Below are 57,185 nucleotides of genomic sequence, written 5' to 3'. Positions count from 1 at the left end.
TGATAAAATACAAATATAGGTTTTAAAAAGCGCGATAAGGCCGCGAGTGATTGACTTAACGGCCTTTTCAAAAATTGGAGTTGCCAATGGGGAACACCCCCCTTGTTTTTTCTGGCCGTAATGTCATGGCAGTGTTGGGGCCAACCAATACAGGAAAGACGCATCTTGCGATAGAGCGGATGTTGGCGCATGATAGCGGCATTATTGGCTTGCCGTTACGTTTGTTGGCGCGTGAAGTTTATACACGAATTTGCGAAAAAATTGGTGCAGACAAAGTTTCACTGGTAACTGGTGAAGAAAAAATTCAGCCACCTAAAGCTCGCTATTCTGTATGCACGGTGGAAGCAATGCCGCGCGAGACCAATGCCGCCTTTGTTGCCATTGATGAAGTGCAGCTTGCCAATGATTTAGAGCGTGGCCATATTTTTACCGATAGGATTTTGCACTTACGTGGACGGCAAGAAACTTTGCTTCTTGGCGCCTTAACCATGCGTGGTGTTTTGGAAAAGCTGTTGCGCGGGCTTAGCGTTGCATCGCGGCCAAGGCTGTCGCAACTAACCTATAGTGGCTCGAAAAAAATTGCACGGCTGCCAAGACGTTCTGCCGTTGTGGCTTTTACCGCTGATGAGGTCTATGCTATTGCAGAATTTATTCGCCGGCAAAGAGGTGGTGCTGCGGTTGTTATGGGCGCTTTGTCGCCGCGCACGCGCAATGCACAGGTAGAGCTGTATCAATCTGGCGATGTAGATTATTTGGTCGCAACTGATGCCATTGGCATGGGGCTTAATCTTGATGTCGATCATGTGGCTTTTGCTCAAACTCGAAAATTTGACGGTTTTCAATATCGTGATTTAAATCCAAGCGAACTTGCACAAATTGCAGGGCGCGCAGGCCGCCATTTACGTGATGGCACTTTTGGCGTTACTGGACGTGTTGCTCCGCTTGAAGCAGAACTCGTTGAAAAAATTGAAGGTAGCTATTTCGATCCTGTTAAAGTCATGCAATGGCGTACTGCCAATATGGATTTTAGCTCAATTGGAAACTTAATTCGCTCCCTTGATACTCCATCCCCAATTGACGGTCTGGTTAAGGCAATGCCAGCTGTTGATGCTCGTGCGCTTAGCTATTTGGCTAAAGACGATTCGATTGCTCGACGTATAAAGGGTAGCGATGAAGTCAAATTGCTATGGGATATCTGCGCGCTTCCCGACTATCGTAAGATTGCCCCCGCCCAACATGCCGACATTATTGCCACATTGTTCCGTGATGTGGTAGAATTTGGTGTAGTTGATGAAAATTATGTTGCATCTCAGGTAGCACTTGCTAATCGTACAGATGGCGATATTGATACTTTATCACACCGCATTGCGCAGATTCGGACCTGGACTTATGTCTCTCATCGACCTAATTGGTTGGCAGATCCGCAACATTGGCAAGAAAAAACGCGGGAAATTGAAGATAAATTGTCTGATGCGCTGCATGAGAGGTTGACGAAACGATTTGTAGACCGCAGAACAAGCGTTCTGATGAAACGGCTGAGAGAGAATACAATGATAGATGCCGAAATTTCGCAAACCGGTGATGTTCTAGTAGAAGGTCACCATGTTGGACATTTGGAAGGCTTCCGTTTCACCATGGACAAAGCTGCCGAAGGCAGTGATGCCAAAGCGGTGAGAGCGGCAGCGCAAAAAGCATTAGCACCTGAATATGATGCACGGGCTGAAAGGCTTAGTGCATGTGCTAATGGTGATTTAGCGCTGGCATCGGACGGCATCGTCCGTTGGGTTGGTCAACCTATTGCAACTCTGGTGAGTGGTGATGAGTTTTTAAAGCCACGCATTATCTTGCTGGCTGATGAGCAATTGCAGGGTGCACAGCGTGACAAGGTCAATGACCGCGTTGGTCGCTTTGTTGCTTTCCATTTTGAAACAGCATTAAAGCCACTTTTCGATCTTATCAATGCTGATGCCTTAATTGGTATCACTCGCGGTATTGCTTTCCAGTTGGTTGAGCAGCTTGGCGTATTGCCTCGGCGCGACATTGCTAATGATGTAAAAAGCTTGGATCAAGATTCGCGTGCTGCACTTCGCCGTCTTGGTGTGCGTTTTGGTGCCTATCACATTTTTATTCCAGCACTTTTAAAGCCAGCGCCAGCACAAGCAATTACATTGCTTTGGGCTTTGCAAAATGATGCAAAAGACCAACCCGGTTATGGCGATATTATCCAAACCATGGCTGCTGGTCGTACATCTATTGAAGTAAATGGCGAATTTAACCCAGAATTTTATCGCCTTGCTGGATATCGTATTCTTGGTAAGCGTGCGGTGCGCGTTGATATCCTTGAGCGTTTGGCTGATCTTATTCGTCCTGCTTTAGCTTGGCGTGAGGGTACTGGTCCAAGACCAGAAGGCGCATTTGATGGCCGCCAGTTCATTGTAACACCTGCTATGATGTCGATTTTGGGTGCAAGCCATGCTGATATGGAAGATGTACTTAAAAATCTTGGCTATCGTTCTCACTCCATTAGTGTTGCAGAAGTTGAAGCTAAGCTTAATGAAGGTGCAGAGGCAGCAGCCGTTGCGCCAGCATTAGACGCGGAACCAGTTGGTCCAATGTGGGCAAATCTTGAAAGCCAACCAATTGTTGCTGAAACTACTGCAGAAGTTGCAGATACTGAAGCGGAAAAGCCGGTTGAAAATGTCAAGATGATGTTGCTTTGGCGCTATCAGGGCCGTCAGGAAAATCGTCCGCACAAGCCGCGCGATAACAATAACCGCAATGATGGTAAAAAGAAATTTGACCGCAAACCACACGCAGCTACGGTTGAAACAAGTGGTGAGCAACAGGCTCGTTCCGATAAGCCACGTTATGATAAAAATCGCCAAGATAAGTCAAATCAAGATAGATCTGGCGAAAAGCGTGAGTTTAATAAAGACGGTCGTAATCATGATCGTCGCAACAATAATGAACGCCGCGCTAATAATAAGCCAAAAGATTTCAACAAAGCCCGCAATAATGAGCCTGCAAAAGCCATGGATCCAGATTCACCTTTTGCAAAATTAGCAGCATTGCGTGACCAGTTGAAAAAATGAGTGAGCAGCTGCCAGATAGATTGAGAATTGATAAATGGCTGTTTTTCAGCCGTTTATTAAAATCGCGTAGTCTGGCAGCGGAGCTTGCTAATAGCGGTAAAATCCGAGTAAACAAACAAAAAATCGACAAGGCATCATATTTAGTGAAAGCTGATGATGTCTTGACGATTAGCTATAATCAAAGAATTAGAACTATAAAAATTGTTGCCCTTGGCGAGCGTCGAGGTCCGGCTGTAGAAGCGCAAAAATTATATCAAGATTTAACGCCGGTTGAAACTGCGGAAGAAAAACTAGCACGCCAAGCATTGGAAGCGCAAACGCAAACAGGGCCGCGCCCAACCAAGCGCGATCGCCGCCAGCTTGATAATTTGCAAAACAAGTTTGATCATTAAGGTGTTTTATTTACCGTAACATTTTAAAAATATTGGTATTTAAAACTATGTAATTCCAAGTAGGGCAATGCCTTTAACTTGCGCAAAAATTTTCATCCCAATTTTTAAATTCAAGTTTTGCCAAGAATAGCGCGATAGGCGACAAAGGATATGTGCGCCTTGATCATCATCACCAAGACTAAGCGAAACCAAAATTTCATGATTATTAATTGACGTCTTTGACAAAATAACCGCATTAACAACATTAAGAATTGAGGTTTTTTGAGGATTTTCAAGGCTAAGACTAACGTCATTGGCGGCAATACGGATGCGCATGTCTTGGCTTTGCGGTGCTTTTTCTAATGGTGCTAAAAAGCGTGCGCCCTTCACCGAAAACGCACATATGCCACTATCTTCGTCCCAATGATCAATGTGGGCGTTGAGATTAACCGCAGCATTGCGTTGCTGGGCAAGTGGAAGGTTCATATCCGCTTGTAGGTCTTGTAGTTTGCCTGCACCTAATAATTTCCCTTGCTCCATCAAAATAAGTGTATCAGCAAGGCGCTCCACTTCATTAATGTCATGGGTAATATAGAATATTGGTAGTTTTAATTGGTCGCGCAATCGCTCAATAAACGGCATAATCTCGGTGCGTGTTGCCATGTCAAGGGCGGATAGTGGCTCATCCATTAACAATACTTGCGGCGATGATAGGAGTGCGCGTCCAATTGCAACGCGTTGACGTTCGCCGCCAGAAAGATTTTTGGGTGAGCGGTCAATTAAATGCCCAATATTGAGCATATCGACTACTTCATCAAAATATTGCTTTGCACCAGTTAGCGACTTATCAAAGGCGTAGCATAGATTTTTGCGTACATTTAAGTGAGGAAAAAGACTGGCTTCTTGAAAGACATAGCCAATTTTTCGCTTATAAATTGGTACAAATTGCTTATCATCTTGCCATATATCATCACCAATGCGTATTTTGCCGTTTAAATGGTTAAGCCCAGCAATGGCGCGAAGAACGCTGGTTTTGCCGCAGCCAGATGGTCCAAAAAGTGCAGTGATACCAGTTATCGGTGCCTGAAAGGCGACATCAAGATCAAATGTGCCAAGCTTGCCATGAACGCAAACTTCTATGGTTTTTTGCTCTGTATTCATTGGCTTGCTTTTTTCTTTTCAATAAGCATAATGGTTAAAATAACCAAAAAGGCAAAGGCAACCATAAGGCCAGCCAAAATATAAGCTTCATCAAATTGTTGGTTTTCATTTAAATGTACGATGGTGGTGGAAATTACCCGCGTTTGTTGAGTATTACCGCCAATCATCGATACGACGCCATATTCCCCCACCGTATGGGCAAAACCTAATACCGCACCGGTTAAAATGCCGGGTCTTGCTAGGGGTAGGGCAACGCTCCAAAATGCGACCCACGGCGAGCGGCGTAAAGTTGCAGCAACTTCCATTGGCCTATCGCCAATGGCGGCAAAGGCATTGCGTACAGGCTGAACAACAAAGGGCAGTGAATAGACGACTGAACCAATGACAAGGCCGGTAAAACTAAAAGCAAATGTGCGTAAACCAAAAAGCGGCGCAAACCATCCAATTGGACCATTGGGACCAAGAGCCACCAACAGATAAAATCCTAATACCGTTGGCGGTAACACCAATGGCACTGAGACAATGGTGGCAATAACTTCTGTCCAAAGGCTTTTCGAGCGCGCTAACCACCATGCCAAGGGTATGCCCAATATAAGCAATATAAGGGTGGTTATAATGGCAAGGCGTAAGGTAAGACCGATCGCGGTTAATGTTTGTGCGGAGAGAAGCTCCATCCATCACCCAATGTTTTAAGCCCATAGCAAACTATTTGCTTATTACTAGAAAAGATTAATTTCTAATATTATGAATATGAAAGAGCGGACGTTCCTTTTAAAATATAGAAACGCCCGCACCATGATTACCAATTTGGGTGACTAGTCGAGTTGATAGCCATATTTTTTGATGATTTCATGGGCTTCAGGAGTTTTTAAAAATTCGATAAAGGCTTTCGCCGCTTCGTTTTTTTCACCATTTTTCAATAAAACTGCATCTTGGCGGATTGGGTTATAATATTCTTGTGGCACAATCCATTGCGAGCCGCCCTTTTCATTAATAACCTGTGAAAGAGCAACAAAGCCAGCTTCCGCATTGCCCGTTTTGGCAAATTGGAAAGTTTGCGAAATATTTTGTCCTTCCACCAATTTTGGCTTTAAGCTGTCATAAACGCCGAGCTTTTCCATGGCTTCAATAGCCGCTTTTCCGTAAGGGGCAGCTTTAGCATTGGCAAAAGCAATGTGGTTGATTGAGGCATCTTTTAAGCTATCGGCATCTTTGATAAGGTCTGGCTTGCTGCTCCATAATACTAAGGTGCCAATGGCATAGGTGAAAACGCTATTTTCTACGCCATAGCCTTCTTTGACAGCAAGCGCTGGGCGATTGTCATCAGCTGCAAGAAAAACGTCAAAAGGCGCGCCTTGGGTGATTTGATTGTAAAAATTGCCGGTAGCACCAAAAGCAAGCTCTGCTTCATGGCCCGTTTTTTCTTTAAACAAAGCCGAAATTTCAGTAGCGGGATCGGTAAAGTTAGCGGCTACTGCCACCGACGTTTTTTCAGCATTGGCAAGGGCGGTTGAACCAAGAAGGAGAGCCGCAATGAGTGCTAATTTAAAACGCATGTTAAAAAATCCTTTTTAGGAGTTAGGAGAAATTGAATTTGTTTAATGGGTTGCGATAATCACGTGACAAGGGTCAAACCCGACTGTCACATTCATACCATCTTGAAGGTTAAGCGCCCTTACTTCAGCTGTGCTTTTTGTGGCAACAATAGTCTTATCAGCGCCAAGATTAATGGTAATTTCAACAGCATCACCCTCGGTCAACATTTCACGAATGACGCCTTGCATTGAATTTAGGTGAGCAACGTCATCCTTGGCAGGGTTAATCATCACAAAGGGGGCTTTAACTAAAGCTGCTACGTGGCGACCAGTGACCAACCCCAAGGTTTCAACACTTTTACGGGTTATTTGGGCGGTGATAAAGATATCAGGTGAAACGCGTACTCCAATATCTGCAAAGACTGAGCGCAAGTTAACGGTTTCAAGAACGCCGGCAAAAATATTGCGCGCCGAGGTGCGCATCATAAAGCCTTGAATAAGACTACTTGATGTTAGTCCAATGGCATCAAGATCTTTGGCAGAATCCTCAAGCATTTTGGCAAGGCCGGATTGTAGGCGATAAAAAGTTTCAATCAAAGCAATACCAGCTGGCGTTAATTTGGTGCCACCGCCACCCTTGCCACCACTGGTCTTTTCAAGTAGTGGTTTTTCAACCAAGTTTTGCATGGTATCAAGAGCATCCCAAGCGGCCTTATAGCTTAAATTTACCGCGCGTGCAGCTGCCGAAATAGAGCCTTCACGGCCAACGGCTTCTAATAATGCAATACGTGTTTGTCCAATGGGTGAAATATTTTTACTTGAAAAAGCAAGATCGGCTTGAATCGGCATGTCTATCCTCGTTATGATGCAATACTATATAACGAAAATAATAAACAGCAAGTTCTTTATCACATTTGCCTAACATCTGTTGTTTAAAACTATTCAAAATTAAGCTTAAAGGTCCTGACACTAAGCTATAGCATTATAAAAAAGTTAATCCTGCCGGCACAGCTAGCATAGCACCCGATGCAAATAACAGTAAAAATACGAGTCGCCTTATTGCCTCTGGCCCCAGAGGTGGAGGGAAGCGATGTGCTAGATAGCTGGTAACAATAACGAAGGGCAGGGCGATTAATGTCCACCAGATAATATTGCTATGCCATGATCCACTGATGACTACGGTGGTAAGGCGTAGAATGCCAGTGCAGGCAAAAAGTGCAAGTAGGGTATCGCGAATAATTTTGTAATCTATCGCCTGGCGGTAAAAATGGTGGACAATTGGTGGTGCCGCTGCTGAAAACAAGCCGCTTAATAAACCGCCTAATGCGCCCGAAATAACAAAGCTATAATTGGGTGCAATTTGGCTGCCAGTTTTAGGTCTTTGTAAAAGTTGAAAGCTTGATAAAATAATAACGAGGCCAAGAATAAGCTGCAAAAGAGTTAAGGAGGTTGATGCTAACCAATCAAGTAAAAAAACACCAATGATAACAAAAGGAAATGCACCTGCCAAGGTTAAGGATAAATGCTTTATATCCACCATCCGCCAAGCTTTTAATAAAATAACCGCCGCATTGGTTAGCGTTAAAATACTAACAATAATAGCAGTATCGGCAAGTGGAAGAAAATGTGAAAGACCAATCAACCCCATTAAAACAAGGCCAAAGGCAAAACCAGTAACCGTTTGCACATAGGTGGCTAGAATGATAAAACTCAAAAACATTAATATAGTGGTCATGATCGGCTCCCATTTGTTTTATGCGTCTTTGCAGCGTAAACGGCAAGGGGAGGGGATATCACTTTTTATCTATATTGCAGACATTCCAAAACTTTAAGTAGCAAAGCCTTTAGGTAGTGATCCCAATTACATGTTATTGTTTGTTTCGATCATTTGATTTTTACGGACAAATCAAATGCTTTGTCTATATGTTTAAAATATCTACTGATAAAAAAGGAGCGCTTTTATAAAACGCTCCATATTTTATAAATATTGAGTTGCACGACTAATCAAAGCGAATGACGTAGCTTGTCCAGTCACCTCGCAAGGCAATTTGCTCATAAAGCTTTTTGCCATCTTCAGGAAGGCGAGGGGCATTGAGTACTAATTTTGCCCAACTGCGGTCTTCAGCCTTTTCACATAAAACATCAATCATTGCTTTGGCAACGCCTTTGCCTTGATGGGCATGGTGGACGTGAATATGGTCAACTTGGCCCGCCCTTAGACCCGACACTGGCTCTGGTAAATCGTAAAAAATAGTAAAGCCGATAAGCTCAGTGCCTATCCATGCCCCCACCACTTCAGCGGAACGGTCCTGCAAAAGTTGCTCGGCATAAAAATCATCGGGGCGGCGCGGCGCACCACGCTTTAAGGCTTGAGCGTAGCTTGCAAGCAAAGGCGCAAGCACATGCGCGTCCTTAAGGTGCAAAAGAGAAATGTCGACATTGGAACCCATATCGGTCTGAACGGTCATTTTAGTCTCCTTTATGACTAAATGCAGTACTTTAAACTCGCATAGCCTTTTTATTTTTTAATCGCATTTTGATTTTTAGCAAAAATTACAATAAAAATTGAATGCTAATTAAACACATATATTTGCAATATTTATCACTTATTAGCTTGTTTTATTTGCTCTTCTATGGGTGCAAATTGTCGCACAACACCCTCATAGACAGATTTTTTAAACGGTACAACAAGATCAAGCATATCTGCAAGATCAACCCATTGCCAACTATCAAATTCTGCCGTATTGCCAGCTGGCGGTGGGTTGATTGCAACATCGCTATCTGTGCCTTCAAAAGCAAAGGCAAACCATTTTTGTTTTTGGCCGCGATATTTACCCTTCCAAGTAATTCCAATGAGATGTTCAGGTAAATCATAATTAAGCCAATCATCAGCCTCTTTTAAAAGGCTAACTTTTTTAATGCCTGTTTCTTCCCATAATTCGCGCAAAGCTGCGTCATAAGGATCTTCACCCTTATCAATACCCCCTTGGGGAAATTGCCAAAAATTATGGGCGCCACTTAATTCGCTACCTTCAATCGGTAAGCGTCTGCCTGCCCAAACCTTGCCAAGTCTATTGAAAACAACAATGCCAACACAAGGGCGGTAGGGTAGATCCTTAGCATTTAAGGGAAGGTCTTTTTTTTCCTTTTTGCTCATCAGGCAAATTCCAATCATAGCTTAGCTGCAAATGTCTATTCATTGGTAATTTATAATAGCTTTTTGATGCTTGCCAATTACAAAGATTATAAAAATTTCAAATGCGGCACTATGCCCACAATAAATTTGTGGCGATTATTTAAAAGTGGTATATCCAATTTTTAAAAATTCTTTAATAGATGCAAAAATAAAATTTATGGCTAAGAAATCAAACCTTGCCATTTTTTAGTTATAATATTTAATAATAAAGTATAAATAGGTTTCAGAATTATATTGAACTTAGAATAATATATAGGGGGATAGATGAGAAAAATATCCTATTTGATGAGTATAATTGGTTCGTTATTTTTTCTCATTGTCTTTTTAGCTTCCTTTACTATGCCTTTTTTAATTGAGAACTGGGGCAAGGTACTTATTGTTGGTGAAGTGCAATCACGCGTTGAAAAAACGGTGAAGCGTGCTTTTGATAGTAAAGTTGGCAATTATGTCGCCCGCAGGACTAATTTAAATGAAGCCCGCATTGCAGCCATTGATAAGCTATTAAAAACGACACTTCCCACCAAAGTCAAAGAAATTTCTGCCCGCATGCGTGATCCAGATTGCACATGCCGGGCTATTTTTAATGCACTAAAAACAAAGAGCCTTATTACCGAGCGTTTTAATTTACAAAACATCAACGAAAAACTTACCAATCTTATTGAAGTCAAATATGCAGAAGTGACCTCAGGATTAATTAAAGAAACACGTATTTTTAGTAGTGCGAATTTACTGGTATTTCTAGCTCTTGGTCTTATTACGTGGTTGCGACCACGAGCAAATATCCACCTTGTTTTGCCGATGATTATTTTGCTTGGCTCTGCTTTATTGGTTGGCTATTTTTATCTTTTTCAGCAGGACTGGATGCATACAATCATTTTTAATGATTTTGTTGGTTTTGCGTATTACGCCTATTTATCTGTAGCGATATTCTGGCTTATCGATATTTTATGCTGGCATGGTTTTATAACACGCATTGTACTTGAGTTTATAAGTTCTTTATTCAGTCTCGCTGTATCGATTCTTCCTTGCTAATAGAATATGTGTCTTGATTTTTAGCCTAAGTAAACTTCAGAATTATGGCGATAAAACATAAGCTTATTTGGGCGGCTTTAAACCTAGCTGTTTTTTGTGTGAAGGTGTTGGAAAAAAATTGGACTAATGATAAAAAAGCTATAAATATGCAAAATATGAGGGTATTTAGCGCAATTAATAATTGGCTAATATATGCTTTTAGTTTAATACCGCCCCACGCTAGTAATATTGTTTTACAGACCAAGATTGAGGTTTCATCATTTTTCGATTCATTGCCAATATTTGCGCCCGCTTTTCGCTGATTATGGCGGCTGCAATGCTGTTGCCGGCTCTTGCCGACATTCGGCAAGGCAATGATGATTGGCAGGTTTTTATCTATGCTAGCCTCTTAACCTTTATGGTCGCCACTTTGGTATTAGTATCAACCCATGGGGCAACCGCACGATTTTCAACACGGCTTGGCTTTTTATTAACCGCAAGTCTTTGGGTGACCGCTTGTTTTTTAGGTTCATTACCTATTTTCTTTTCCCATTTGCCGATAAGTTTTGCCCAAGCCATTTTTGAATCCGTATCAGGGGTAACAACAACAGGCGCAACGGTGCTTGTCGATCTTGATGATAAACCGGCTGGGATTTTGCTTTGGCGCTCACTCTTATGTTGGATTGGTGGTATCGGCTTTATCGGTCTTGCGCTTTTGCTGCTGCCCTCGCTACGCGTTGGAGGTGTCCAGCTTTTTCATATGGAGTCATCGGATCGATCAGAAAAGATTTTGCCGCGGGTTAATCAAATCGCCAATGCAATTATCATTGCCTATTTGTCGCTAACTGTTTTATGCACGCTTTGCTATTTTGCTGCTGGCATGAATATGTTTGATGCGCTTAACCATTCGATGACAACCGTTGCAACAGCAGGCTTTTCAACCCATGATGATTCACTAGGGTTTTATGCCGATCAGCCGATGATTATTATTATTGCTACAATTTTTATGCTAGCATCGGCTATGCCCTTTGTGTTTTATGTCAAAATGGTTATCGGGCATAGCAAACAACGTTTTTATGATCCGCAGGTTAAGCTGTTTTTGTCAATCGTCGCAATTGCCAGTTTTGTATTGGCTTTATCTTTAAGTATCACCCGTCAAGAGTCATTTTTTGAAGCATTTTTAACGGCGCTTTTCCACTTTGTATCGGTTATAACCACCACGGGCTACGCAACTGAAGACTATGCAAATTGGGGGCCTTTAGCGCTTGGTATATTCTTTCTAGCCTCGCTTATTGGTGGTTGCTCTGGTTCAACCTCTGGCGGCATCAAGATTAACCGGATCATTATTTTATGGCGCTTGACTTCTGCCAATCTTGCCCGTTTATTGTCGCCAAATGTCGTTGTCAAAGTGCGTTATGGTGGTTCAGAAGTTTCTGGCGATATTGCCCAAACCGTATTATTGTTTTTATGCCTTTATATGACAACACTTATTATTGGTGCTATGTTACTGGTTATTACCGGCTTAGATTTTGTTTCTGCAATCAGCGGTGCGCTTACGGCTTTATCAAATGTTGGCCCAGGTTTTGGCGATAAAATTGGCCCTGTTGGAAATTTTTCTACAATTGAAGATAATAGTTTATGGATCTTGTCATTTTTAATGTTGGCTGGCCGCCTTGAAATTGTAACTATTTTTATTCTATTTATCCCGGCTTTCTGGCAAAGATAGGATCATAGTTTAAAATAGCTCGATTAAAAGGGCTTGTTGTGCTACTTAAAATTGTCAAATTGGCGCTTCCAAGAAATGGTGTGCAAATCTTTAATAAAAGTTGATATAGGTTTTGATCACACTCGCCGTGGTCAGCACTATCTTGCGTGTTGTTGCCTGCGATAATAAGTAAAAAGCTTTCCATGCTGTCAATGTCTATTGTTGCCGCCCAAACACTGCTTATCCAGTTTTCACTATTAAATTCATTTTGCAATAGCTGTAAAAGTTCAAACGAAAAATCGCCTTGCTCAAGCGGTGTCATAGCGACATAGGTTTGCTTATCGCTTATTGTATCATCTTGATGACTTTCGTACTTTTTTGCATCATGAAATAATTCATTGGCAATTATGAGATTATCACATGCTGGATTAAGAATAAGTGCAGTTTCATCTTTTTGAAAATTCTTCATTAGCAAACACAATTCTTCAAAATTAAATGGCTTAATGCAATATTTTTGGCGTGTTAATTGCTCATGTTGCTGCCATTTTTGGAAATATTGAGGATTGCTAAAGCCGAGTAAATAACCAACTCCATTATCGTGGTATTCAATCAGCAGTTTGTGATCTGTTTGCGCTTTTTGTTCGTGTTGTGGAGTTTCAGTAAGATAAATAATCTGTTTTGATAGGGCATGAAAAAATGCTTGTTGATTGGCTAAGCTTTTATCTTTTTTTAGTTTTTCAATGAATTTTCGCATCAAAACAATCCCTTTTACCAATTTTACTTGTTGTAGTGCTTTAATGTGCGCGTATGAAAATTGGCGCAAATTGCTCAACCAGTGATTTAAATGGCTCATGCTCTGCTTGTACCGCAGTGGTCTTTTCATCTTCGCCAATATAAGCTGCGCAAATATTCAGTATTTTAGGAAAAATATCATCATGATTACCAGAGCAGTCGATAATAAGTGTAAAATATTGCTGCTGCTCCATGACCATAATCACCGCCCAAACGGCATGAATTTCTATTGTTTTTTTAAAAAAATCATTCAATTCATTGACTAAATTTTCTGACAGATCTGAGATTTCAAGGGTTTGGAGAGTAACCTTGGTTCCCTCATTGTGTGACATCTGCAACTGGGCTTCGACCGAAACCATTTTAAAAAACTCATGTTGAACCAAGAAGTCTTCGCATTTTGGATTGATAAGGATACCATAAGGCTCGGATGGCGTTTCCATGATAAGGTCGCATAAATTTGCAAATGCTATCAAATTGGGTTGCGAATTAGGCGAGTTACTATGAGCATCATTATCATGTTGCTGTTGCCAAGTATTGAAGCGATCCATATCGGTGAAAATAAGATAATATAATTTTTCATTTCTCGCGGTAAGGGCAATGCCAAATTTATTGTCACTGCTATGCTCGTCTTCAGCATGATCAAATATCACCCTATCGTCTTTGTCCATCGCACTTAATTTGGTCGTTACTAGGATGAAACGCGATTCCTTCATAAGGTTTTGAAATCTGATGCGATTTTCTGCGTTTTCTTCATTTCTTAACGTAGTGATAGCTGCGATAAGTCCAGGATTTGCGAGAAGCGGCAATTGGTCATTTGTGGTGGGTAGACTGGCATCCTCTTCGGTTGAAAATTGCCGATCAGTGATTTTTTTTTGCAATTTATCGCTAAAAAAATTTCTAATTTTGCTGAACATAATTATTGTACCCCCACTTATTTTTAAAAGCTGAAAAATTTAAATTATAATAGGTTATTGCTATTTGATGGTAATATTATTTTATAGCTTCGCATTTTTAAACATAAGGTGTTAACTTGTCAAAGACAGCTAATTATCGGCATATTTTTAACGTGCAATTCAAATTATAATCTGGCATGTTGCATCAAAAATTATGTCATAAAAGGATAACTTGCACCATGCAAGGCAAGCAAAATACATCGGATATTCAATCAGATAAACAGCAAGGACGAGTAAGAGATGCTCCGTCCAGTCATTGGGTTTACCGCTTGTTGCCACGTGGATTTTGGCCCTATGCACAATTAGCGCGCTGGGATAGGCCGATTGGCTGGAAGCTTTTAATGTGGCCTTGTTGGTGGTCTGCGGCACTGGTAAGTGTTGCTGGTAGTCATCATGGCGCGCAATTTATGAATGTTATGCCATCGCTTTGGCATTTATTCTTGTTCTTTATTGGCGCTGTTGCCATGCGCGGCGCAGGCTGCACTTATAATGATCTTGTTGACCATAATATCGATAGTGCGGTAGAGCGCACACGTTCACGCCCACTACCATCACGGCAAGTTAGCCGGATTCAAGCCAAATTATTTTTATTGCTGCAATGTATCATTGGGTTACTGGTGCTTTTACAATTTAACGCCTTTACCATTAATTTGGGGCTTGGGTCGATTATCATTGTAGCTATCTATCCTTTTATGAAAAGAATAACCGATTGGCCACAATTTGTGCTTGGGCTTGCTTTTAATTGGGGCGCTTTAATGGGCTGGGCAGCAGCTAGAGGCTCGCTCGACTGGCCGCCAATTTTGCTCTATATCGGCTCTGTCATGTGGACAATAGGCTATGATACGATTTATGCTCATCAAGATAAGGAAGATGATGCGCTGGTTGGTGTGCGCTCAACCGCAAGGCTTTTTGGTGACAAGACTAAACTCGCTTTGACCTTGCTTTATAGTGGTATGCTTATTTTCACACTTGCAGCATTTCTTCTTGCCCATATACCATCACTTGCTTTTGTGGGCTTATTGCTTGCTTTCATTCATATGATTTATCAAATAAGGGTGCTTGATATAGATGATCATCAACAATGCTTAAAATTGTTTTTATCCAATTCATTTTTAGGATTTTTAATTTTTGCAGGTTTGATCTTAGGTGGTGTCTGGGTGTCTCTTTAAGTATTGCTGTTTTCAATGCCCATGGAGAATTTTTTCTATTTTTCTAATAATAAAATTCTAATTTTTATTAGATAGTAAGAATATTATTTTAATATATTCTAATTTGTGATATTTTTTGCTCTTGTTGATTTCATTGGGAGATGATCAAACAGGTATAAATTCATTATGCTTGTCGTTTTAATTTCTCACTTGTTTTTCATTCCTCATAAGGCATGTCTTCGGGTTTTAACATTTAAAAAATTTTCAGTTTAATTTTAGCGAAAAATCATTTTAGCGCTCTATATGTTAAAATAGATAGAAAAACCAAGCATTCCTATTCAAATTGATTTTGCTTTGTTGTGAACCACTCCAATGAGCAAAATAATAAAGGTATTTAAAATGTCGCCCGCGCTCTTTATCAATCTTGTCGTCTTTATCGCGTTGCTTTTTGCACTTCATCAGTTGAAAAAAACTAATTGGAGCCTAGCTCTTAAAGTTTTTGTCGGCCTCGTGTTAGGTGTCATTTTTGGTGGCATATTGCAGTTATTTTATGGAGCGGGAAGCGATGTTTTAAAGCAGTCCATTGCTTGGTTTAACATTGTCGGTAATGGCTATGTTGGCTTGTTGCAAATGGTCATTATGCCCTTGGTGCTCGTGTCCATTTTGTCAGCAGTTGCCAAATTACATAATGCGTCATCCCTTGGCAAAATTAGTTTTTACACCATTGGCATATTGCTCGGTACAACTTTGATATCAGCAATAGTTGGCGTGTTAATGGTAAAGTTTTATGGTCTTTCAGCGCAAGGTCTTGTGCAAGGCACTGCCGAAACTGCACGTTTAGGTTATATTGAAAGTAACCATGCAGCAAAGCTTAGCTCCATGAGTGTTCAAGACATCATTGTTTCTTTTGTGCCGAATAATCCATTTGCTGATCTTACCAATTCCCGTGCAACATCAATTATTGCTGTGGTTATTTTTGCCGCTTTCTTAGGTGCTGCCGCAATCCAATTATTGCGTGATAATCCTGAAAAAGGTAAAGGGCTTCTTTCGGCAATTGATACCGCACAATTATGGGTTATGAAACTTGTTCGCATTGTCATTCGCCTTACACCTTATGGTGTTTTTGCTTTAATGACTAAGGTTGTTGCCCAATCTGATATTGCAGCTATCATAAATCTTGGCACATTTATTATAGCATCTTATATTGGTCTTGCTATCATGTTTGCGGTGCATGGTGGATTATTAGCCTTATCGGGGATTAATCCTATGCACTTTTTTAAAAAGGTTTTACCCGTTTTAACGTTTGCTTTTACCAGTCGTTCAAGTGCTGCTTCTATTCCACTTAATATTGAAGCGCAGACTGAGCGCCTTGGCGTACCGCAATCTATAGCAAGTTTTTCTGCTTCCTTTGGTGCAACGATCGGTCAAAATGGCTGTGCTGGTTTATATCCTGCTATGCTTGCTGCAATGGTTGCGCCAACCGTCGGCATTAATCCCTTTGACCCAATGTGGTTCATGACGTTAGTTGCCATTGTAACCGTTAGTTCGCTAGGCGTTGCCGGCGTTGGCGGCGGCGCAACCTTTGCGGCATTGATTGTTTTGCCAATTATGGGCTTGCCAGTCACTCTTGTTGCTTTGCTTATCTCTATCGAGCCGCTGATTGATATGGGACGCACAGCCCTAAATGTGAATGGTTCGATGACAGCAGGTATGATTACCAGTCAAATCATGCACGAAACGGATAAATCTATTTTTGATAAAGATGATGATGCAAGTTTGACGCAAGGTTAATGATTAAATGCGAGGGTCGTATCCTCGCATTTTTATTGCTTTTATATTTTCAAAAAATTAACGCCTCGATATTATAATGGCGTTAATTATTGTTTGCAGAGCAATTTTAATTGATGTAAGCAACATAAAATAGGGCATGCGGATGTTATAAATTGCATGTTTCAAAACGAAAGTATCAGTATGGCAAGAAAATATTTTGGCACAGACGGAATGCGTGGTAAAGCCAATAGCTTCCCGATGACACCTGAAATTGCGATGAAAATCGGTATGGCAGTCGGTATTTTATTTCGCCGTTCGGGTTATAAAAACCGTGTCGTTATTGGTAAGGATACAAGGCTTTCGGGTTATATGCTTGAAAATGCCTTGGTTGCTGGTTTTACCTCCGCTGGCGTTGATGTATTTTTATTAGGACCAATTCCAACCCCTGCTGTTGCTATGCTTTGTCGTTCAATGCGCGCCGATATTGGGGTGATGATTTCTGCCTCCCATAATCATTATGCTGATAATGGTATTAAGCTTTTTACGCGTGATGGTTTTAAACTTTCTGATGAGCGGGAAGAAAAAATCGAAGAGCTTATCCAAAGCGACATGACACCATTTTTGGCCGGCCCACGCGAAATTGGCCGTGCAAAACGTGTTGAAGGTGATATTTATCGCTATATTGAATATGCAAAACGTACAATGCCGCGCGATGTGCGCCTTGAGGGTTTACGAATTGTTGTGGATTGTGCCAATGGTGCCGCTTATAAAGCCGCCCCGCTTGCGCTTTGGGAGCTAGGCGCTGAGGTTGTCACCATTCATGATGAGCCGGATGGTTTTAACATTAATGAAGATTGCGGTTCAACCCATCCGATTTCTTTGATTAAAAAAGTACATGAAGTGCGTGCAGATGCAGGTATTGCGCTTGATGGTGACGGCGATCGGGTATTGATGGTGGATGAAAATGGTCAGGTCATTGATGGTGATCAGCTTATGGCCGTTATTGCTGAAAGCTGGTATAATAATGGTGATTTACGAGGTGGCGGCGTTGTCGCAACCGTAATGTCCAACCTTGGCTTAGAACGGTTTTTAGGGGATAAAGGCTTAACTCTTGCCCGCACTAAGGTTGGTGACCGCTATGTGGTTGAACATATGCGCAATCATGGCTTTAATGTTGGTGGCGAGCAATCAGGCCATATAGTCTTGTCTGATTATGGTACTACCGGCGATGGTCTTGTTAGCGCTTTACAGGTGCTTGGCTGTTTACAAGGTGCCAACAAACCAATGAGCAAGCTTTGCCATAAATTTGAGCCTGTGCCGCAATTGCTAAAAAATATTCGCATTAGTGGTGGTAAACCGCTTGAAAGCGAAAATGTGCAAGCCGCTATTCGTGATGGTAATAAAAAACTTGGCAAAAATGGTCGCCTCGTAATCCGTCCATCAGGGACAGAGCCGCTTATTCGCGTTATGGCGGAAGGTGATAATCTTAGCCTTGTTGAGCAGGTGGTTGACATGATTATCGACGCTATTTCTGCTGAGCGTGCAGCGGCTTAAATCTATTCTTCAATTGAAAGCCATTAACGTATTCTTAGGGCCGTTAGTGGCTTTATTGTTTCATGCTATCATTATAAGCAAGTGTTAGCGCATAATTAACTTGGTCCTTTAAAACCGTATCGTTTTCACAATGATTTTTTATTATAGTATGTAATTGGTCAATATTGCGGTTTTGAAGATTAAAAGAACTAATAATATGGATAAGTTTAAATATTTCAAAATCTTTGTTTTGGCTTTGCGAAAATAAAGCCCGTTGCGCAATGGTTAACTGATAAATTAACATTAGAAGATATTTTTCATCTAAACCGCACATTTGGAGTCCTTTAAAGGGAAAAAATGGTATTATTTTTCCAAGAAAATATTGTCTTTACCGAAAATGAATTGGTATTAAACATCGCTTATGATGATATCATAAAATTTGTTGATGCATTTTATGCGGTCAAGATGGAATGGGAAGATTATATAATCTTAACCAGAAAGACCGATAAAGCGAAAATTAGTTTAAATAAATCGTCGAAACTTAACAGGATCATTGTAAAAAATGGCTGTATTTTCATTTATTTGTCAGAAAATAATATTGATTATATTATTGCTAACCTAATGCAATTTTACCATTTTAAAACAATGCCAGTCAATCATATACATCTTTATGGTATAATCGAGAATATTGATGGGTATCAAATTAAATCACCGAAGTCTTTTGATTTTACCGTTTTTTTTTGCTGAGTTAGATGTTGGTTAAATATTGTTGCATCCTGTTAATGTGGTAAATTGAAAAAACGTCTTTATACATCATGGGGCGGTTTAATATGAAGCTCATGAGCAGGCGGTACAGCTTGCCGCTCTATCATGCGATGCACTTTTGGTCGTTCACCATTTTTATTCAGTGTGCTTAATACTTCAATTATTTCAACATCGGATTTAATACGGCGTTGATTATGGCGCAAATAGTCAACCCATGTGGGCATATGATAGGATTCTGTCCATAATTCTGGGTTTTCTAGATCGCGCATTAATGTCCAATGGCGTGCACCATCGCGCAGGCGAATGCGTCTACGTTCTTCCATTGCGCTCAAAAATGCTTCTTCATTTTCTTCGCTGATATTATAATCAATCATAATCATGATCGGCCCACTACGGGCTTTTAAATCAAGGCGTAATTCAGGCTCGCGAAATAGGTTAGAAGGGGCAAGGTCAATATCGCCAATTTCATGAATGGCAAACCTAAAGCCAGCGATTGCACCAAGCAGAAGAAATAGACCGCAAGTGATAAGAGCAATGGTTGTGCCATAATGATCGGCAATATTGCCCCAAAGCCAACTGCCAACCGCCATGCCGCCAAAAGAAGCAGTTTGGTAAAGTGCTAATGCGCGTGCAACCACCCAACGCGGAGTTGAAAGCTGCACCGATATATTGAAAAGCGAAAGCGCAAGAACCCAGCACATGCCAGCCGGCAAAAGAACTATGTGGCTAATAATCAGTGATGTACTTAAACTTAAGCAAACGCAGGAAAATGCAAAACCAATAAAGGCAATTTTTACAATGCTTTCACTACGAAAATGCGCTCTTATGCGCGAATTGAATATTCCGGCAATAATCGCACCAATACCAAAGAAACCAAGCATACTACCATAGGAAAGCGCGTTGCCGTTTAGCATATTTTTGGCAATAATTGGCAAAAGTGCTAAAATAGAAATCGCTCCAATGCCAAACATGAAAGAGCGCACCATAATATTAATGAGGTGCGGCGACATTAAAACATAACGCAAGCCATCAGACATTGCACCAACCAAACGCTCACGGGGTAAAGCTGGTTTTTGATAAACTGGTTTCCAAAAAAACAACGCACCAATTAGCGGAATATAGCTAAAGGCATTAAAAATAAACGCAGCAGCACCACCCCATGCAGCAACAATTAAACCACCAATTGCAGGCCCAACTGAGCGCATAAGGTTAAAGCCTACACTGTTTAACGTAACGGCTGCTGGTATATCATTGCGCGGCACAATATCACCAACCGTTGCCTGCCATGGCGGATTGTAAAGTGCACCGCCACAGCCAATTAGAAAGGTGAAGCCGATCAACATCCATGGTGTGATCCAGTCCATAAAGGTTAAAAATGCGAGTAAAATGGACACTAGCATCATTAAGCTCTGCGCGGTTATCATGATTTGGCGGCGATTAAAATTATCAGCTAATGCCCCAGCCATTAGCGAAAAAATCATGATGGGTAGGGTGGTCGCACTTTGAACAAGCCCCACCATAGAATGCGAATTGGTAATTGATACCATAAGCCAACCAGCACCAACAGTTTGCACCAAGCCGCCAAGATTGGAGACAAGTGTTGCTGACCATAAATTGCGAAAGGCAATGGTTTTAAATGGTGCAAGAGCTGATCCGCGTGGTAACATATTTCCCTCGTTTTTATTTCATAGTAGGGGAAATCGCTTAATAAGCAAATTCATTTTTTTGTTAGATGTTTTTCAAGAAAATTTGAATTGGTAGATTATAGGAAGATCTATATTATAAAATAGTTATGAAATTTTTTTATAATTTATTCCTATTGAAAATGCATAGATCAACCTTATATCTAATGGCTAACTTTGGTTCATATCCTTGTGAACAATGAAAATAGTCCATTGTTTTAATTGAAAAATTGAACAAAATAGTCATCTGCAATAATCTGTTCTTAATTTGTTGTTATGATAATTTCTCAAGGACATGGGATGCAATTGTTAAAAAATGCAAATCACTGTTTCGTTAGAATTTTTTTTATCTTTGTTCGTTTTTTTGCCTAAATTGGTCGTTTAACTGAAAATATATGATCGTTTTTAAAAAGATCATGCCAAAGGCTTGCCATGTCGGGAGCTGTAACAACGGAGGGTGCAATTTTGGCCCAGTCAACTACTTCATTGCCTACTATTACTGCCGGTGACGGTGGTTTAAGCCGTTATCTGCAAGAAATTCGGCGCTTTCCTATGCTTGAGCCTAAGGAAGAATATATGCTGGCCAAGCGTTATGCCGAGCATGGAGATCCAAAGGCTGCGCATAAATTAGTAACAAGTCACTTGCGCTTGGTGGCCAAGATTGCCATGGGCTATCGCGGCTATGGATTGCCCATTGGTGAAGTTATTTCTGAAGGCAATGTTGGGCTTATGCAAGCAGTCAAGCGCTTTGAGCCAGAGCGCGGTTTTCGTCTTGCCACTTACGCTATGTGGTGGGTAAAAGCCTCTATCCAAGAATATGTCTTGCGCTCGTGGAGCCTCGTTAAAATGGGGACAACCGCCAATCAAAAGCGGTTATTCTTTAACTTGCGCAAAATGAAAAGCAAAATCCAAGCGCTTGATGATGGCGATTTAAAGCCTGATCAAGTTAAGGAGATTGCAACGCGTCTTAATGTTTCTGAAGAAGAGGTTGTATCCATGAATCAGCGCCTTTCGGGCGATGCTTCTTTGAATGCGCCTATTCGCGCCAGTGAAGGCGAGGGCGGCGAGTGGCAAGATTGGCTCGTTGATGATTCAACATCGCAAGAACAAACTTTGATCGATCAGGACGAGCTTGAAAATCGCCGTACAATGCTTGAAAATGCCATGGCTGGCCTAAATGATCGTGAAAAGCGTATTTTTAGTGCGCGCCGCTTGGCTGAAGATCCGATGACTTTGGAAGAGTTATCAACTGAGTTTAACATTAGCCGTGAGCGTGTACGACAGATTGAAGTACGTGCTTTCGAAAAAGTACAAGAGGCGGTCAAGGCTGCGGCTGTGTCGCAAGAAGAAGCAGTTGAACATAACCATAAAACGATTTCAGCTCATTAATATAAACATCATAGTTAGGGACATTGCTTGACAATGAAAAATGTCCCTAATTCATTTCCATTTTATTGATTAGAAGCTCTTTCATTACATAATTGAGGTTTTTCAGTAACTGCTGAAAAATAATTTGATAAATATCAAGGATTTTTTATATTAGAGTATTGATAATATTCTAATTACTGCAAAAAATTGCAGTCGACTGCAAAAAAATGCAGTCGGGCGTTTTTCTGTTTGTTTTCTTATGGTTAGGTGCAATTTTAGCTGTTTGCGGCCAAAAAAGACTGCAATTTTTTGCAGTTATTAGTGTCCGCTAAATATTGCATGTATGGCTGCTATAATTTAATTTGTCCTTGTTTTTCAGTATGTTGTCATTTTATTTTTGTTGTTGCATCAAGTTGGCATGAAACTTGCTTAGTATTTACTGTGGGCAAGGGTTTTCATTTCTCCTTTGAACTTTCTTTGCTCACAGGACTGTTGGCTACCATCATTTTAAGCTCTCAATTGAGGGGGATTTAAGTGCCGTCAGTTTTTAAAATGTAAGTTTGTTTGTTTATATAAAAGGATAAAGAAATGCCAACACCAGCCTATATTAAAATCGAAGGTACAACCCAAGGCCCAATCACTCAAGGCGCAGCGTCTGAAGATTCAATCGGCAATATCTGGCAAGAAGGCCATGAAGACGAAATTCTCGTTCAGGCCATTGATCATGTTGTAACCATTCCTCGTGATCCACAGTCAGGTCAGCCTTCAGGTCAGCGCGTCCATAAGCCTTTCAAGTTCACAGCAGCTTTGAGCAAAGCAACACCTTTGCTTTATAATGCGCTTACTTCAGGCGAAATGCTCAGCACCTGTGAAGTAAAATGGTATCGCACCAGCACATCAGGTAAGCAAGAGCATTTCTTCACCACCAAGCTTACTGATGCGATCATTGTTGATATTGATTGCAACATGCCTCATTGCCAAGACCCAAAGAATGCAGACTTTACCCAATTGGTAACAGTGTCATTAAGTTATCGTAAGATTGAATGGGAACATGCAGTTGCTGGCACATCAGGTGCTGATGATTGGCGCGCCCCTAAGGTTTAAGCCATCAGGCAAGGGATGAAGCGTTTATATGGGGTTGAAAAATAAACGCTTCACTTTTGCTTATCGCCCTCATTGATAAGATCAGAGCTATGAATGAGGGAAGAAGCATCGGTATGGCTTTGCGGGGCATAGTCATACCGATGATGTTAAGCCCTTAGCTATGTGCTTAAGGCTTATTAAAATTAAATAATACTTTTTAAATAAAGACAATGGGGGAATAGCTACTTTTTTTCCATTGAATAATGAATTTGGCTCTTTGAGTCTTGATTGATTTTTATAATAGTTCTGCTTTTACTTTATCATCCGGAGAATATCTATGAGCGCTATGCCAATATTGCCAAAACAATTCCAAGATCAAGATATTGCCTTTAGCTATTGGATGAAGGAAGCGCCTAATGATACCTTTGTCGTCACTGCCTTTGCGGTAGATGAAGCGATCTTTGGCATGACCAGAATAGAAGTCATGTTGTCAAGCAGTGATGATAATATTGATCTGCAAGCCTTGCTTGACAGTGCTGGCACCTTAACCGTGCATCATAAATATATGGAAACCTTGCGTCACTTCTCCGGCGTTGTGGTAGAAGCTGAGCGCGGTGACAGAGGTCATCACCGTACTGCCTATCGCCTTGTGCTTATGCCAAGTCTTTATCGTTTGGATCATGGGTCTGATTGCCGTGTGTTCCAGACCAAAAAGGTTGGTGATATTGTTAAAGAACTGTTCTCCGAGCATGGCATTGAAAATGTTACTTGGGATATTGATGAAGGCTTACACGATGCGCGTGAATATTGCGTGCAATATCGTGAAAGCCATCTTGGCTTTGTTGAGCGTATTTTGGCTGAAGAAGGCATTTTCTATTACTTTGAGCATGACAAGGAAGGCCTGTTAAAGCTCATTATCTCCGACAAACCCAATGTCTTACATGATTGCCCAGGTTTAAAAGAGATTGAATATAATTCTCTCGCATCAGGGTCAGTTAAGGGACTATTTTGCTCATCGCTTTCTTATCGTGAGAAATTGCGCGCCACAACGGTTGTGCAGCGCGATTACACCTTCAAGAACCCAGTTTATAATCAGGAGCATAAGGAGCGCACAGCTAACCCCAATGGTGAAAAACATGATTATGAGCTTTATGATTATCCAGGTCGCTATAAGAAGGACAGTGCTGGTAAAGCCTTCACCCGTTATAAGCTAGAAGCCACCCGTGTTGATGCGTCACTTGGCTATGGTGTATCTAATGCACCACATTTGCTAACTGGTCATGCAATTACATTATTTGAGCATCCTGATGATCGCTTAAACCAGAAATGGCGGCTCCTCACCATTCGTCATGAAGGCGTACAGCCGCAAGCATGGGGTGAGGATGCACAAGGTATCGGTATGGCTGACACTGGCATTGTAGCTCCTGGCTTGCATGGTACAACGCTGTCGGGTTTAAGCTTCGGTACCACATCATCGCATAGCCCTAACTTGCTTGCTCAGAGTTTAAACCGCCGCATGAACCTTGCACTTCAAGGCAATAGCAGCGCAAGCGATAACGCTACCGTTTATGCCAATGCTTTTGCCGTGCAGCCATCGCATTTGCCCTACCGCGCACCACAGACCAATAAACCGCTCATCGATGGCCCACAGATTGCCACGGTGGTTGGGCCAGAGGGTGAAGAAATCCACACCGACCAATATGGCCGCGTTAAGGTTCACTTCCCATGGGATCGCCATAAAGACCCAAAAGCTGAAGATTCATCATGCTGGATCCGTGTGAGCCAAATATGGGGCGGTGGCAAATATGGTGGTATGGCGCTACCACGCATTGGTCATGAAGTAATTGTTGACTTTTTAGAAGGTGATCCTGACCAGCCAATCATTATCGGGCGAACCTATCATGAAACTAATAAGCCTGCTTATGATTTGCCAGCGAATAAAACTAGAATGGTTATTAGATCTGATACGCATAAAAAGACCGACGGAAGAATAGGTTTTAATGAGTTGTCCTTTGAAGATGAAAAAAATAAAGAAAAAATATTTATTCATGGTCAAAAAGATTTTGATAGTTTCATCAATAATTCAAAAGCTGAATTTTTAGGATTTAATAGTTACGAATATGTAAATAATATAAAATATCAAAATGTTAACGATAGTTTTTTTTCCCAAATTGCGAATAAAACAGAACTTACAACGGGCGGTGATTATCATCTTTATGTTGGCCCTGCTTATTTAAAAACTTATGACTTACCTCTATCAATTAAAAGTAAGGAAAAATTTTTAGATAATTTGAAAACCATTTATTCATACTCATCGCCGCCAATGGGAAGTGGAAATTACCAACTAATTGTGCAAGGTAATCGAATTGAAATGGCTCAAAGATATTCAATGTCAACTGCTGAGAACAAAACTGAGATTATTGGTAAAAGAAGTCAGTTAGAAATTGGAACAATTTTAACAACGGTAGTTGGTAGTGAATTCCATGAAGTTGTTGGAAATATTAAATCAATAAAATCTGGGGGGGATATTCACCTAATAGCGGGTAATTCTAAAATATTATTATCGTCAAACGGTGAGATTATAATCGAAGGTTTAAATGTAATAGTAAAAGCAAATAAAATTAATTTGAATTGAGGAATCTTATGAGCAATAATGATGGAATATTTGACCGAGCACCACCTGAAAAAGAACGAGAAGTAAATGGTTTTTTGATTTCTTATAAGCCAATGGGGGAAGTCGACACAATACCAGTTCCACCACAACCAGATTATAGAGATAATGAAGAATCAAATTATATACGAAAACCCTTAACAGATGAAGAAAAGGAAGTACTACGCAAAGCTGCCACTCACTTTACTAACCTTCTAAGTAGCCCTGATCCTGTATTGAGTTTATTAAGAGCACCATTTCAAATAAGAGAAGCTTCAGCAAATATGCGTCATTACATCGTTGGAAATGGTGAATTACGCAATTATAGCGAAGATCAAACAGAAAGACTGATTGATAATGGCGTTGCATATAACAGAGACTATGAAAATAGTACTGTAGTTACGAAACCCAAAGACATACAAGAAGTTTTCCTTGATCTTATTAAAAAAGATTTTAGAGGAAAAGATAAACAAGGTTATTTGTCGCTTAATTTAAATCGAACAATATATGTAAACTGGTTTTCTGTCCAATCTAAGGAAGATGACTGGTACTACGCAATTGGCTCGTTTTTGGTTTCTTACGGTGCTTATTTAAAGCGGCTTTCAGGAAAAAAAGTAATTTTAAAATATCGATCATATATATATGATAGGTATAATTGGAATACTATTGGTAGTATCCATCTACCTGTACTCTCCGATGAAGCCATTTTAAGTAATCTTACTAAAGAAGAACGTGAAATATTTGATAGAGCAAATAAGAAAGAGTGGCAAATTCGGGATTCATCAATGAAAGCGAACAGTGTTGAAATTAATGATAGTTTTATAGGTCTTTTAACTGATTTAGGCACAACTGATGGTCATAAACCAAAGGCATATGATATTGTAGGTGGCGGTAAAATTTTAGGGTATGAATATGAAGAATAAGCAATTTTGGTTTTTGCTTTGGACATTTTTTTTAAACTTTATAACCATTGTAAAAGCAAACGATATTATTGTAGACATTCCAGAAAATAATAAATTTAAATATGCATTCTGTGATAAGTTAACACCTCAATTGCCGAAAAATAAAAGAACTAGAATCGATGATGTTATTGATAGCCTAAAAGAAAATAGCTTATCATTAGCATTTTATGGTGAGCCTGTATTATTATGTGCAAACACTTACAATCAACTAAGTTTTGCTCAGTGGCACTTTTACAGTAAGAAATATTATGAAGTATTATTACAAACTTTGCATGAAAATTTTGAGGAAATCAATCACGCCACTCATGTATTTCCACTAACGGTCACATCGAAGGATAAAGTTTTTGATATAAATCGCTATCCTTGTAGGGTTTTTCATAAAGATATTAACAATAATGCGGTACTTGTAGCTTTGTGTGAAAAAGAAATAGGCGAAATTATTATACAATATCATTTTAAATCGCCTAGGTGATGGAGTATTGAGTTTTAAAATGTCAGCAAGTGTTCGAAAAGGTGATATAGGTTCAGGTCATAGCTGCCATTATCCACCAACTAATGCCACGAGTGGTAGTCCTGATGTGTTTATAAATGATATTCCAGCAGTTCGCGTTGGGGATAGTTATGCAGCGCATGGCTGTCCAACATGTCCTGCGCCTGATCATCCTAGAAAGCAAGCGGAGGGTTCGCCAACGATATTTATAAACGGTCGTCCTGCAGCGCGTATTGGCGATGCTATTGACTGCGGTGGAGTTTCGCAAACAGGGTCTCCTGATGTATTTTTTGATGATGGTAATGAGTAAGGTTAATAATCCATAATGCAACAATGGGACATTAATGATATCAATCCGCTCATTGATTTGGGTGATGGTTTTTCGGCTATTGATATCTGGTATGAAATTCATGCCAATGCGCGGTTCTGGTCGAAAAATCGTGAAAAATCAGAAGATTGGCGAGAGCAAATAGCCGTATCATTACGCATGGCAGAAAAATTACAAATTCTTCCTGCCCAAAATTGGATTTCATTCAATCATGCTATTGGTTGGACAAAAGAGGCAACGACTGCTTTAACATGGTGTGAAAATGCAGTTTTGAAAGATATTTTCACGATATGGAACAAATTAGATTTTAAAGTTGCACCTCAGCCAAATTACGAATTTGCAGCCTTATTAACCAATCCAATAGTTTTGCCTGAAAATTGCTTATCAAAAATAATTGAATGTGGTGAGCATAATATTGGTTCCGTCTGCTTACTACTTGCTGCACGACCAGATTTGCCAGAAATTGATTTGCCAATAGATTTACAAAACCGCTTACCCCATGAAGTGATCAATATGCTAAAAGAACGCGGATACTAGGGGCAGGACTGATTAATTTAGGAACTGGCACAATAATAGCAAAAATATAGAGTTTTGATATAAAGGGGAGGAAAGCGAAAAGTGGGGTATACTGAAGTGAGCTTTACGACGCTGTAGATTACTTCTATTTTTGTGTCCCTTCAGGACATAGCCAATTCTCGCGATAACTTTGTTTAAGAGCCTTTGAAAATATTTATATTTCTCGTCGGCTCTTCTTAAATACAATCTTTGGGTTCTTACAAAAATTTCCTCATACTATTTCGTTCAAATTAATGGATCCTGATCCTAGGATAAGTAAAAGGAAAATAAATGTATTTATCAAATAATAAAATAAAATTCCAAAAGAAGTATTTAATATTATTTATACTTATGTTTATTTTATTTTTTTACGTTTATAATAAATTTTATATTAATGAAAAAAGTATTGAACAATTGGTTTTGGAAGCTGAACAAGGGGTGCCCGAGGCTCAATTTAATTTGGGAATAGTATATTATAACGATGATAGTATCTCTCATCATTACAACAAAGCAATTGAATGGTTTACACTAGCTGCTAATCAAGGCCTCCCAGTAGCTCAATTTAATTTAGGTATAATGTATTTACATGGTGAAGGAGTAGAAAAAAATTATAATGAAGCGTTTCGGTGGTTTACACTAGCAGCTAATCAAGGCCACATTGGAGCTCAATTCAATTTAGGCATAATGTATTCAGATGGCAAAGGCGTGAAACAAAATTACAGTGAAGCTATTAAATGGTATAAACTTGCTGCAGAGCAAGGCGATGTATACTCCCAATTTAATTTGGGATCATTATATGCAAGAGGTGAGGGGGGGCCAGAACAACGCCGAAGCTATTAAGTGGTATAAGCTTGCTGCAGAGCAAGGGGATTCAGATGCTATTAGAGCATTAGGGTGGCTAGGCTCAGGACTCATTAATTAAGATAGAATATTACGGTTGCGGCAATGCATATAGCCGAGAAGAAGGTGTGTGCACATCGGTCATAGCGTGTCGCGATGCGCCGCCAGTCTTTTAGCTTGGCAAAGAGGTTTTCGATTATGTGACGCAACCGATAAGTTTGCCTGTCATAAACTATCTCGGTGGTTCTGCCCTTTCTGGGCGGAATGCAAGCCTTTATTTTTTTGTCAAGCAATGCCTGCCGGAACCAGTCAGCATCGTACCCCCGGTCTGCAATGAGTTCCTTGGCATCTGGCAGATGCGCTAGCAAAAGAGCGGCTCCTTTGTAGTCACTCATCTGCCCTTCAGTTAGTAGCAGACATATTGGCTTTCCATCTTGATCGCAGACCGTGTGCAGCTTTGAATTCAAGCCGCCTTTCGTGCGCCCGATACGGCGGGGAATATCCCCTTTTTTAACAGGCTGGCAGCCGTGCGATGCGCCTTGAGGTGTGTGGCGTCAATCATGATGCGTTGAGGTTTTGGGCCCTGTCCGGCCAGCATTGCGAAGATGCGGTCAAATACACCCAACCTGCTCCAGCGGATAAAGCGATTATAGAGCGTTTTATGCGGACCATAACCGAGGGGCGCATCTTTCCATTGCAGACCATGTTTGATGACATAGACAATGCCGCTGATAAAGCGCCTGTCATCGACACGAGCAACCCCATGAGACAGTGGAAAACAGGGCGATATTCGCGCCATCTGCTCTTCGCTCAATAAAAACAAATCACTCATTAGTTTCACCTCCACAAAACCAATGAATCACAAATCAACAAAAAAAGGAATCCAAAAAATTAATAGGTCCTGACCCTAGTCGATTAAACTTATTTTTACAAAAAATTGTTTGAGACACCCATATAAGAATAAATAGGGGTAATTATGACGGCAAGTGTTCGAAAAGGTAATATAGGTTCAGGTCATAGCTGCCATTATCCGCCAACCAATGCTACAAGTGGTAGTCCTGATGTGTTTATAAACGCTGGTGGGGTGCAATTTTAGGTGATTAGAAAGGTAAAAAGTGAAAATTAAATATGCAATGATTTTAATGTTAGGATTTCTACTTGGTATTATCGCAGCGTTTTTTACAATATATATTGTAAAAACGCATAATAATAAAAAGACAGATGAAAATATCACATATTTGGAGAAGGAAAATACAAGCTATATAAGATATGGTGCGATGTTTTTAATTATTGATATGAATGGTAAAAAAATTTATGAACAAGCACCTAATGAAGTTAATAAATTATATTCAGAAAAATTAATGAATGGATACATATATGTTATGAATTTTAAAGATCGATGTGCATATAATGATTCAGTAACAAGATATCTTGTAAAAATATATGGTGCGGGAAACTTTACTTGTTATGATATAATATATTAATACATATTTATATTAGAGGTTATTATGCCGGCAAGTATTCGAAAAGGTGATATAGGTTCAGGTCATAGCTGCCATTATCCACCAACCAATGCCATAAGTGGTAGTCCTGATGTGTTTATAAATGATATTCCAGCCGTTCGGGTTGGGGATAGTTATGCTGCACATGGTTGTCCAACATGTCCTTCCCCAGATCATCCAAGAAATCAAGCGGAGGGTTCGCCAACGATATTTATAAACGGTCGTCCTGCAGCGCGTATTGGCGATGCTATTGACTGCGGTGGAGTTTCGCAAACTGGATCGCCTGATGTATTTTTTGATGATGGTGATGAGTGAGGTTAATAATCCATAATGCAACAATGGGATATTAATGATTATTACCCTCTTCGCCAATATGTGGGAGGTTTAGATTATTTTCGTTATCTTCCATCTATTGGGAAAACTGTAATACAGTCAACCATTAACATGGGGCTTGATTAAGGTCTTACCATCATAATGAAATGGGAGATATATGTAGTGGCACCAATTAAATTTATTAATACGATTAAACAAAGAGTTATATATATTTTGTTTATAATTTTTATTATAGTGATAAGTGTTTTTATTTATTTTTATAATTGTGAATTAGAAAATGCCAAGACGCTAGCTTTAAGTGCAGAACAAGGATCAGCACCGGCGCAATTTAAAATTGGCTTGAAATATGAAAAAGGTGATGGCGTTGAAAATAATGATATTGAAGCTATGAAATGGTTTAAATTGGCCGCTGAGCAAGGTGATGCTGAAGCACAATACAATTTGGGTATTATGTATGCTAAAGGTACAGGTGAAAATAATGCAGGCGATATTGTAAAGGCTATTAAATGGTTTAAATTGGCTGCTGAACAAGGTGATACTCGTGCAATTAAAATGCTGGAAAGAATAGAAGCAGTATTTAATTAGATTTCTTTTTTTATATAATGGATACGTAGTAAAATACAAATAACGTTTATTATATATCAATATAATAACATAAAGTGGAATAGTCATGTCAGCAAGTGTTCGAAAAGGTGATATAGGTTCAGGTCATAGCTGCCATTATCCACCAACAAATGCCACAAGCGGTAGTCCTGATTTGTTTATTAACAACATTCCAGTCGTTCGGGTTGGGGATAGTTATGCTGCACATGGCTGTCCTACATGTCCTGCACCTGATCATCCTAGAAAACAAGCAGAAGGTTCGCCAACGATATTTATAAACGGTCGTCCTGCAGCGCGTATTGGCGATGCAATCGATTGCGGTGGAGTTTCGCAAACGGGGTCTCTGGATGTATTTTTTGATGATGGCGAATGATGCAGCAGCGGCGTATTGATGATATTAATCCATTAATTGATTTGGGTGGTGGGTTTTCGGCTATTGATATCTGGTATGAAATTCATTCTAATGCGCAATTTTGGTTGAAAAATCGTCAAAAATCACAAGATTAGCAAGATCAGATAGCCGTATCATTACGTATGGCAGAAAAATTGCAAAAATTTCCTGCTCAAAATTGGATTTCATTCAATCATGCTATCGGTTGGACAAAAGAGGCGACGACTGCTTTAACATGGTGTGAAAATGCAGTTTTGAAAGATATTTTCACGATATGGAACAAATTAGATTTTAGAGTTGCACCTCAACCAAATCACGAATTTGCTGCCTTATTAATCAATCCACTAGTTTTGCCCGAAAATTTCTTATCTAAAATAATTGAATGTGGTGAGCATAATATTGCTTCAGTCTGCTTGCTACTTGCCGCACGACCAGAATTGCCAGAAATTGATTTGCCAATAGATTTACAAAGTCGCTTACCCCATGAAGTGGTCAATATGCTAAAAGAACGAAGATATTAAACCTTGTAATAATGGGTTTTTATTTTGTGCAGATCTTAAAGTGGAACCAAGTTTTTATATGCTTGCTTTTAAGATTTGTGCAAGCTTGGTAAGTTGGTGATCATGAATGCCAATTTTTTGTAAATGCTCAACGGTATTAAGGGCGTAATCGGCATTTTTACCGGCTATTCCTGCCGCCTTACTAATTAAATCAGCCATGCTTTGTAAATCAAGTTTTTCGGCATATTGTTCGTGTAAGGGATCAGCAACAAAAGCAAGACCATGATTATGACTGTGATCGTCAAAATATAAATTTAGATGTTTTTCTTTGTAAACGCCTGTTACTTGTTCGCGCTCGACGAGATAATCATAGGTTTTTTGAGCATGTTCTTTGGCAATTTTAAACCCAAGTCCAAGGCAAGACCCACCTTTTTTAAGGCCAAGGACGAGACCTGGTTGCTCAACGGTACCACGATAATGGGTAGAATAGATGCAAAAACTGCGATGATAGCCATAAAGACGGCAAAGCTTTGCTTCTTCATGGGCAAAACCCGGATTCCACATGAGAGAGCCATAGCCAAATACCCAAAATGAATCCATGAATTTTTGACCTTATAGACTGCTGATTATCATGAAATTAAAAACTATAGTGACCTGCGCTGCTGTTAAATAAAGCCGTTATTCTTTTGTAATTTGTGTATTACTCAATCTTTCCACCATGTGATGGAAATCATTGCTTAAATGCTCAAAAAGTAGCTTAGCCGCCTGTGGATATTCATCAAGAATGCGCCTAAAAATACCACGGCTAACGCGCAAAGCTGTGCCATCTTCCGCAGCAACTGCACTAACAGAGCGTTTCATTTTGCAAATAAGACTAAGTTCACCAATCATCGAGCCAGGCATAACATTATGAACCAATATCGGCCCTTCATTGCCCATTTGATATAGGTCAATTTGACCTGACATAAGAATGAATGCGCTATCAGCTGGTTGATTTTCGCGAAATAATTCACGGCCAGCGCGAAACTGAACCCTCTCTGCCCCAAAGGCAACAAGGCGCAATTGCTCATCGGTAAAGCATTGAAAAAAGCCAAGCTGCTTTAAAATTAGCAATTCTTCTTCAACCGACATGGCCATTTACCAAATTCAAAAGAGTTCCTCTCCGATATAATATGCAAAAGCAATTAGGCAATAATCCTAACCCATAGTCAAAATTTTTCACCATATTTGCTATATAGCAATATCCAACTATGAATAGCTAATATTTAACTGCTAATAACTAAAAATAGTTTTAACATCACCGCATTTTATATCTTATGTGACATTTTATCAGAATTAATGTTTATTTTTTATTTAACTACAATCTTTACGAGAATTTCCTTTCCAACTTAGCCAATAATGCACTCGTTATGATTATCACATAATTAACTAAAACCAATCTCGTTGGAGTTTAACTCCATCAATTATGCTTTCTGTAACGATTTCATATAGCACATATTGGGAATTTCGATGGTGATCCAATTTAATGAAAATATGCTAGTGATAAATGAGGCGCTTATTTAGATCAGAAATGAAATTCTCTTAATAGATTTTGCTATTTACGCCGCACTTTACTTAAATAATATGAGGCGCAAATTAGCATTTTTTTCATTAAGGTACTAAACGATATCCGCCGCTATCGGTTACCAAAAGCTGAGCATTCGAAGGGTCTTTTTCAATCTTTTGGCGCAAGCGATAAACGTGGGTTTCAAGTGTATGAGTGGTAACACCTGAATTATAACCCCATACTTCTTCAAGCAAGGTATCGCGGCTAATGATTTTTTCGCCCGCCCGATAAAGATATTTAATGATAGCCGCTTCTTTTTCAGTTAAGCGAATTTTGCCGCCTTTTTCATCAATGAGCAATTTTTGGCCTGGTTTGAAAATATAAGGACCTACTTGAAAGGTTGCATCCTCACTTTGTTCATGTTGGCGCAACTGCGCACGGATACGAGCAAGCAATACTGCAAAACGGAAAGGTTTTGTAACATAGTCATTAGCGCCAGCTTCAAGGCCAAGAATCGTATCAGAATCAGTATCGTGACCAGTTAGCATGATGATCGGTGCGCGAAACCCATTTTGGCGCATTTGTTTTACCGCTTCTCGGCCGTCCAGATCAGGTAAACCAACATCCATAATCACAAGATCAAGATCATCTTTTTTAGCGCGTTCTATCGCGGGCAAGGCTCTATCTTCTTGAAAAACGGTGAATTCTTCATGCATTTGCAACTGTTCAACCAAAATTCCACGTAGGTCATCATCATCATCAATAACTAAAATTGTACGACCGCTCATATGTCATTCCTTATCAAGGGCATTTATAGCCATTGTTACCTTATTATTTTATGATGTATTCTTCACATAAATACAGGTGCTTGCAAGTGTTGAAGTGGTGAAAAAAGTGATGAAACAACGAAAATCTAATTTAAAACACCGTTTTTTGCACAATATTGATGTGCGCCCCAGCGCAATGGGTAAAAATAGGGCTATTTTACGCGCGGGCAAATTTAGTTTTCAATGTGCTATTGGCAAAAATGGAATAACCGCATTAAAGCGCGAGGGGGACGGAAAAACACCTATAGCAAAAATGCGGATTATATCTGGCTATCAAAAACCAACACGACGCATCAAACCAACATGCTTGGTGCCCATAAAAACAGTTGGAAAAAATGATGGTTGGTGTGATGCGGTTAACGACCGCAATTATAACCGGCCTGTAAAACTGCCTTATCCTGCAAGCTGTGAAACCATGCTGCGCCAAGACTGCCTTTATAATATTGGCTTTATTCTTGATTATAATCTTCGCCCACGCCGACAAAATTGCGGTAGCGCAATCTTTTTCCATTTGGCACGACCTGATTATAGTGGCACCCAAGGTTGCATCGCACTGCGCGAGCGCGATATGCTGCGCCTTTTGCCATTTTTGTCAACGAAAACAAGTTTGAATATTTGGGGGTGACAATATTAAAAAGGCAGTTACGACGTAACTATATGTAAATGTGCAATAAGTTAAGTGTCATGATATTGCATTTTTAGAATAATTAAAATTTAAAATTTATTGATTTATTTTATTATAAATAAGTTAAATATAATATAAATATATTTATTTGTGAATCGCTTATTTCTACTTGTAAAGTTAATGTATTTAATTATCGTATAATTATATTATTAATTATTAAAGGAGTGGAAGATGACTGTAATTTCAAAAAAAATATTGGACGCTGATGAAAATGCTTTGGAGCAAAGCAACCAAAATGCTTTAGCGCAGGTTTTGAGTTCAAGTACTACTGGCAGCCAACTCCATATTGTTGGTGATTTTGGCAATGGTAGTTCGTTCACGGGAACTAACCTTGATGACACTGTTACTATTACAGGGAATTTGTTGGGGGCTGCTAATCCTGATCAGAGTAACTACGCAAATGAACGTTTTGCTATTAATCTACTTGAAGGAAATGATACACTTGTTGTGGGCGGTAAAACTCTTATAGACTTTCAAAAAGAACTACGGATTTTAGGTGGGGATGGAGATAAATCTATTAACTTTGGCGGCAATATTGAAAATAACGAAGGTTACTTCTCCCTTGACCTATTGGTTGATGGAAATCACGATATATTAATAGATGGAGATTTATCTACTAACGGTGGAATTTCTCATGGAAAAAGTGAAATAATTTTAAACAGCGAATATCGCGATATCGGTAATAGCTATAAAGCGGGTATAAATATTTCTGGTAATATTATATCAAAAAACTGGGGGTACAACAGCATTTCCAATTATTCTAAAATTGCTAACCTTTCAGTTCAAGGAAGCGTTTATGCAGAGGGTGGTGAAAATAAATTTACAGTAATGGGTGAAATTGCAAGTATTGATATACAAGGACTTCTTAAAGCCTATCCAGCAGCTGACGATAACACTTCATATCGGGTAAATAATATAGGAATGTATGCTCGCGACACATCTTTAAGTTTGGGTGGTTTATATGCTGATAGAGGTACTAATAGAATAGAATTAGCAAGTGGTATGTATGATAATGACATTTCTCAACATAATATTATTATCAATGGCGATATAACAACTTATAATTATGGTCATAATGGTTTAAGCGCTTATAGTAAGACTGTACTTGAGGTGAACGGTGATGTGAATAGTTTTATAGGTGATGGCACTGGGTTTAATTTTATATCTCGAAATCATATTAATAGTAGTAAATTTGATGACAGTTTAACATTTTTAGGCAATTTTTTTACAGAGTCTGGTGAAAATACTGTAGGTATGCATGGAGGTAATGATGATCTTTATATTGAAGGTAATTTACATGCAGAAAACAATGGATCTCAGAACACATTCTCTTTGGGGGACGGTAACGATATTATGACATTAATTGGCAATGTCACTGCTGCTAATGGTGGCAGGAATAGAATATGGGCAGATGCTGGAGATGATATTATTCACCTTAACGGTCACATTAATGCGGGTGCATTGGAGATCAATGGTGGCCCGGGCAATGATACGCTTATCTTGACCGCAAGCACATTAAGCCGTTTTGAAGCAAATTATAAGGATTGGTTGGTTGATCTATCCTCTTCTGGTTTGCTTGCTAGCAATATTGAAACCATTCGTTTGGATGTTCGCAATGTTCAGCCAAATAAAATTGGTTGGCTAACAGATTTGGTCAATCAGGCCAATGCTAATGGTGCAAACATTACCCTAGAAGATAAAAATGGTAATGTTATTACTGAGCCACAACTTGGCCTTGCTGCTGATAGCGGATCTGCAAATGCCTTTAGTATTATGGCTGATCAGCATAGCGCAGATAGTGCTTCAGCTCGCGATTTTGCCAATGACAATTATAATGCGGCTTTTGACCAACATGCACAAACAGCACTTATTGTTTAAAGAAAACCGTTATTTTTTGAACTAACTTGTATTTCGCCAGTATTTTTAGTTAATGCATCTTTAGCTATACTTCTATCAATAGTTGATGTTTTTAATAAAAATGCTGGCGAAATGCGCTTATTATAGTGGAATTTCGCACCGCATTGCGCTGCGCTAGCGTGACATGCTTGCGCCTTTTGTCATTTTTATTGCAAGAACCTCTCAATTTTAGCAAAATGGTATGTGGAAATTTGCAAAAAAACTAAAGATTAAATATAAGAAGAAGCGTCAATAAAGATCAATATTGTTTGAGGCTCTTCAACAAGGTGTTTGTAAGATTTTTGTATCTGAAAGGACACAAAACCGTTGTAATCAACGATGTTGTAAAGCTTAGACAAGTATATTATCCATTTTTGCTTTTTTGCTTGTATCTTTTACGGTTTATTGTGCTATGTCATTTAAATTAATAGGTCCTGCCCCTACAAGTAGTTTGCAATAGGCATAAAATTTTTTGCAACTGCGCCGCACCATGTTGAGGTGCGAAAGAATTGTCAATTTGGTAGGCCATTATACTGCGTGGCAATGCAAAGGGCAGGCTTGCTCGCAATAGACGTTGCTCAATGTCTTGGTCACTTTCGCGACCGCGATTTTTTAATCTCTGTCGTAGAATGTCCCTTTGGGCGGTAATCTCAATAATTGCAAAGTTTTTAAATTTATCTGCGCACTGATTGAGTGTTTTGCGAGAAATATTGGCAATAACAGTTTTGCCTTGAGTAAGGTCATCAATAAGCTGCTGCGGTAAGCCATAATAAAGCCCATGGGCTTGCCAGTTTAAACAAAAGGCACCATTATTTTGTGCGTGTAAAAAGTCTTCAATTGATAAAGTATCGTGGTCTTCACCTTGTGCTTGGCGGGTTACCACACGCTTTGCAAATACAAAACGTGGATCATTTTTGAAACTTTCTTGCACAAGGGCAAGTAGCGTATCTTTACCCGCGCCACTTGGCCCAATAATTGCAACAAAAAAACCAAGATCAGGCACATAGGTTGAATTTTCAAAGGTCTGGTTATCAGGCAACTCGTTGTCCCTCGCGCCATACACCATTGATAATTGGCATATGTTGATGCTTGCGTACCCGCAATAGGTCAGCGCGCCGCCCTTGTTGCAATATGCCACGATCATATAGGCCTGCTGCTGTGGCGGGGTTTGCGCTCACATAGCGCATCGCAGTTGCAAGATCATTATCATTGTCACCTGCAATAGCAAAAACTGAATGCAATAGGCTAAAAGGCACATAATCGGATGATAAAATATCAAGGCAACCATGCTCTAATAAATAGGAGGCTGATATATTGCCCGAATGAGATTTGCCGCGCACAATATTAGGCGCGCCCATTAATACATGTAAACCGTTTTTGTGGGCATGAATAGCTGCGTCAAGGGTGGTTGGAAATTCTGAAACTGCAACGCCAAGCTCTAACCCTTCGCTTACATGGTCGGTGGTTGCATCATCATGGCTAGCAAGGATAATATTTTTCTCTTTCGCTTTTTGGGCAATGGTCAAGCGATTGTCACGAGAATATTGTGCTGATTGCTTAACGCGGCGTGCAGCATATTCTTCAAAAACACTATCAGAAATACCATATTTGCCTTGATAATAGATTTTATACGCCTCAATTGTTGCAAATTGCCTTTGCCCTGGGGCATGATCCATTAGTGAAGCAAGGCGTATCTGGCTATTATCAGCTACTTGGTCAAAAATATCGACTGTATCAGGCAGTGACACTTCACAGCGTAAATGGATAAAATGTTCAGCTTTTAACAAATTTTCTTTATCCGCATAGGCGATTGTATCAGCTAAATCTTTTAATTCTGCAATGGAGGATGTAGCTACACCGCGCAGTTCTTCGTTGCCAACACGAAGGCTATCAAAAACAGTAGTAATGCCGGCACCGCAAATTTGCATATCATGGGCATGAAGAGCACTTAATGTGTTCCAACGCACTTTTGGGCGCGGATGAAGATGGCCTTCTATATTATCGGTGTGAAGTTCAATAAGACCAGGGACAAGATAGTCGCCGCCAACATCTGTACCTGTCGTAATTTTACCCTGATCTATATTGGCAATTTTACCATCTTTTATTTGTAAACTGCCAAAAATAACTTCATTTTCTAAAACAATTTTGGCATTTTTAAATACCTGTTCATAAGGCATTATATATCTCCGCAATTAAAGCATTTTGGCAAAACGGTGCAACAGTTTTGCGTAAAATGCGCAAAATAAATATGATAATAAGGTCATTAACTAAGTTTCATGGGGACAGGCGCTAGGTTTCGGCAAACCTGAAGTAACTATGGCAATAAAAATTGCTTTGGTGCTCTCGCTCGATAAAAAGCGCTAATCCGTCAAAATCAAGGTCCTTGCCCAAAAACTCATAAAAATAAGCGTTTAACTGTTCTTCCACTTCATCTTGGATTTGGTGCTCAACAGGCCCTGTTAGGGTCATGTGAAAGCGGAAATCTTCAAAGATATAAGGATAACCATAGGCGGTAAGATTGTCTTTTTGCCTGTCGCTTAAGCTTTGTGGATTGCGCCTTTTTATATCTTCATCGCTTAGTGGTGCGCGGTAAATTTCAAAATGTTTTACAGTGCGCGCTTCAAGATTAAATAATTCATCGGGGCAAAATTTGGGAACCAGTGCAAAAAAAGAACCTAATTTTCCAATTTTGATGTTGGGCAGCTTAAAAGATTTATTGATTGCACAATAATTCGCCAATGCTCTTGATACATCATCGATCCCATAGCTCACATCAAGTTCAAAAGGCGCCTTAATCGTTGCATGAAAGCCATAACGCGCTGGGCTTTTTATAAGCGTTAAATCTTTGTTATTAGGGCTAGATATCGTATTTGCACTGTTAAATGCATCGCGCCCCAACCAACTTACAGCTTTTTTTGTTATTGGATGATTTTTATCGGGGGTAAAATAAATAGCGGCTCGCATTAAATAAACAGCTTTCGTAATTGTTGGGAAATAATATCCATAATAACAACGGTTACAATAACGATTAATAATATTGCCGATGATTGCGAGTAAGAAAAACCGCGAATGGATTCAAACATGATTTGTCCAATACCACCTGCACCAATAATGCCAAGTACGGTTGCCGAGCGAATATTGGATTCTAGCCGATAGAGTGAAAAGGAAATCCAAAGCGGTAAAACCTGCGGAATAACTCCATAAATTACTTGCTGTATCGGTGTTCCACCTGCAACCTTGATAGCTTCGACAGGACGTGGATCAATCGCTTCAACCGCCTCAGAAAAGAGTTTGGCAAGCACGCCCAAAGTATGAACAAAAAGGGCCATGACACCAGCAAATGGCCCCAGACCAACCGCAACCACAAAAAGAACCGCAAAAACAACTTCATGAATAGCGCGGCATAGATCCATCAAACGTCTTACAGGCTGCAAAATATAGGCAGGCACCATATTGGCTGATGAGAGAATACCTAAAGGAATAGCAAAGACAACAGCAAGAAATGTACCCCAAATAGCAATATTGACTGTGACTAGCATTTCAGTCAAGTAATAACGCCATTCGGTGAAATCGGGATGTAAAAAACCTGCAGCATATTCAGCCATATTGCCGGCATGGGTAAAAAGCTGTGGCCATAAATACATTTCGGCAGGGGTCCAGCTCCATGCAAGAATGATAATAATGATGCTTGGAAAAATCCAGCGCTTCCATCCACTCTTATTATTTAATGTCTGATAGCGTTCAGCCGCTGTTGTCATGTCTTTGAACCTATTGATTGGGTAAATCAAAAGCAATCATGGCTAGATGATAATCTAGCCATGAAAAGCTTTGCATTTTATAATAATGAAACAGTGTGCAGGATGAGCAAGCTGTCCCTAAGCTTTTATTTTTTTGTGCTGGCTGCAAGCTTTGCTTCAAAATCAGCCTTTTCAGAATTTAATGCATCTAGCTGCTTTTTTTTCTCTGCTGCATCAAGCTTATCATCATTTTCAAGCTTACTTATCTTCTGGCCGACTTCCATCAAGCGGATTGGCAATAGTTGATCATTGCTAGAAGCGCGGAATGGCCCCCAAGTTAAGCCTTTTAGGACGGCCTTTTCTTCTTCAATATTGCCAGTTGATTTATCTGTACCATAGGTGAGAAAAAATTCTCTAATCTTTGTTTTGGTTTCCTCGGGAAGATCGGTACGCCAAACAATTGGATCACCAGGGATAAGTGGTGAACGCCAAATTTCGCGTAATTTTGCATAGGCATCTGGATTGTTTTTCTTGATACGATCCATGTTTTCTGTGTTATTGGCTGCTACATCAACCTGTTTGTTGGCAACGGCCAAAGCATTGGTTTCATGATTGGCATTGCGTACGGTTTTGAAGCAATTTTTTGGATCAATACCATTGGCCGCAAAAAGAAAAGTCATCGGTACAAGATAGCCCGATGTTGAGTTTGGATCACCAATACCGAAATTCAAAGTCTTGTCGCATTTTAAGACATCCTCAACGGTTTTAATTGGCGAGTCTTTTTCAACAATTAATACACCCCAATAACCCGGACTGCCATCAACAGCCATAGCTTGCACTATTACTTCACCTTTGGCGCGGTCAACTGCTTCCATGGCCGATTTATTGCCATACCATGCAATATCAACCTTACCAAAACGCATGCCTTCAATAATACCAGCATAGTCAGATGCAAAAAATGGTTTTACTTCAAAGCCAGTTTTCTTTTTCATATCGGCAAGGAATGGATCCCAAGCAGTTTTCAAATGAGATTGCGATTCTGTTGAAATAATGCCGAAATTGAGGGTTTGTGCAAAAGATACAGTTGCAACTGTTGCCATTGCTATACCAAGCGCAAAGCTTTTGAGAAGCTTTTTCATCAATCATTTCTCCTAGATTTAAAAATATTAAAGCGGCAGGTCGAAAATTGGTTTAATTTGAAATAAACTCACGCAGGCTGGAAATATTGTTGTCTTACAGATACTTTTGGCGGTGTATTGTGACTTGCTAACGGCATATCAGCCGCATCGGGCAAAACAAGTTCTTCTGATGCGCTACCATAAAGCTCAGATAAAAACGCATTGGTTAAGTTGATTGAAGGCCCGTCATAAACAATTGCACCATCACGCATGGCGATGGTTCTTGGGCAAAAACGTCTTGCATATTCTACCTGATGAAGCGAGACAATCATGGTGATGCCATCTTCTTCATTGATTTTAGATAAAATATCCATGACGCGGCGGGCCGATGCTGGGTCAAGGGCTGAAATTGGCTCATCGGCAATTAAAATTTCAGCATTTTGTAAAAGTGATCGGGCAATTGCTGCCCGTTGTTGTTGACCACCTGAAAGGGTTGAGGCGCGCTGAAATGCAGCATGGTCAATTCCCACTCGTGTCAACGCATCAATTGCAGCTATTTTTTCTTCGCGTTTGAAAAAGCCTAAAGTGCCACGCCAAGATGGAATACGCCCCAAAAGACCAATGAGAACATTGGTTAATAACGATAAACGGTTAACCAGATTGAATTGTTGAAAGATCACCGATATTTTGCCACGCATCATTTTGCTGGCTTTGGTTGCTTGACCATTTTCTTGGGTTTTTTCGCCAAAAATATTAATGTCAGCACTGCCGCGATCTGCTGTTTCAAGACCTGCCAAATGCCGGATTAATGTACTTTTTCCCGATCCCGAAGCACCGATAAGCGCTACCATTTCACCCTTATCAATTGATAAGCTAACACCTTTAAGCGCTTTGGTGCGCCCATAGGTTTTGGAAATATTGGCAACTTCAACGGCTTTCATAATATTTACTCTCCCACTTCATTCGTATCAGCATCATATAAAAAGTAGAGATTAAACTTTTATGACAATAAAATGGTTAAATAATAATATAAAATTTTTCATCATCATATTAATTTTAATTAAATTGTAATAAATTTGAAATGACGAAGGTATATAAAGAATTCATTCGAATGAATTGACAGGATATACTATGAATTCTTCATATGGACGCTGGAAATACGTTAGAGACGTATTGGATAACGAAATATCTTCAGGTATTCTTTCTGCGGGTAGCCAAATTGCAACAGAAAATCAACTTTCACAGCGTTTTGACATTGGCCGCCATTCTATTCGCCGCGCAATTGCCGCTTTGGTATCGATGGGTAAATTACGGGTTGATCAAGGGCGAGGTACTTTTGTCGAGTTTCGCCGACCAATCCGTTACGTCGTGTCGCAGCGCACACGTTTTCACCCCAATCTTATAAGTGAGGGGCGTGTGCCAAGTATTGAAAATATTTTTGCTTGTCTTGTTGAAGCAGATAAAGAAAAAGCTGAGCGGTTAAAAGTAAACCTTGGTGATTTACTGGTGATAGTGGGACAACGCAGCTTTGCTGATGGTGAGCCTATTCATATTTCGCGTTCTTATCACCCAGCGCAACGCTTTCCTGAATTTTTGCAATTCTATCAAGATGGTCTTGGTGATAGCGCCATTTATAGCCATTACGGCATTGATGATTATTTGCGTCATGAAACCATTATATCAGCGCGGTTGGCGCTTGATGAGGAGGCGGAAATGCTCCAACTTTCAAATGGCCAGCCTGTTATCGTGATGGAAAAATGCGATGTCGATTTGGAGTATCGCCCCATTGGCTATGCAGTATCAATCTGGGCAGCTGAAAAGGTGCAATTTGCTTTTGATACAGGCCGCCTTTGATACGGCTTTTGGCGCTAAATACAGACTAAGACCGACTAAGGCGCCTTTACTTATTTACCCTATTTTTATAACCCTTTTAGAATAAAGGACGATTATTATGTCCCCAACCATTGAGAACCGGGATAATCCTAGTGATAATGATATTTTTGCGCATAGTGATAGGTTATCTATTCTTGCGCGTGCTGATAGCATAGCTATCAAGCAACTCAGTGAAACTTTAATTGATGATTTAGGCGATATCGAGGTTATTCAAAGCCGTACTGGTCTTGTCATGGTGCCGATGCGTGACAGCGTAAAAGGCAGTGAATTTCACCTTGGTGAAGTGCTTGTTGCTGAAGCTCACATTCAGCTCAAACAATTAAACTCTATCGGTTATGGCATGATTGTCGGCCGTGATCTTGAGCAAGCCATGGCAATGGCGGTTATTGATGCCGCTTTTAATGCAAATATCCAAAGCAATGAGATTTCCAGCTTTTTGAAAACTGCCTTTGAGTTGCAAAGCCAAGAAGATCATCAACGCTTATGCGAAGTAAATGCCACCCGTGTAGAGATGGAAACATTTTAATGCAAAATCCAAACATACAACCAAGCATACAAGATGAACTGGATAATAGGCATTTTGAAAAATTAATGAAAGCCTTGGCAAATCCTGGTTGTGACATAACTTGTGATAATCTGTCATGGGCAACATTTTGCGATACTTTGCTTGACCGTGAAACGCGATTTTTTTGCGATGAACTCACGCTAAGGCAAAAAGTGCAAGCAACTGGTGCTTTGCCTTCCTCCCTTCCACAAGCGCAATATGTTTTTATGTCACTTGAAAATGAAAGCGATGTTGAGGCGATAAAGCATATTGCAATTGGCGACCTTCTCTATCCTGAAAAAGGCGCATTATTAATTGCGCCAGCACAATTTGGTGTTGGAACAGCATTACGGCTTTCTGGACCTGGCATTAAAGGCCAAAAAACTATTCATATTGGCGGAGTTTACCCAGAATTTTGGGCAATGCGTAATGCTCTTATTTCCTATCCGCTTGGTTTTGACATTTTTTTCTTCAGTCAAAATAGTCTTATCGGGTTACCCCGTTCCACCTATGTTGAAGTTTTGTAAAGCGAGAAAAAATCATGGCCTATGTCGCAACACGCGGTGGTGAAAAAGCAATAGATCAAGCAGAGCGCCTCTATCGTCAATCAATTGGCACTATAGATCAAAAACGCATTACCGAAATTAAAAACACTCTCCCATATCTTATTGATCGTGTTATGGGCGAGGCTTCACTTTATGAGCCAGAGCTTGCCGCTCTCGCCATTGCTCAAGGCGGTGGTGATTTATATGAAGCGGTTTTGCTACTTCGCGCTTGGCGCACAACGCAGCCACGCATTGCTATTGCTAAAACCATAGAACAAGACAAGTTGTTTACGCTTCGGCGGATATCTGCGGCATTTAAAGATATTCCGGGCGGACAAATTTTAGGGCCAACATTAGATTATGCCCATAAAATTTTAGCAACCCACAGCTTAAATGGCGAGCCTTTTATTGCGCAAGCAGTGGAAAAAAGTACCAAGCCATCGCCAGCGTTTTTACCCTCTCTTAGCCAGTGGCAACAAGCGCAGGGATTGGTTGAAGCACCAGTTCATCATCCAATTGCAGCAGAGGATATTCCAGACCTTACCCGTGAACCTTTACTATTTCCAACAAGTCGCGCCCATCGTTTACAAAGCCTAAGCCGTGCCGATACCGGCGGGGTTTTGGCGCTTGGTTATTCTGCTATGCGTGGTTTTGGTAGTGCTCATCCAACAGTTAATGAGTTACGCTTAAGTGAAGCGGAAATTATAGTGTCGCATCCATCTGGTACGCAATTTAGCGCTGGGCGTATTAAGATATCGCAAGCCGAGGTTATCTCCAAAACCAAAAAGGATAAGTTGGAGCTTGGTTTTTCTGCTACTTTTGGTTGGAATGAAGTTAAAGTTATTGCAGCTGCAACACTTGATTTAAATGCATCTACCGAAAGTAAATCCGATGCTGTGTCAGAAGAATTTTTTCTCTATCATACCGAAGCTGTCGAATCTTCTGGCTTTTGCATCCATTTTAAACTCCCTCACTATGTCACCTTTCAATCGAGCCTTGACGCCTTGCGCGGCATAAAGCGACGCAATGCTGATGGTAGTGAAATCCGTGAAGATTTAAAAAGACTGGAAGAAGAATTAATATGAAACTAAGTGATCTTACCCACTCGTGGCAGTCTTTTTCTTATGGTTTTTTAGACCCATCTGCCAAGCGTGAATTGCGCCGCGCCATGTTGAAAGCCATTGCTATTCCTGGCTGTCAAATTCCCTATGCAAGCCGTGAAGTGCCAATTGCACGAGGTTGGGGGACGGGCGGTTTGCAAGTCACTCTTACCCTTGTTAATCCACGCTCAATTATTAAAGTGATTGACCAAGGTGCAGATGATAGCGTTAATGCGGCAACAATCCGAAAATTTATTAAAACTGTAAGCAATGCGCAAGAAACATGGGATACGCTTAAAGCAAGCCTTATTCAATCACGCCACCGCATTCCTGAGGAAAAATTGAGTGCTGATCAGATACTCATATTGCAAGTACCCAATCCCGAGCCGTTAAGACCGGTTGAGCCTAATATGTCAACGGCGCGAGAAATGCATGGTGATGCTGATTATAGTCGGCTTTGGCTTATTTTATATGAGCAAATGGTGCGCGCTGGGCGTATTTTACAAGGAGCGTCCTATCCATGCTTAGTAAATGACCGCCATGTCATTACCCCATCGCCCATTCCACGTTGGGATGTGCAAAAACTGCATATGGCGGATCATTTAACTATTCTTTCTGCTGGCCGTGAAAAGCGTCTTTATGCAGTGCCACCTCACACAAAAGTAGAACCGCTTGTTTTTGACGATATTCCTTATGCGGTTGAAAACCATGAAAACGCCATTTGTACGCGTAGCGGTGTCAAAGGAATGTTCATGAATGAGTTGCCACAAGAGGATGGTTCGGCTGTTTATGAATTATCAGATAGCAATTATGGCATAAAAACCATTCGTAAAAATGAAGGGGAAGATGAAACCCTTGGGCAAACATGGTATCAAAATGGAAAGATGGCACAATGATAAGTGAGTTGCGGCAGTTCAATAATCCACAAATTGTGCAAACAACACCGTTGATGCAGCTTGATAATGTTACAAAAAATTTCGGTCCTGTGCAAGCTTTGCGCGGTGTCAGTGCTAAGGTCTATCCAGGCGAGGTATTAGGTATTGTCGGCGAAAGTGGCTCAGGTAAATCAACCTTTCTACGAATGATGAATTTAGAAGATAGTCCTGATAGTGGAGAGTATCATCTTGATTTGGATGGTTATGATCATTTAAATTTGTTTCATCTTGATCGGTTTTCGCGGCGTATGTTGCGGGCGCGCCATATTGGCATAGTATATCAAAATCCTCATCTGGGCTTATTGATGAAAAACACCAGTAGCGGCAATGTTGCTGAGCGTTTATTGGTCGCAGATGAGCGTAATTTTGCTGTATTGCGGCAAAAAGCGCGTTTGGCATTGGCAGCTTCCGAGTTTCCATTAGAGCGCATGGATGCTCGCCCAATCGAACTTTCAGGAGGTATGCAGCAAAGGGTGCAGCTTGCTAAGGCTATTGCGCTTGAGCCGCAATTATTATTGCTTGATGAACCAACCACAGGGCTTGATGTATCGGTGCAAGCTCTTGTTCTCGACACCTTAAAACGTTTGCAGCGTGAACGGCACATGACCATGGTATTGGTAAGCCATGACCTTGGCGTTATTCGTACTATGGCTGATAGGGTTATGGTTATGCGGCACGGCTTGGTGGTTGAAGAAGGGCTTGCTGATCAAATTTTTCATGATCCGCAACATGCCTATACCCAGCAGCTCGTCCATGCCAAATTGTAAGTAGTAAGATTATCGGTGGTAAAATTATATCAATAGGAAAGGAGCATTTGAAAAATGGATTTTATAGGTCAAATAAATGACCCGCTGTTGCGTGTTGAAAATCTTACCAAATTTTTTGATATTCATTTATTAAAAACTCAATTGCCGGCTTTTGAAAATATTAGTTTTAAACTTAATCGCGGCGAATTTATTCTATTACGTGGGCCAAATGGTGTTGGTAAATCTACTTTGCTGCGCACGCTCTATCGCTCATGCGTGCCGCGCGGTGGTCATGTGTATTATGCCAGTGATTACGGTGTGATTGATCTTGCTTGTGCAAGTGATATTGATATAGCCTTAATGCGCCGTAAGGAGATTGGTTTTGTAACACAATTTTTGCAGCCGCGCCCAAGGGTAAGTGCGCAAGATCTTGTTGCTGAACCGCTTTTAAATGCAGGCGAAGACAAACAAATAGCATTAGAAAAGGCACAAGACTATTTAGCTGCCTTTGGGGTTAAACAAGCTTTATGGCAAGCCTATCCATCGACTTTTTCAGGTGGTGAGCAGCAAAAGGTAAATTTAGCGCGCGCACTGATTGTACCGCAAAAACTATTGTTTCTTGACGAGCCGACTGCCTCGCTTGACGTTGTAGCGCGGGCGGCTCTGATTAAGCGCTTACAAGAATTAAAGGAAAATGGCACGGCTATGATAGGGGTATTTCATCATAGAGAAGATGTTGAAGATTTGATTGATCGTGAAATTGATCTTTCACCAATGGTCAAGCAACTGCAATAGTGGGCAATAGCAGATTGGTTTTAAAGAGCACCTTAATGGTCATTACCCTCTTGGTAAAACTATTAAGGTGCTCGTTTTTTTATTGTTTGAGCGGGTTTGCTCTAATTTTTGCTACATCTTTAGCATCTACTTTAGGGGCATTATTTCCCCAAGCATGGCGTAAGAAAGTAACCAATGTTGCTACTTCCTCATCATTCATGCGGTAGGCAAAGCTTGGCATAGCAAGATCAGCCGGCCTTTGTTTGGTGGAAGGCAAGCGGGCTCCATGCAAAATAACATCAATCATGCCAGATGGGTCTTTGGCATTAACAATGCTTGCACCGTCAAGCTGTGGGAATACCTGCGGTGCGCCGCGGCCATTGGCAAAATGGCAAGCATTACAATTGTCAAGGTAAAGCCTTGCGCCAAGCGGCATATCCGGTGCAGCATCCGTGAGCAATTTAGTTGTTTTTTGTGTGTCGATAATTGCGGCAGATGCGGATTTTACAACAGGTCTATCTTGTTTGATATGACGAAGATACGCAACAATCGCATTGACATCATCCTTGCTCGCAAATTGTAAAGATTCACCGGCAACAAGCTGCATTGGGCCAACCGCTGCACTTATATTATTACGTGCTGTGGTTAGATAAAGAGCAATGTCCTCATCGCTCCAACCTTGCATTGCTGAATGATTGCTTGATAAATCGGGTGCATACCAACCAGAAAGATTAGCGCCGGCTAAAAAGTTTTTACCTGTGGCATCGGTGCTTTCTTGACGGAAGAATAAATCACGTGGCGTATGGCAAGCGCTACAATGGGCGAGGCTTTCAACAATATAAGCGCCACGGTCAAGCTGCTCATTTTTATAGCGATTGTTAAAACCGGCATCGCCCCGCAAGGCGTACCAATTCCACACCCTTATGCCCCATCTTTGATTGAATGGAAACATGAGTGATGTTTTTGGCGTTGCTTCATCAACGGCCTTCACCTCATGCATGAAATAATCATAAAGGGCAACCATGTCCTTTTCGCTTATTTTACGATAGTTTTCATAAGGCATAGCTGGATATAAATGGCTAGCATCAGCGGCAATGCCATCACGCACAGCATCGCGAAACTGGTCTAATGTCCAATTGCCAATACCCTCTTTGCTTGGCGTAATATTAGACGAATAGATTGTTCCAAACGGGCTTTCAACTTCTCGGCCACCAGCAAAAGCTTTACCATTAGGCGCAGTGTGGCAGGCGGCGCAATCGGCTAACATTGCGACATATTCCCCAGCACCTTTGGCTGGTTTATAATCTGTGGGGAGGTTTTCTAATGGGCCAGTACGTTGAATGGGAATAAATATAATCCCAGCAATTGCAACAAGACCAAGAATAATAAGGGAAAGAATAATCTTCATAAAACGACGCATTTTCTTGCCCCCTATACCAATGGACGTGGATTTTTAAGATAATTTGTGCGTAAGGCATGCGCGAGCCAATAGGCTAAAGCTCCTACTGTGCCAGTAGGATTATATTCAATATTTTGCGGGAAGGCGCTAGCACCAGTCACAAAGAGATTATGGGCATCCCAATGCTGTAAATAGCGGTTTAGAACCGATTTTTTTGGATCTGTTCCCATAATTGCACCACCAACTGTATGGGTTGATTGATAGGGGCGCACATCATAGGGTTGACCAATTTCCATTTGCGATGTTTCAATTTGGTCTGCACCAATTGCATGGGCAATTTTGTCCATTTGCCGTGCCATGAATTGGGCCATTAAAATATCATTATCATGCCAATTAAAGGTCATGCGCATCAATGGGCGGCCATATTTATCCTTATAGGTTGGATCAAGATCAAGATAGCTATCGCGATAGCTCATATTGGTACCGTGATGGCCAATACCCATGCTGTGGCCATACCAATCTCCCATAGCTTTCTTCCAACCCGCACCCCATGCAGGGGTGCCTTTGGGTAGGCTAGTAGAATGGATCGGCTGACCATTGGTTTGTGATGAGCTAATATAACTGCCGCCAATAAAGCCCTCTTTGGCAAAGTCGATATTTGCTGTACCAAAGTCATCAATCACCGCCCCATTAGCACCATGGCCGATAAACGGGTTAAAAACTTTGTCTTTAAAAAATAATTTGCTGCCACCGCCAGTGGTTTGATAAGCGTAATTTTTACCAACGACGCCTTCACCCGTTTCGGGGTTATAGGGCGTGCCAATCTCTGAAACCAGTAGCATATGGACATTGGTTAATTGGAAACCAGCAAGAATGACTAAATCTGCTGGCTGAAAAACCTCTTCTCCTTGCTCGTTTACATAAGTGACGCCGGTAACCGTTTTACCATCAGCGGCTTTATTAATGCGAATAACATCCGATTTTGTACGATATTCAAAATTTTTATATTGTTTGAGCGCTGCAAGGATAGCGAGTTGTGGCGAAGCTTTCGAGTAATTCAAGCAGCCATAGCGTTCACAAAAACCGCAATAATTACACGATCCCATTTGCATGCCATAAGGATTGGTATAAGAACGCGATGCGATGGCCGATGGGAAAGGAAATGGATGAAGACCGAGTGATTTTGCACCTTGAGTAAACAGGCGGCCATTATAAGTAAGATCAAGCGGTGCCATGGGGTAATCATTGTTTCGTGGGCCCTCAAAGGGATTACCGCCTTCACGAATTTCACCATTTAAATTACCTGCATAGCCTGAAACGCCGGCTACTTTCTCAAAATAATCATAAAAAGGCTCTAATTCTTCATAGCTAACGCCCCAATCTTCAATGGTCATATTATCTGGAATAATATTGCCGAAATTTTCTAGTACATAGGAACGAAGACGTAATTCTTGTGGATGTGCCCGCCAGTTTTGACCATTCCAATGCATGCCTGCACCACCAACGCCATTACCGGGTAAAAATGACCCTAATTGCCGATAGGGTTCTGCTTTATCGCTTAGCGAGCGGCGAATGCTAATTGTCCAATCCGCAGGACGCACCATATTATCATAACGCAAACCATATTTTAATTCGTCAGCAGGTTTTGGGTAAGCCCATTGTGGTACAGTATCGCGATCTTCACCGCGTTCAAGCGCTAATATTTCTAAGCCTTCTTGCGCAAGTTCAATGCCAAGAATAGCTCCCGTCCAGCCAAGGCCGATAATTACAACGTCTTTTTTTTTCATGGTTATTGTCATGATTTATGCCCTTTCGCCGGAAAGACTTACGGGCCCGAGACGATATTTTACATTGTCCTTTTCTACCCATTCAAGAAAACTTGCTCTTGCGCCTGGAAAACCAATATAGACCCAAGCTGCCATATCATGGTTACCGCCATAAATCGGATCAGCTAAGTATCCCTCTTTGGTGTTTTGCAATAGAAAGGCAAAAAAATCACTGGAGCGAAACTCGTCAATGGGGACTTCGTCTTTTTCAATACGAGTCAAAGCTTCATCTTGTTGCTCGGCTTTTAAATTAGCGAAAATATCGCCATATTGTTCGCTGCACCAAGTATCAATGCGTGCAATGGCGATGCGATAGGCTTGTGCGGGTGTCGGCTCTGCTTGATAACCGGTATAGCTTGGCGCTTTTGGATCAAAAGGCTCATGGCGATACCAATCTTCGCCTTGTCCCCATGTCGTCATCATCTGCTTATCAATGAAAATAGGGACATGGGCCTCTATCGCACCTGGCCCTGCGCCATCAGATGGAATGATTCTCGCCGTTGCGGCTTTAATAAAAGCCCATTCTTGGGCATTAAAAAACACCCGCTGATAGGTATCAATTGGTAAAGGCTGAGCTATCGCTGCCATTTGGTTCGCACATAGACCAAGAGCTGCACAAGCGCCAGCACCTAATAATAGGCCTCGCCTTGTAATATGTCCCGTTTTCGACAATAGGTTAGGATTTTTCATATAAAGATGTCCCTCCACACAAACATTGAATTATTTTAATTATAAACTGTTTGAAGAAGAAACGTATTGAACCTTTAGTGATAATCTTGAAAAGATAGTTCAAGATTTATGGCGCTTTTAGCAATGGATATTTATTGTTATTATTTAGTCTAATATGGTATGGCAGCTTACAATATAAGAATCTAAAGCAAAGCCTAAAATAGAGCCAGAAGAACTCGATAATAAACATGATGATTGGAATAAGGACCCATCAATGTAGAATGTTATCATGCAAAATTTGGTTCTTAAAAACGTTCGCTAATCACTTAACCGTTTTTACGCCTATGACGGTCAAGATAATCCTACCTTTTAGGAGGAGGTGGAATAGGTTTTAGTACATCAGGGTATGGTAGCATAGGTTCTTTAGTTGCAACCCTATCATCAATCAACAAAAAAGATGGTGATAATTTGGGGCATTTTTTTAGATGATTTAGCTACTGCTATATTGATGGTAAATTGCTCAAACAAGATGGTCTTTATACCTTAATAGAAGGTGGCCAACCTTTAGAATTATATCAAGGGCATGGGTTACTTGTTTTTATTGCTTCTGATGGTCTATGGGTTACAATGTTAAAAGAAAGTAAAGGAAAAGCCACAACATTTTTTAAAGTAGAATGGGTTAAAAATGGATTGGAAAAATTTTATTTTATGTAATGGGGTGGATGATATTTTAGTATCTGGTCCTACAGAAGTGGATGATCATGGCTATTATAATTTAACATGTTATTATGATGCATTTTTTATAAAAACTGCAAACAAAATTTTACGATTTAAATTAGAGGATAACTGGGAATATAATATCGGTTTTATTGAGAAAATAACTCCCTATTGGTTAACTGAATATGATCATACAATTTTTTCAAAAAAAAATATCGATACAACTGGCTATATTTCTATATACAGAAATTTTTTTAGAACAAAATCTAAAATAAATATTATTGATATAAAACATATTAATAATAATGGTGATTGTATTATATTTAAATATAGAATAAATAATTCTAAGGTTTGTGAATCTATAATATCTTCTAACGTAATTATAGGTATTTTATTTGGAAAAGAACTTGAGTAAATAAAATTAATATTATTTATATCAAAGTTTTATAATCGTAATTGTTTTTTTTAATTTGTATATCTTGTGAGGTATAAAATGGATTGGAAAAATTATATTATAAATAATGGAATACAAGACATATTAATACCATGTATTGTAAAAAAAGAGAGTGATAATTTAAAATTTTTACCTATAAATGAATTTTTTTTTGTGAAGAGTTCAGATAAGATATTAAGGTTTACATTAGACGAAAATTGGAATTTTACCATAGATTATTTCGAACAGATAGCCCCTAATTGGTCTGATAATAGCAATAAAAATAATAAATTTGGATATAGTTCCATATACGAACAATTTTTTAAAGTAAATTATGAAATAAATATCGTTGATATTTTTTTTAATGAAAAAAGTAGGAATAAAATTATATTTAAATATAATTTTTATACATCCTCTGTATATGATTCAATTATAACAATTGATGAGGGTGGTGGAATAATATTTGGTTAAGATATTTTATAGGCATTAGTAAATTATATAATGCCAATTGGATGCCTCTAAAAGTGGAGGATAATAAAGTCAAATTGCCAGTTACCGTGCGGTATTTAAAGGAAATAAAATGCTAGATTATATTTTTGCTATTAGAAGCCCGATCTTACCGGTCGGAACATGGTTGTTATCGCTTTTTATTGGATTGGTATTGGGTTATTTTTTGATGTTTGGTCGAAAAACCCTTTACCGTATTCCTTACCTTTTCCTATTTGGAACTCTTTATTTTTTCTATATGCTACTTAGCTGGTTGGTTACTTATCTTGCTATTACCACAAATATGATTTTGCTGCCGCCCTTAGTAATTTTAGCCTTATTAAGTTTACCGTCATTTTTGCTAGGCTTTTTCTATATGGTTTTAGCTGTTATGCGGGCGCGTGATGGTTTTGGTAGTAAACGGGCAGCGTGGCTAAGCATTGTACCACTTCTTAATTTGGGACTTTTTATTGTTACCCTTGATGATGATAAAAATGACCCAGAACCGCCAATTGCGCGTGATCCAATTTGGACAGCAAAGTTTATGAATGGGGCAGTTGGAATTGTCTTGGGTACGATTATTGCATTTTTGGCCTTTTGTATCGGTATGCAGATTCTTACTTTGCCCGCTATGGCAGTTCGTGCAACGCTTGGCTATTAGTGTTTATCTGGTAAAGACGTGCTTATAATGGAAAAACATTGGTCAAAAACACAGCTTTTGCATGAAGTTGTTACCAACCCTAATATTATCGTTAAAGGCACTCATAGCTATTATAGTGATTGCTGGGATAGCGGCTTTGAAAGTTATTGTGTACGTTATTTGCAAGGTGATGCAATTAGCCGCGCATGGAATAATAATTGGGAACTTGATAAGCTTCATATTGGCGATTACGTCTGCATAGCTGCTGAAGTTATTATTTTAATGGGTGGTAATCACACCCATCGTGCAGATTGGTTTTGTCTTTACCCCTTTGCTGACTTTATTGATGAAGCCTATGAACGCAAGGGTGATACTATTATTGAAGATGGGGCATGGCTTGGTATGCGATCTATTCTTTTACCTGGTGTCAAAATTGGTGAGGGAGCGATCATCGCAGCCAATAGCGTTGTCACTAAAAATGTTGAGCCCTATAGCATTGTTGCAGGTAGCCCAGCAAAATTGGTTAAGCATCGTTTTACATCGGAGGTGATTAATGATCTTTTGGCCTTGAAAATTTATGATTGGCCAGAAGATAAATTTAATGCGGTAAAACGGCAATTATGTGCAAATGATATGCATGCTTTAAAAGAAGCTGTTGCAATTTATGATCAAGGCTTATCAAGCACTTAATGTTCATTTAAAAGGCATCTTGCTAGTATCCTAACCCTAGCGAGATGCCTTTTAACTCTTAATTATTGATGCGCTTTAATAGATTTTCATGCAAGGTTTGTGCAAGGCTTGCATAATCTTCATCAAAATGGTGGCCGCCTTTTAGTTCAATGCGTTGCATTGTACCAAGATCCTTACTTGCACAAGCCGTATCATCTTCTTCATCACCATAGATGCAAATAGTTTTATCCATTGGCATTTTTTGCAGCGCTGGCAAAACCGGCAAATCTCCTGCTCCGCCAAACCAGCCGTCAATTGATACTTGAAAGTCAGCACTCATTGATACGCCCATTAACGCTATCATTTTGATGCGATTAGCAGTTTTGCTATCCAGTAAAGGCCACGCAAAAGGTAAAGCATCTGCCCCAAAAGAATAGCCAAAAAGACTAACCGGTAATTTTCCAGTTGGATCGGCTTTTTTTATCATTTGTTCAATATCATGCGCCATTTCTTCGGGTGTTTTTTTAGCCCAAAAATAGCGTAAGGAGTCAACACCAACGACATGAACATCATGGTTTTGCATCCAATCGCCAATTTGCATATCAATATCGCGCCAACCGCCATCACCAGAAAAGAAGATCACCACAGCTTTGGGTGTCTGTTTCGACGGTAAGTCAACTACCGGTAATGCATTGTCGCTATTATCGCGAATTGCAAAAGCAAGCGCTGTGTCGGCGGCTTGTTTTATGCGCTGGGCATCATTGCTGACATGGGCAAGAACGGCTACATCACCGCTTTCGCCAATTTCAATCGGATTATTATCGATTGGGTTTTTATTGTCGATAATCACGGTTGGAACAGGAATGGAAACGTTAAGCCCATATTGGAAACCATTATCGGTAGTTTGGGTGGCAAGAGCATTCTCAGTACATGAGGGAAGACGGGTATGCGAACCACTACTTGCGTCAATGCTTACCGCACCTGCAAGAGTATTTAATGGCGAGTCTGAAGCTGCCGCATAAGTAATGGCGCCACCTTCGCCTAAACCAACAATCACAGGACGGAAATATTGTTCAAGATCCAAACGCCGTGCCACATCTTTAGCCAAAGCTTCAAGATCGGACACCAAATAAATGCATTCGCCATCTTCGGCATCTAAAGCTTTGCGCCATGCATCAAAGCGTACATTGGCAACAACTAAATTATGTTCAAGCAAAGATTTTTGTAAAGCTTGCTCATTGGCTGAACTGTCACCCTTATCTGTAACAAAAATGACAAAGCCGCGTGGATCACCTTTTGGTATAAAAACTGGTATATTTTGCAGTCTTTCGCCTTCTGCATAAGCAATCGGGGCGTTATCACCTTTCCAACCTGCTAAAAGACGCATTATTTTACCCTGATGCATAAAGCCATAAATGACTGCGCCCGCTATTAAGGCAACCACTAAAATCATCAATGACGTGAATATTTTTTTTCTTCTGGTCATTTACGTATAAACTCCAATGGGTTGCCGTTAATCAAGGTCGTAACATCAAAAAGAACTTTTGCCGTATCAAGACCGCCAGGGCAAATAAGATAATAAGGTGTCCAAACCGGATCAAACTTATCCTTAAAGGCTTTCAAACCATCAAAATGATAAAGATCACGGCCACGATTATAAATAAATGATCCAATGCGCTGC

61 protein-coding genes (1 of these 61 running past the window's edge) are annotated in these 57,185 nt (G+C 40.1%); 35 read left to right on the top strand and 26 right to left on the bottom strand.

Going from position 1 to position 57,185, the window contains the following annotated elements; all coding sequences use genetic code 11:
* Window positions 1-86: 86 nt before the first annotated feature.
* Together N6A79_RS11710 and N6A79_RS11705 are read left to right on the top strand one after the other, a co-directional pair.
* The gene (locus N6A79_RS11710; RefSeq protein WP_268546081.1) at window positions 87-3,092 is read left to right on the top strand and encodes a helicase-related protein; all 3,006 of its coding nucleotides are present in this window, start codon (window positions 87-89) and stop codon (window positions 3,090-3,092) included.
* The gene (locus tag N6A79_RS11705; RefSeq protein WP_268546080.1) at window positions 3,089-3,484 is read left to right on the top strand and encodes an RNA-binding S4 domain-containing protein; all 396 of its coding nucleotides are present in this window, start codon (window positions 3,089-3,091) and stop codon (window positions 3,482-3,484) included. Before N6A79_RS11710 ends, N6A79_RS11705 begins: the two co-directional genes overlap by 4 nt.
* A 45-nt stretch (window positions 3,485-3,529) precedes the next feature.
* Here N6A79_RS11705 and modC read toward each other — a convergent pair whose 3' ends face one another.
* The 7 genes from modC to N6A79_RS11670 form a co-directional block, all read right to left on the bottom strand.
* On the bottom strand, window positions 3,530-4,624 hold the full coding sequence (gene modC, locus N6A79_RS11700; protein WP_268546079.1) for a molybdenum ABC transporter ATP-binding protein: 1,095 nt from the start codon (window positions 4,622-4,624) through the stop codon (window positions 3,530-3,532).
* Entirely contained in the window at window positions 4,621-5,298 is a 678-nt protein-coding gene (modB, locus tag N6A79_RS11695; protein ID WP_268546078.1) for a molybdate ABC transporter permease subunit, read from the bottom strand. Before modB ends, modC begins: the two co-directional genes overlap by 4 nt.
* Before the next feature lie 141 nt (window positions 5,299-5,439).
* On the bottom strand, window positions 5,440-6,180 hold the full coding sequence (gene modA / locus N6A79_RS11690; RefSeq protein ID WP_268546077.1) for a molybdate ABC transporter substrate-binding protein: 741 nt from the start codon (window positions 6,178-6,180) through the stop codon (window positions 5,440-5,442).
* 42 nt (window positions 6,181-6,222) lie between these two features.
* Entirely contained in the window at window positions 6,223-7,008 is a 786-nt protein-coding gene (locus tag N6A79_RS11685) for a TOBE domain-containing protein (protein ID WP_262078755.1), read from the bottom strand.
* 133 nt (window positions 7,009-7,141) lie between these two features.
* Window positions 7,142-7,894: a TSUP family transporter gene (locus tag N6A79_RS11680; RefSeq protein WP_268546076.1), complete on the bottom strand. Its 753-nt coding sequence runs from the start codon at window positions 7,892-7,894 to the stop codon at window positions 7,142-7,144.
* A gap of 265 nt (window positions 7,895-8,159) precedes the next feature.
* Entirely contained in the window at window positions 8,160-8,609 is a 450-nt protein-coding gene (locus tag N6A79_RS11675) for a GNAT family N-acetyltransferase (protein WP_182419751.1), read from the bottom strand.
* Between the two features lie 152 nt (window positions 8,610-8,761).
* Window positions 8,762-9,316, bottom strand: coding sequence for an RNA pyrophosphohydrolase (locus tag N6A79_RS11670; protein ID WP_182417804.1), 555 nt, complete (start codon window positions 9,314-9,316; stop codon window positions 8,762-8,764).
* Between the two features lie 303 nt (window positions 9,317-9,619).
* Between N6A79_RS11670 and N6A79_RS11665 the strand changes: the two genes are divergently transcribed.
* Window positions 9,620-10,387, top strand: coding sequence for a hypothetical protein (locus N6A79_RS11665; RefSeq protein WP_268546075.1), 768 nt, complete (start codon window positions 9,620-9,622; stop codon window positions 10,385-10,387).
* A 304-nt stretch (window positions 10,388-10,691) separates the two neighbouring features.
* The gene (locus N6A79_RS11660; protein ID WP_268546074.1) at window positions 10,692-12,092 is read left to right on the top strand and encodes a TrkH family potassium uptake protein; all 1,401 of its coding nucleotides are present in this window, start codon (window positions 10,692-10,694) and stop codon (window positions 12,090-12,092) included.
* Here N6A79_RS11660 and N6A79_RS11655 read toward each other — a convergent pair.
* Window positions 12,067-12,825, bottom strand: a complete 759-nt coding sequence (locus tag N6A79_RS11655; RefSeq protein ID WP_268546073.1) for a hypothetical protein — start codon at window positions 12,823-12,825, stop codon at window positions 12,067-12,069. The genes N6A79_RS11660 and N6A79_RS11655 overlap by 26 nt on opposite strands.
* A 40-nt stretch (window positions 12,826-12,865) precedes the next feature.
* Window positions 12,866-13,777 carry an enhanced serine sensitivity protein SseB C-terminal domain-containing protein gene (locus tag N6A79_RS11650; RefSeq protein WP_268546072.1) on the bottom strand — a complete coding sequence of 304 codons (912 nt, stop codon included), beginning with the start codon at window positions 13,775-13,777 and terminating at the stop codon, window positions 12,866-12,868.
* A gap of 218 nt (window positions 13,778-13,995) precedes the next feature.
* On the opposite strand from N6A79_RS11650, the gene ubiA reads away from it, so the two are divergent.
* The 3 genes from ubiA (at window position 13,996) to glmM (ending at window position 18,288) form a co-directional block, all read left to right on the top strand.
* The gene (gene ubiA / locus N6A79_RS11645) at window positions 13,996-14,985 is read left to right on the top strand and encodes a 4-hydroxybenzoate octaprenyltransferase (protein ID WP_268546071.1); all 990 of its coding nucleotides are present in this window, start codon (window positions 13,996-13,998) and stop codon (window positions 14,983-14,985) included.
* A gap of 378 nt (window positions 14,986-15,363) precedes the next feature.
* On the top strand, window positions 15,364-16,755 hold the full coding sequence (locus N6A79_RS11640; RefSeq protein ID WP_268546070.1) for an L-cystine transporter: 1,392 nt from the start codon (window positions 15,364-15,366) through the stop codon (window positions 16,753-16,755).
* A 180-nt stretch (window positions 16,756-16,935) separates the two neighbouring features.
* Window positions 16,936-18,288 (top strand): phosphoglucosamine mutase, encoded by a 1,353-nt coding sequence (gene glmM, locus N6A79_RS11635; protein ID WP_268546069.1) that lies wholly within the window; start codon window positions 16,936-16,938, stop codon window positions 18,286-18,288.
* Between the two features lie 52 nt (window positions 18,289-18,340).
* On the opposite strand, the gene N6A79_RS11630 is transcribed toward glmM, so the two are convergent.
* Window positions 18,341-18,601 carry a hypothetical protein gene (locus N6A79_RS11630; protein WP_268546068.1) on the bottom strand — a complete coding sequence of 87 codons (261 nt, stop codon included), beginning with the start codon at window positions 18,599-18,601 and terminating at the stop codon, window positions 18,341-18,343.
* A gap of 472 nt (window positions 18,602-19,073) precedes the next feature.
* Window positions 19,074-20,699, bottom strand: a complete 1,626-nt coding sequence (locus tag N6A79_RS11625) for an MFS transporter (RefSeq protein ID WP_268546067.1) — start codon at window positions 20,697-20,699, stop codon at window positions 19,074-19,076.
* 447 nt (window positions 20,700-21,146) lie between these two features.
* Here N6A79_RS11625 and rpoH point away from each other — a divergent pair, with 447 nt between their 5' ends.
* From rpoH to N6A79_RS11585, 8 genes are all read left to right on the top strand, one after another.
* Window positions 21,147-22,103, top strand: coding sequence for an RNA polymerase sigma factor RpoH (rpoH, locus tag N6A79_RS11620; protein ID WP_268546066.1), 957 nt, complete (start codon window positions 21,147-21,149; stop codon window positions 22,101-22,103).
* Between the two features lie 567 nt (window positions 22,104-22,670).
* Entirely contained in the window at window positions 22,671-23,186 is a 516-nt protein-coding gene (locus N6A79_RS11615) for an Hcp family type VI secretion system effector (protein ID WP_182417288.1), read from the top strand.
* A gap of 316 nt (window positions 23,187-23,502) precedes the next feature.
* Window positions 23,503-25,800, top strand: coding sequence for a type VI secretion system tip protein TssI/VgrG (gene tssI / locus N6A79_RS11610; RefSeq protein WP_326848736.1), 2,298 nt, complete (start codon window positions 23,503-23,505; stop codon window positions 25,798-25,800).
* Between the two features lie 8 nt (window positions 25,801-25,808).
* Window positions 25,809-26,738, top strand: a complete 930-nt coding sequence (locus N6A79_RS11605) for a hypothetical protein (protein WP_268546065.1) — start codon at window positions 25,809-25,811, stop codon at window positions 26,736-26,738.
* Window positions 26,728-27,249 carry a hypothetical protein gene (locus N6A79_RS11600; protein WP_268546064.1) on the top strand — a complete coding sequence of 174 codons (522 nt, stop codon included), beginning with the start codon at window positions 26,728-26,730 and terminating at the stop codon, window positions 27,247-27,249. The genes N6A79_RS11605 and N6A79_RS11600 overlap by 11 nt, the downstream gene beginning before the upstream one ends.
* Before the next feature lie 19 nt (window positions 27,250-27,268).
* Complete coding sequence (locus tag N6A79_RS11595) at window positions 27,269-27,577, top strand: PAAR domain-containing protein (protein WP_268546063.1); 309 nt, start codon at window positions 27,269-27,271, stop codon at window positions 27,575-27,577.
* Window positions 27,578-27,592: 15 nt separating this feature from the next.
* Window positions 27,593-28,132, top strand: coding sequence for a hypothetical protein (locus tag N6A79_RS11590; protein ID WP_268546062.1), 540 nt, complete (start codon window positions 27,593-27,595; stop codon window positions 28,130-28,132).
* A gap of 309 nt (window positions 28,133-28,441) precedes the next feature.
* On the top strand, window positions 28,442-28,990 hold the full coding sequence (locus N6A79_RS11585) for a tetratricopeptide repeat protein (protein ID WP_268546061.1): 549 nt from the start codon (window positions 28,442-28,444) through the stop codon (window positions 28,988-28,990).
* A 74-nt stretch (window positions 28,991-29,064) separates the two neighbouring features.
* Here N6A79_RS11585 and N6A79_RS11580 read toward each other — a convergent pair.
* A protein-coding gene (locus N6A79_RS11580; RefSeq protein WP_268545646.1) for an IS5 family transposase occupies window positions 29,065-29,822 on the bottom strand; the annotation gives its coding sequence in 2 pieces (ribosomal slippage) (window positions 29,065-29,489 and window positions 29,489-29,822; 759 coding nt in all).
* Window positions 29,823-30,105: 283 nt separating this feature from the next.
* On the opposite strand from N6A79_RS11580, the gene N6A79_RS11575 reads away from it, so the two are divergent.
* The 6 genes from N6A79_RS11575 to N6A79_RS11550 all read left to right on the top strand — a co-directional run bounded on the left by N6A79_RS11575 (window position 30,106) and on the right by N6A79_RS11550 (window position 32,340).
* The gene (locus tag N6A79_RS11575) at window positions 30,106-30,474 is read left to right on the top strand and encodes a hypothetical protein (RefSeq protein ID WP_268546060.1); all 369 of its coding nucleotides are present in this window, start codon (window positions 30,106-30,108) and stop codon (window positions 30,472-30,474) included.
* A gap of 24 nt (window positions 30,475-30,498) precedes the next feature.
* On the top strand, window positions 30,499-30,807 hold the full coding sequence (locus N6A79_RS11570) for a PAAR domain-containing protein (protein WP_268546059.1): 309 nt from the start codon (window positions 30,499-30,501) through the stop codon (window positions 30,805-30,807).
* Window positions 30,808-30,987: 180 nt separating this feature from the next.
* On the top strand, window positions 30,988-31,410 hold the full coding sequence (locus N6A79_RS11565; RefSeq protein ID WP_268546058.1) for a tetratricopeptide repeat protein: 423 nt from the start codon (window positions 30,988-30,990) through the stop codon (window positions 31,408-31,410).
* Between the two features lie 85 nt (window positions 31,411-31,495).
* Window positions 31,496-31,801, top strand: coding sequence for a PAAR domain-containing protein (locus tag N6A79_RS11560; protein WP_268546057.1), 306 nt, complete (start codon window positions 31,496-31,498; stop codon window positions 31,799-31,801).
* Window positions 31,798-31,935, top strand: coding sequence for a hypothetical protein (locus N6A79_RS11555; RefSeq protein ID WP_268546056.1), 138 nt, complete (start codon window positions 31,798-31,800; stop codon window positions 31,933-31,935). The genes N6A79_RS11560 and N6A79_RS11555 overlap by 4 nt, the downstream gene beginning before the upstream one ends.
* Before the next feature lie 39 nt (window positions 31,936-31,974).
* Complete coding sequence (locus tag N6A79_RS11550) at window positions 31,975-32,340, top strand: hypothetical protein (RefSeq protein WP_268546055.1); 366 nt, start codon at window positions 31,975-31,977, stop codon at window positions 32,338-32,340.
* A 54-nt stretch (window positions 32,341-32,394) separates the two neighbouring features.
* Here N6A79_RS11550 and N6A79_RS11545 read toward each other — a convergent pair whose 3' ends face one another.
* The 3 genes from N6A79_RS11545 to N6A79_RS11535 form a co-directional block, all read right to left on the bottom strand.
* Window positions 32,395-32,919, bottom strand: coding sequence for a gamma-glutamylcyclotransferase (locus N6A79_RS11545; protein WP_268546054.1), 525 nt, complete (start codon window positions 32,917-32,919; stop codon window positions 32,395-32,397).
* Between the two features lie 78 nt (window positions 32,920-32,997).
* On the bottom strand, window positions 32,998-33,450 hold the full coding sequence (locus tag N6A79_RS11540) for a cyclic nucleotide-binding domain-containing protein (RefSeq protein WP_268546053.1): 453 nt from the start codon (window positions 33,448-33,450) through the stop codon (window positions 32,998-33,000).
* Window positions 33,451-33,969: 519 nt separating this feature from the next.
* Entirely contained in the window at window positions 33,970-34,653 is a 684-nt protein-coding gene (locus N6A79_RS11535) for a response regulator transcription factor (protein WP_182417779.1), read from the bottom strand.
* A 109-nt stretch (window positions 34,654-34,762) separates the two neighbouring features.
* On the opposite strand from N6A79_RS11535, the gene N6A79_RS11530 reads away from it, so the two are divergent.
* Together N6A79_RS11530 and N6A79_RS11525 are read left to right on the top strand one after the other, a co-directional pair.
* Complete coding sequence (locus N6A79_RS11530; protein WP_268546052.1) at window positions 34,763-35,317, top strand: L,D-transpeptidase family protein; 555 nt, start codon at window positions 34,763-34,765, stop codon at window positions 35,315-35,317.
* 231 nt (window positions 35,318-35,548) lie between these two features.
* A complete protein-coding gene (locus N6A79_RS11525) occupies window positions 35,549-37,255 on the top strand; it encodes a hypothetical protein (RefSeq protein WP_268546051.1) in 1,707 nt (568 codons plus the stop codon).
* Window positions 37,256-37,697: 442 nt separating this feature from the next.
* Here the strand turns inward: N6A79_RS11525 and phnN are convergent, their stop codons facing one another.
* From phnN to phnC, 6 genes are all read right to left on the bottom strand, one after another.
* Window positions 37,698-38,312, bottom strand: a complete 615-nt coding sequence (gene phnN / locus N6A79_RS11520) for a phosphonate metabolism protein/1,5-bisphosphokinase (PRPP-forming) PhnN (RefSeq protein ID WP_268546050.1) — start codon at window positions 38,310-38,312, stop codon at window positions 37,698-37,700.
* Complete coding sequence (locus tag N6A79_RS11515) at window positions 38,305-39,450, bottom strand: alpha-D-ribose 1-methylphosphonate 5-triphosphate diphosphatase (protein WP_268546049.1); 1,146 nt, start codon at window positions 39,448-39,450, stop codon at window positions 38,305-38,307. The genes phnN and N6A79_RS11515 overlap by 8 nt, the downstream gene beginning before the upstream one ends.
* Before the next feature lie 112 nt (window positions 39,451-39,562).
* Window positions 39,563-40,237 carry a DUF1045 domain-containing protein gene (locus N6A79_RS11510; protein ID WP_268546048.1) on the bottom strand — a complete coding sequence of 225 codons (675 nt, stop codon included), beginning with the start codon at window positions 40,235-40,237 and terminating at the stop codon, window positions 39,563-39,565.
* Window positions 40,237-41,031, bottom strand: coding sequence for a phosphonate ABC transporter, permease protein PhnE (gene phnE / locus N6A79_RS11505; protein ID WP_268546047.1), 795 nt, complete (start codon window positions 41,029-41,031; stop codon window positions 40,237-40,239). The genes N6A79_RS11510 and phnE overlap by 1 nt, the downstream gene beginning before the upstream one ends.
* 125 nt (window positions 41,032-41,156) lie before the next feature.
* A complete protein-coding gene (gene phnD / locus N6A79_RS11500) occupies window positions 41,157-42,149 on the bottom strand; it encodes a phosphonate ABC transporter substrate-binding protein (RefSeq protein ID WP_268546046.1) in 993 nt (330 codons plus the stop codon).
* A 68-nt stretch (window positions 42,150-42,217) separates the two neighbouring features.
* Window positions 42,218-43,069 (bottom strand): phosphonate ABC transporter ATP-binding protein, encoded by an 852-nt coding sequence (gene phnC, locus N6A79_RS11495; RefSeq protein ID WP_268546045.1) that lies wholly within the window; start codon window positions 43,067-43,069, stop codon window positions 42,218-42,220.
* A gap of 190 nt (window positions 43,070-43,259) precedes the next feature.
* Here phnC and phnF point away from each other — a divergent pair, with 190 nt between their 5' ends.
* From phnF to N6A79_RS11460, 7 genes are all read left to right on the top strand, one after another.
* Window positions 43,260-43,982 carry a phosphonate metabolism transcriptional regulator PhnF gene (gene phnF, locus N6A79_RS11490; RefSeq protein ID WP_268546044.1) on the top strand — a complete coding sequence of 241 codons (723 nt, stop codon included), beginning with the start codon at window positions 43,260-43,262 and terminating at the stop codon, window positions 43,980-43,982.
* A gap of 97 nt (window positions 43,983-44,079) precedes the next feature.
* Window positions 44,080-44,547 (top strand): phosphonate C-P lyase system protein PhnG, encoded by a 468-nt coding sequence (gene phnG, locus N6A79_RS11485; protein ID WP_268546043.1) that lies wholly within the window; start codon window positions 44,080-44,082, stop codon window positions 44,545-44,547.
* A complete protein-coding gene (phnH, locus tag N6A79_RS11480; protein WP_268546042.1) occupies window positions 44,547-45,092 on the top strand; it encodes a phosphonate C-P lyase system protein PhnH in 546 nt (181 codons plus the stop codon). The genes phnG and phnH overlap by 1 nt, the downstream gene beginning before the upstream one ends.
* Before the next feature lie 14 nt (window positions 45,093-45,106).
* Window positions 45,107-46,195: a carbon-phosphorus lyase complex subunit PhnI gene (locus N6A79_RS11475; RefSeq protein ID WP_268546041.1), complete on the top strand. Its 1,089-nt coding sequence runs from the start codon at window positions 45,107-45,109 to the stop codon at window positions 46,193-46,195.
* Entirely contained in the window at window positions 46,192-47,106 is a 915-nt protein-coding gene (locus N6A79_RS11470; RefSeq protein WP_268546040.1) for an alpha-D-ribose 1-methylphosphonate 5-phosphate C-P-lyase PhnJ, read from the top strand. Before N6A79_RS11475 ends, N6A79_RS11470 begins: the two co-directional genes overlap by 4 nt.
* Entirely contained in the window at window positions 47,076-47,912 is an 837-nt protein-coding gene (locus N6A79_RS11465; protein WP_268546038.1) for an ATP-binding cassette domain-containing protein, read from the top strand. Before N6A79_RS11470 ends, N6A79_RS11465 begins: the two co-directional genes overlap by 31 nt.
* Window positions 47,913-47,966: 54 nt before the next feature.
* Window positions 47,967-48,686, top strand: a complete 720-nt coding sequence (locus tag N6A79_RS11460; protein WP_268546037.1) for a phosphonate C-P lyase system protein PhnL — start codon at window positions 47,967-47,969, stop codon at window positions 48,684-48,686.
* 79 nt (window positions 48,687-48,765) lie between these two features.
* On the opposite strand, the gene N6A79_RS11455 is transcribed toward N6A79_RS11460, so the two are convergent.
* Genes N6A79_RS11455 through N6A79_RS11445 form a run of 3 tightly spaced genes read right to left on the bottom strand, consistent with a single transcriptional unit; the run spans window position 48,766 to window position 52,580 of the window.
* Window positions 48,766-50,085: a cytochrome c gene (locus tag N6A79_RS11455; protein ID WP_268546036.1), complete on the bottom strand. Its 1,320-nt coding sequence runs from the start codon at window positions 50,083-50,085 to the stop codon at window positions 48,766-48,768.
* 11 nt (window positions 50,086-50,096) lie between these two features.
* Complete coding sequence (locus N6A79_RS11450) at window positions 50,097-51,863, bottom strand: GMC family oxidoreductase (protein ID WP_268546035.1); 1,767 nt, start codon at window positions 51,861-51,863, stop codon at window positions 50,097-50,099.
* A 3-nt stretch (window positions 51,864-51,866) separates the two neighbouring features.
* Complete coding sequence (locus N6A79_RS11445) at window positions 51,867-52,580, bottom strand: gluconate 2-dehydrogenase subunit 3 family protein (RefSeq protein WP_182417761.1); 714 nt, start codon at window positions 52,578-52,580, stop codon at window positions 51,867-51,869.
* Between the two features lie 495 nt (window positions 52,581-53,075).
* On the opposite strand from N6A79_RS11445, the gene N6A79_RS11440 reads away from it, so the two are divergent.
* The 5 genes from N6A79_RS11440 (at window position 53,076) to N6A79_RS11420 (ending at window position 55,525) form a co-directional block, all read left to right on the top strand.
* Window positions 53,076-53,273 carry a hypothetical protein gene (locus N6A79_RS11440; RefSeq protein ID WP_182417760.1) on the top strand — a complete coding sequence of 66 codons (198 nt, stop codon included), beginning with the start codon at window positions 53,076-53,078 and terminating at the stop codon, window positions 53,271-53,273.
* Window positions 53,245-53,691, top strand: a complete 447-nt coding sequence (locus tag N6A79_RS11435; RefSeq protein ID WP_268546034.1) for a hypothetical protein — start codon at window positions 53,245-53,247, stop codon at window positions 53,689-53,691. Before N6A79_RS11440 ends, N6A79_RS11435 begins: the two co-directional genes overlap by 29 nt.
* A 78-nt stretch (window positions 53,692-53,769) precedes the next feature.
* Window positions 53,770-54,180: a hypothetical protein gene (locus tag N6A79_RS11430; RefSeq protein ID WP_268546033.1), complete on the top strand. Its 411-nt coding sequence runs from the start codon at window positions 53,770-53,772 to the stop codon at window positions 54,178-54,180.
* 109 nt (window positions 54,181-54,289) lie between these two features.
* A complete protein-coding gene (locus tag N6A79_RS11425) occupies window positions 54,290-54,856 on the top strand; it encodes a hypothetical protein (protein WP_182417757.1) in 567 nt (188 codons plus the stop codon).
* Between the two features lie 27 nt (window positions 54,857-54,883).
* Entirely contained in the window at window positions 54,884-55,525 is a 642-nt protein-coding gene (locus N6A79_RS11420; RefSeq protein WP_268546032.1) for a CatB-related O-acetyltransferase, read from the top strand.
* Between the two features lie 58 nt (window positions 55,526-55,583).
* Here N6A79_RS11420 and N6A79_RS11415 read toward each other — a convergent pair whose 3' ends face one another.
* Both N6A79_RS11415 and mprF read right to left on the bottom strand, forming a co-directional pair.
* A complete protein-coding gene (locus tag N6A79_RS11415) occupies window positions 55,584-56,990 on the bottom strand; it encodes a virulence factor family protein (protein ID WP_268546031.1) in 1,407 nt (468 codons plus the stop codon).
* A protein-coding gene (gene mprF / locus N6A79_RS11410) for a bifunctional lysylphosphatidylglycerol flippase/synthetase MprF (RefSeq protein WP_268546030.1) crosses the window boundary here: on the bottom strand, window positions 56,987-57,185 show its 3' portion. Its footprint extends 2,429 nt past the window's final position; the window shows 199 of its 2,628 coding nt (coding positions 2,430-2,628); the start codon falls outside the window, past its right edge; the stop codon is at window positions 56,987-56,989. Before mprF ends, N6A79_RS11415 begins: the two co-directional genes overlap by 4 nt.

This window comes from Bartonella sp. HY761, assembly GCF_026743145.1.
In the GTDB taxonomy this organism is placed as follows: Bacteria; Pseudomonadota; Alphaproteobacteria; order Rhizobiales; family Rhizobiaceae; genus HY038.
Note: the sequence above shows the minus strand (reverse complement) of the source record. Positions and strands in the feature narration are given on the sequence as shown.

Coding starts and splice junctions, on each gene's coding strand:
- N6A79_RS11710 (WP_268546081.1), top strand. CDS start 87: ATGGGGAACACCCCCCTTGTTTTTTCTGGCCGTAATGTCATGGCAGTG.
- N6A79_RS11705 (WP_268546080.1), top strand. CDS start 3,089: ATGAGTGAGCAGCTGCCAGATAGATTGAGAATTGATAAATGGCTGTTT.
- modC (WP_268546079.1), bottom strand. CDS start 4,624: ATGAATACAGAGCAAAAAACCATAGAAGTTTGCGTTCATGGCAAGCTT.
- modB (WP_268546078.1), bottom strand. CDS start 5,298: ATGGAGCTTCTCTCCGCACAAACATTAACCGCGATCGGTCTTACCTTA.
- modA (WP_268546077.1), bottom strand. CDS start 6,180: ATGCGTTTTAAATTAGCACTCATTGCGGCTCTCCTTCTTGGTTCAACC.
- N6A79_RS11685 (WP_262078755.1), bottom strand. CDS start 7,008: ATGCCGATTCAAGCCGATCTTGCTTTTTCAAGTAAAAATATTTCACCC.
- N6A79_RS11680 (WP_268546076.1), bottom strand. CDS start 7,894: ATGACCACTATATTAATGTTTTTGAGTTTTATCATTCTAGCCACCTAT.
- N6A79_RS11675 (WP_182419751.1), bottom strand. CDS start 8,609: ATGGGTTCCAATGTCGACATTTCTCTTTTGCACCTTAAGGACGCGCAT.
- N6A79_RS11670 (WP_182417804.1), bottom strand. CDS start 9,316: ATGAGCAAAAAGGAAAAAAAAGACCTTCCCTTAAATGCTAAGGATCTA.
- N6A79_RS11665 (WP_268546075.1), top strand. CDS start 9,620: ATGAGAAAAATATCCTATTTGATGAGTATAATTGGTTCGTTATTTTTT.
- N6A79_RS11660 (WP_268546074.1), top strand. CDS start 10,692: ATGGCGGCTGCAATGCTGTTGCCGGCTCTTGCCGACATTCGGCAAGGC.
- N6A79_RS11655 (WP_268546073.1), bottom strand. CDS start 12,825: ATGCGAAAATTCATTGAAAAACTAAAAAAAGATAAAAGCTTAGCCAAT.
- N6A79_RS11650 (WP_268546072.1), bottom strand. CDS start 13,777: ATGTTCAGCAAAATTAGAAATTTTTTTAGCGATAAATTGCAAAAAAAA.
- ubiA (WP_268546071.1), top strand. CDS start 13,996: ATGCAAGGCAAGCAAAATACATCGGATATTCAATCAGATAAACAGCAA.
- N6A79_RS11640 (WP_268546070.1), top strand. CDS start 15,364: ATGTCGCCCGCGCTCTTTATCAATCTTGTCGTCTTTATCGCGTTGCTT.
- glmM (WP_268546069.1), top strand. CDS start 16,936: ATGGCAAGAAAATATTTTGGCACAGACGGAATGCGTGGTAAAGCCAAT.
- N6A79_RS11630 (WP_268546068.1), bottom strand. CDS start 18,601: ATGTGCGGTTTAGATGAAAAATATCTTCTAATGTTAATTTATCAGTTA.
- N6A79_RS11625 (WP_268546067.1), bottom strand. CDS start 20,699: ATGTTACCACGCGGATCAGCTCTTGCACCATTTAAAACCATTGCCTTT.
- rpoH (WP_268546066.1), top strand. CDS start 21,147: ATGTCGGGAGCTGTAACAACGGAGGGTGCAATTTTGGCCCAGTCAACT.
- N6A79_RS11615 (WP_182417288.1), top strand. CDS start 22,671: ATGCCAACACCAGCCTATATTAAAATCGAAGGTACAACCCAAGGCCCA.
- tssI (WP_326848736.1), top strand. CDS start 23,503: ATGAGCGCTATGCCAATATTGCCAAAACAATTCCAAGATCAAGATATT.
- N6A79_RS11605 (WP_268546065.1), top strand. CDS start 25,809: ATGAGCAATAATGATGGAATATTTGACCGAGCACCACCTGAAAAAGAA.
- N6A79_RS11600 (WP_268546064.1), top strand. CDS start 26,728: ATGAAGAATAAGCAATTTTGGTTTTTGCTTTGGACATTTTTTTTAAAC.
- N6A79_RS11595 (WP_268546063.1), top strand. CDS start 27,269: ATGTCAGCAAGTGTTCGAAAAGGTGATATAGGTTCAGGTCATAGCTGC.
- N6A79_RS11590 (WP_268546062.1), top strand. CDS start 27,593: ATGCAACAATGGGACATTAATGATATCAATCCGCTCATTGATTTGGGT.
- N6A79_RS11585 (WP_268546061.1), top strand. CDS start 28,442: ATGTATTTATCAAATAATAAAATAAAATTCCAAAAGAAGTATTTAATA.
- N6A79_RS11570 (WP_268546059.1), top strand. CDS start 30,499: ATGCCGGCAAGTATTCGAAAAGGTGATATAGGTTCAGGTCATAGCTGC.
- N6A79_RS11560 (WP_268546057.1), top strand. CDS start 31,496: ATGTCAGCAAGTGTTCGAAAAGGTGATATAGGTTCAGGTCATAGCTGC.
- N6A79_RS11555 (WP_268546056.1), top strand. CDS start 31,798: ATGATGCAGCAGCGGCGTATTGATGATATTAATCCATTAATTGATTTG.
- N6A79_RS11545 (WP_268546054.1), bottom strand. CDS start 32,919: ATGGATTCATTTTGGGTATTTGGCTATGGCTCTCTCATGTGGAATCCG.
- N6A79_RS11540 (WP_268546053.1), bottom strand. CDS start 33,450: ATGTCGGTTGAAGAAGAATTGCTAATTTTAAAGCAGCTTGGCTTTTTT.
- N6A79_RS11535 (WP_182417779.1), bottom strand. CDS start 34,653: ATGAGCGGTCGTACAATTTTAGTTATTGATGATGATGATGACCTACGT.
- N6A79_RS11530 (WP_268546052.1), top strand. CDS start 34,763: ATGAAACAACGAAAATCTAATTTAAAACACCGTTTTTTGCACAATATT.
- N6A79_RS11525 (WP_268546051.1), top strand. CDS start 35,549: ATGACTGTAATTTCAAAAAAAATATTGGACGCTGATGAAAATGCTTTG.
- N6A79_RS11515 (WP_268546049.1), bottom strand. CDS start 39,450: ATGCCTTATGAACAGGTATTTAAAAATGCCAAAATTGTTTTAGAAAAT.
- N6A79_RS11510 (WP_268546048.1), bottom strand. CDS start 40,237: ATGCGAGCCGCTATTTATTTTACCCCCGATAAAAATCATCCAATAACA.
- phnE (WP_268546047.1), bottom strand. CDS start 41,031: ATGACAACAGCGGCTGAACGCTATCAGACATTAAATAATAAGAGTGGA.
- phnD (WP_268546046.1), bottom strand. CDS start 42,149: ATGAAAAAGCTTCTCAAAAGCTTTGCGCTTGGTATAGCAATGGCAACA.
- phnC (WP_268546045.1), bottom strand. CDS start 43,069: ATGAAAGCCGTTGAAGTTGCCAATATTTCCAAAACCTATGGGCGCACC.
- phnF (WP_268546044.1), top strand. CDS start 43,260: ATGAATTCTTCATATGGACGCTGGAAATACGTTAGAGACGTATTGGAT.
- phnG (WP_268546043.1), top strand. CDS start 44,080: ATGTCCCCAACCATTGAGAACCGGGATAATCCTAGTGATAATGATATT.
- phnH (WP_268546042.1), top strand. CDS start 44,547: ATGCAAAATCCAAACATACAACCAAGCATACAAGATGAACTGGATAAT.
- N6A79_RS11475 (WP_268546041.1), top strand. CDS start 45,107: ATGGCCTATGTCGCAACACGCGGTGGTGAAAAAGCAATAGATCAAGCA.
- N6A79_RS11470 (WP_268546040.1), top strand. CDS start 46,192: ATGAAACTAAGTGATCTTACCCACTCGTGGCAGTCTTTTTCTTATGGT.
- N6A79_RS11465 (WP_268546038.1), top strand. CDS start 47,076: ATGGTATCAAAATGGAAAGATGGCACAATGATAAGTGAGTTGCGGCAG.
- N6A79_RS11460 (WP_268546037.1), top strand. CDS start 47,967: ATGGATTTTATAGGTCAAATAAATGACCCGCTGTTGCGTGTTGAAAAT.
- N6A79_RS11455 (WP_268546036.1), bottom strand. CDS start 50,085: ATGCGTCGTTTTATGAAGATTATTCTTTCCCTTATTATTCTTGGTCTT.
- N6A79_RS11450 (WP_268546035.1), bottom strand. CDS start 51,863: ATGACAATAACCATGAAAAAAAAAGACGTTGTAATTATCGGCCTTGGC.
- N6A79_RS11445 (WP_182417761.1), bottom strand. CDS start 52,580: ATGAAAAATCCTAACCTATTGTCGAAAACGGGACATATTACAAGGCGA.
- N6A79_RS11435 (WP_268546034.1), top strand. CDS start 53,245: ATGGATTGGAAAAATTTTATTTTATGTAATGGGGTGGATGATATTTTA.
- N6A79_RS11430 (WP_268546033.1), top strand. CDS start 53,770: ATGGATTGGAAAAATTATATTATAAATAATGGAATACAAGACATATTA.
- N6A79_RS11425 (WP_182417757.1), top strand. CDS start 54,290: ATGCTAGATTATATTTTTGCTATTAGAAGCCCGATCTTACCGGTCGGA.
- N6A79_RS11420 (WP_268546032.1), top strand. CDS start 54,884: ATGGAAAAACATTGGTCAAAAACACAGCTTTTGCATGAAGTTGTTACC.
- N6A79_RS11415 (WP_268546031.1), bottom strand. CDS start 56,990: ATGACCAGAAGAAAAAAAATATTCACGTCATTGATGATTTTAGTGGTT.